At 60.7% G+C, this 55,646-nt stretch carries 56 protein-coding genes and 1 other RNA gene (1 of these 57 cut by a window edge); 26 read left to right on the forward strand and 31 right to left on the reverse strand.

Annotation, left to right across the window (positions count from 1 at the left end):
* Window positions 1–119 precede the first annotated feature (119 nt).
* On the reverse strand, window positions 120–860 hold the full coding sequence (gene fnrL / locus CEW89_RS10620) for a transcriptional regulator FnrL (protein ID WP_066702717.1): 741 nt from the start codon (window positions 858–860) through the stop codon (window positions 120–122).
* 66 nt (window positions 861–926) lie between these two features.
* On the opposite strand from fnrL, the gene hemN reads away from it, so the two are divergent.
* Both hemN and CEW89_RS10630 read left to right on the forward strand, forming a co-directional pair.
* On the forward strand, window positions 927–2,282 hold the full coding sequence (gene hemN / locus CEW89_RS10625) for an oxygen-independent coproporphyrinogen III oxidase (RefSeq protein ID WP_096805883.1): 1,356 nt from the start codon (window positions 927–929) through the stop codon (window positions 2,280–2,282).
* Between the two features lie 118 nt (window positions 2,283–2,400).
* Window positions 2,401–3,795, forward strand: coding sequence for an FAD-binding oxidoreductase (locus tag CEW89_RS10630; protein ID WP_096805884.1), 1,395 nt, complete (start codon window positions 2,401–2,403; stop codon window positions 3,793–3,795).
* 3 nt (window positions 3,796–3,798) lie between these two features.
* On the opposite strand, the gene hemC is transcribed toward CEW89_RS10630, so the two are convergent.
* Entirely contained in the window at window positions 3,799–4,743 is a 945-nt protein-coding gene (gene hemC / locus CEW89_RS10635; RefSeq protein WP_096805885.1) for a hydroxymethylbilane synthase, read from the reverse strand.
* 113 nt (window positions 4,744–4,856) lie between these two features.
* On the opposite strand from hemC, the gene hemE reads away from it, so the two are divergent.
* The gene (hemE, locus tag CEW89_RS10640; RefSeq protein WP_096805886.1) at window positions 4,857–5,891 is read left to right on the forward strand and encodes a uroporphyrinogen decarboxylase; all 1,035 of its coding nucleotides are present in this window, start codon (window positions 4,857–4,859) and stop codon (window positions 5,889–5,891) included.
* Window positions 5,892–5,921: 30 nt separating this feature from the next.
* Here the strand turns inward: hemE and CEW89_RS10645 are convergent, their stop codons facing one another.
* Together CEW89_RS10645 and hemF are read right to left on the reverse strand one after the other, a co-directional pair.
* Entirely contained in the window at window positions 5,922–6,719 is a 798-nt protein-coding gene (locus CEW89_RS10645; protein WP_198403407.1) for a hypothetical protein, read from the reverse strand.
* 29 nt (window positions 6,720–6,748) lie between these two features.
* Window positions 6,749–7,642: an oxygen-dependent coproporphyrinogen oxidase gene (hemF, locus tag CEW89_RS10650; RefSeq protein ID WP_096805888.1), complete on the reverse strand. Its 894-nt coding sequence runs from the start codon at window positions 7,640–7,642 to the stop codon at window positions 6,749–6,751.
* A 118-nt stretch (window positions 7,643–7,760) separates the two neighbouring features.
* Here hemF and CEW89_RS10655 point away from each other — a divergent pair, with 118 nt between their 5' ends.
* Complete coding sequence (locus tag CEW89_RS10655) at window positions 7,761–8,135, forward strand: hypothetical protein (protein WP_096805889.1); 375 nt, start codon at window positions 7,761–7,763, stop codon at window positions 8,133–8,135.
* Between the two features lie 3 nt (window positions 8,136–8,138).
* Here the strand turns inward: CEW89_RS10655 and CEW89_RS10660 are convergent, their stop codons facing one another.
* Genes CEW89_RS10660 through clpS form a run of 3 tightly spaced genes read right to left on the reverse strand, consistent with a single transcriptional unit; the run spans window position 8,139 to window position 10,299 of the window.
* Entirely contained in the window at window positions 8,139–8,951 is an 813-nt protein-coding gene (locus CEW89_RS10660) for an SDR family NAD(P)-dependent oxidoreductase (protein WP_066702694.1), read from the reverse strand.
* 27 nt (window positions 8,952–8,978) lie between these two features.
* Window positions 8,979–9,959 carry a class I SAM-dependent methyltransferase gene (locus CEW89_RS10665; RefSeq protein ID WP_096805890.1) on the reverse strand — a complete coding sequence of 327 codons (981 nt, stop codon included), beginning with the start codon at window positions 9,957–9,959 and terminating at the stop codon, window positions 8,979–8,981.
* A 13-nt stretch (window positions 9,960–9,972) separates the two neighbouring features.
* On the reverse strand, window positions 9,973–10,299 hold the full coding sequence (clpS, locus tag CEW89_RS10670) for an ATP-dependent Clp protease adapter ClpS (protein ID WP_198403554.1): 327 nt from the start codon (window positions 10,297–10,299) through the stop codon (window positions 9,973–9,975).
* Between the two features lie 138 nt (window positions 10,300–10,437).
* On the opposite strand from clpS, the gene CEW89_RS10675 reads away from it, so the two are divergent.
* Window positions 10,438–11,136, forward strand: coding sequence for an HAD family hydrolase (locus tag CEW89_RS10675; protein WP_066702688.1), 699 nt, complete (start codon window positions 10,438–10,440; stop codon window positions 11,134–11,136).
* Window positions 11,137–11,325: 189 nt separating this feature from the next.
* Window positions 11,326–12,927 carry a D-alanyl-D-alanine carboxypeptidase family protein gene (locus CEW89_RS10680; RefSeq protein WP_096805891.1) on the forward strand — a complete coding sequence of 534 codons (1,602 nt, stop codon included), beginning with the start codon at window positions 11,326–11,328 and terminating at the stop codon, window positions 12,925–12,927.
* 72 nt (window positions 12,928–12,999) lie between these two features.
* Here the strand turns inward: CEW89_RS10680 and CEW89_RS10685 are convergent, their stop codons facing one another.
* From CEW89_RS10685 to CEW89_RS10705, 5 genes are all read right to left on the reverse strand, one after another.
* Complete coding sequence (locus CEW89_RS10685) at window positions 13,000–14,607, reverse strand: ABC transporter ATP-binding protein (RefSeq protein WP_096805892.1); 1,608 nt, start codon at window positions 14,605–14,607, stop codon at window positions 13,000–13,002.
* Entirely contained in the window at window positions 14,604–15,710 is a 1,107-nt protein-coding gene (locus CEW89_RS10690) for an ABC transporter permease (RefSeq protein WP_096805893.1), read from the reverse strand. The genes CEW89_RS10685 and CEW89_RS10690 overlap by 4 nt, the downstream gene beginning before the upstream one ends.
* Window positions 15,707–16,804 (reverse strand): microcin C ABC transporter permease YejB, encoded by a 1,098-nt coding sequence (locus CEW89_RS10695; RefSeq protein ID WP_096805894.1) that lies wholly within the window; start codon window positions 16,802–16,804, stop codon window positions 15,707–15,709. The genes CEW89_RS10690 and CEW89_RS10695 overlap by 4 nt, the downstream gene beginning before the upstream one ends.
* Before the next feature lie 50 nt (window positions 16,805–16,854).
* A complete protein-coding gene (locus tag CEW89_RS10700; protein WP_096805895.1) occupies window positions 16,855–18,720 on the reverse strand; it encodes an extracellular solute-binding protein in 1,866 nt (621 codons plus the stop codon).
* A 200-nt stretch (window positions 18,721–18,920) separates the two neighbouring features.
* The gene (locus tag CEW89_RS10705) at window positions 18,921–19,439 is read right to left on the reverse strand and encodes a c-type cytochrome (RefSeq protein ID WP_066702669.1); all 519 of its coding nucleotides are present in this window, start codon (window positions 19,437–19,439) and stop codon (window positions 18,921–18,923) included.
* A gap of 129 nt (window positions 19,440–19,568) precedes the next feature.
* On the opposite strand from CEW89_RS10705, the gene CEW89_RS10710 reads away from it, so the two are divergent.
* Window positions 19,569–20,399, forward strand: a complete 831-nt coding sequence (locus CEW89_RS10710) for a prephenate dehydratase (RefSeq protein ID WP_096805896.1) — start codon at window positions 19,569–19,571, stop codon at window positions 20,397–20,399.
* Window positions 20,400–20,430: 31 nt separating this feature from the next.
* Here the strand turns inward: CEW89_RS10710 and CEW89_RS10715 are convergent, their stop codons facing one another.
* Window positions 20,431–20,904: an SRPBCC family protein gene (locus tag CEW89_RS10715; protein ID WP_096805897.1), complete on the reverse strand. Its 474-nt coding sequence runs from the start codon at window positions 20,902–20,904 to the stop codon at window positions 20,431–20,433.
* A 52-nt stretch (window positions 20,905–20,956) separates the two neighbouring features.
* A complete protein-coding gene (gene nudC / locus CEW89_RS10720; RefSeq protein ID WP_096805898.1) occupies window positions 20,957–21,880 on the reverse strand; it encodes an NAD(+) diphosphatase in 924 nt (307 codons plus the stop codon).
* Between the two features lie 271 nt (window positions 21,881–22,151).
* Here nudC and CEW89_RS10725 point away from each other — a divergent pair, with 271 nt between their 5' ends.
* The 4 genes from CEW89_RS10725 (at window position 22,152) to CEW89_RS10740 (ending at window position 26,987) form a co-directional block, all read left to right on the forward strand.
* Complete coding sequence (locus CEW89_RS10725) at window positions 22,152–24,128, forward strand: bifunctional 2',3'-cyclic-nucleotide 2'-phosphodiesterase/3'-nucleotidase (RefSeq protein WP_096805899.1); 1,977 nt, start codon at window positions 22,152–22,154, stop codon at window positions 24,126–24,128.
* A 211-nt stretch (window positions 24,129–24,339) separates the two neighbouring features.
* Window positions 24,340–25,347: an ABC transporter substrate-binding protein gene (locus CEW89_RS10730; RefSeq protein ID WP_096805900.1), complete on the forward strand. Its 1,008-nt coding sequence runs from the start codon at window positions 24,340–24,342 to the stop codon at window positions 25,345–25,347.
* A gap of 81 nt (window positions 25,348–25,428) precedes the next feature.
* The gene (locus CEW89_RS10735) at window positions 25,429–26,223 is read left to right on the forward strand and encodes an ABC transporter ATP-binding protein (protein WP_066702657.1); all 795 of its coding nucleotides are present in this window, start codon (window positions 25,429–25,431) and stop codon (window positions 26,221–26,223) included.
* Complete coding sequence (locus tag CEW89_RS10740; RefSeq protein ID WP_096805901.1) at window positions 26,223–26,987, forward strand: ABC transporter permease; 765 nt, start codon at window positions 26,223–26,225, stop codon at window positions 26,985–26,987. The genes CEW89_RS10735 and CEW89_RS10740 overlap by 1 nt, the downstream gene beginning before the upstream one ends.
* A 78-nt stretch (window positions 26,988–27,065) precedes the next feature.
* Here CEW89_RS10740 and CEW89_RS10745 read toward each other — a convergent pair whose 3' ends face one another.
* Window positions 27,066–27,734: a peroxiredoxin gene (locus CEW89_RS10745; protein WP_066702652.1), complete on the reverse strand. Its 669-nt coding sequence runs from the start codon at window positions 27,732–27,734 to the stop codon at window positions 27,066–27,068.
* A 168-nt stretch (window positions 27,735–27,902) separates the two neighbouring features.
* Between CEW89_RS10745 and CEW89_RS10750 the strand changes: the two genes are divergently transcribed.
* The 6 genes from CEW89_RS10750 (at window position 27,903) to recR (ending at window position 32,954) form a co-directional block, all read left to right on the forward strand.
* Window positions 27,903–28,808 (forward strand): hydrogen peroxide-inducible genes activator, encoded by a 906-nt coding sequence (locus CEW89_RS10750; RefSeq protein WP_096805902.1) that lies wholly within the window; start codon window positions 27,903–27,905, stop codon window positions 28,806–28,808.
* A gap of 45 nt (window positions 28,809–28,853) precedes the next feature.
* Window positions 28,854–28,950: signal recognition particle sRNA small type (gene ffs / locus CEW89_RS10755), an RNA gene on the forward strand.
* A gap of 156 nt (window positions 28,951–29,106) precedes the next feature.
* Window positions 29,107–30,150, forward strand: a complete 1,044-nt coding sequence (rsgA, locus tag CEW89_RS10760; RefSeq protein ID WP_096805903.1) for a ribosome small subunit-dependent GTPase A — start codon at window positions 29,107–29,109, stop codon at window positions 30,148–30,150.
* A 69-nt stretch (window positions 30,151–30,219) separates the two neighbouring features.
* Window positions 30,220–31,983, forward strand: a complete 1,764-nt coding sequence (locus tag CEW89_RS10765; RefSeq protein WP_096805904.1) for a DNA polymerase III subunit gamma/tau — start codon at window positions 30,220–30,222, stop codon at window positions 31,981–31,983.
* Between the two features lie 29 nt (window positions 31,984–32,012).
* Window positions 32,013–32,357 carry a YbaB/EbfC family nucleoid-associated protein gene (locus tag CEW89_RS10770; protein ID WP_066702640.1) on the forward strand — a complete coding sequence of 115 codons (345 nt, stop codon included), beginning with the start codon at window positions 32,013–32,015 and terminating at the stop codon, window positions 32,355–32,357.
* Between the two features lie 42 nt (window positions 32,358–32,399).
* Complete coding sequence (gene recR, locus CEW89_RS10775; RefSeq protein ID WP_425321004.1) at window positions 32,400–32,954, forward strand: recombination mediator RecR; 555 nt, start codon at window positions 32,400–32,402, stop codon at window positions 32,952–32,954.
* A 59-nt stretch (window positions 32,955–33,013) separates the two neighbouring features.
* On the opposite strand, the gene CEW89_RS10780 is transcribed toward recR, so the two are convergent.
* Window positions 33,014–33,745, reverse strand: a complete 732-nt coding sequence (locus CEW89_RS10780) for a DUF1013 domain-containing protein (protein WP_096805906.1) — start codon at window positions 33,743–33,745, stop codon at window positions 33,014–33,016.
* 141 nt (window positions 33,746–33,886) lie between these two features.
* On the opposite strand from CEW89_RS10780, the gene CEW89_RS10785 reads away from it, so the two are divergent.
* On the forward strand, window positions 33,887–34,528 hold the full coding sequence (locus CEW89_RS10785; protein ID WP_096805907.1) for a ribonuclease T2 family protein: 642 nt from the start codon (window positions 33,887–33,889) through the stop codon (window positions 34,526–34,528).
* 53 nt (window positions 34,529–34,581) lie between these two features.
* Here CEW89_RS10785 and CEW89_RS10790 read toward each other — a convergent pair whose 3' ends face one another.
* Window positions 34,582–35,562: an NAD(P)H-quinone oxidoreductase gene (locus tag CEW89_RS10790; RefSeq protein ID WP_096807209.1), complete on the reverse strand. Its 981-nt coding sequence runs from the start codon at window positions 35,560–35,562 to the stop codon at window positions 34,582–34,584.
* A 14-nt stretch (window positions 35,563–35,576) separates the two neighbouring features.
* Window positions 35,577–36,287: a COQ9 family protein gene (locus CEW89_RS10795; RefSeq protein WP_096807210.1), complete on the reverse strand. Its 711-nt coding sequence runs from the start codon at window positions 36,285–36,287 to the stop codon at window positions 35,577–35,579.
* Window positions 36,288–36,399: 112 nt separating this feature from the next.
* On the opposite strand from CEW89_RS10795, the gene rpsU reads away from it, so the two are divergent.
* On the forward strand, window positions 36,400–36,606 hold the full coding sequence (gene rpsU, locus CEW89_RS10800) for a 30S ribosomal protein S21 (protein WP_058263026.1): 207 nt from the start codon (window positions 36,400–36,402) through the stop codon (window positions 36,604–36,606).
* A 109-nt stretch (window positions 36,607–36,715) separates the two neighbouring features.
* Here rpsU and CEW89_RS10805 read toward each other — a convergent pair whose 3' ends face one another.
* The 6 genes from CEW89_RS10805 to mscL form a co-directional block, all read right to left on the reverse strand.
* Complete coding sequence (locus CEW89_RS10805; RefSeq protein WP_096807211.1) at window positions 36,716–38,740, reverse strand: DEAD/DEAH box helicase; 2,025 nt, start codon at window positions 38,738–38,740, stop codon at window positions 36,716–36,718.
* Window positions 38,741–38,958: 218 nt separating this feature from the next.
* The gene (locus CEW89_RS10810) at window positions 38,959–39,327 is read right to left on the reverse strand and encodes a DUF779 domain-containing protein (RefSeq protein ID WP_096805908.1); all 369 of its coding nucleotides are present in this window, start codon (window positions 39,325–39,327) and stop codon (window positions 38,959–38,961) included.
* Window positions 39,328–39,512: 185 nt separating this feature from the next.
* Complete coding sequence (gene adh / locus CEW89_RS10815) at window positions 39,513–41,033, reverse strand: aldehyde dehydrogenase (RefSeq protein ID WP_066702627.1); 1,521 nt, start codon at window positions 41,031–41,033, stop codon at window positions 39,513–39,515.
* A gap of 148 nt (window positions 41,034–41,181) precedes the next feature.
* On the reverse strand, window positions 41,182–42,138 hold the full coding sequence (locus tag CEW89_RS10820) for a GAF domain-containing protein (protein WP_066702623.1): 957 nt from the start codon (window positions 42,136–42,138) through the stop codon (window positions 41,182–41,184).
* Window positions 42,139–42,225: 87 nt separating this feature from the next.
* Window positions 42,226–42,681, reverse strand: coding sequence for an Lrp/AsnC family transcriptional regulator (locus CEW89_RS10825; RefSeq protein WP_066702967.1), 456 nt, complete (start codon window positions 42,679–42,681; stop codon window positions 42,226–42,228).
* Between the two features lie 199 nt (window positions 42,682–42,880).
* Window positions 42,881–43,309: a large conductance mechanosensitive channel protein MscL gene (gene mscL, locus CEW89_RS10830; RefSeq protein ID WP_066702620.1), complete on the reverse strand. Its 429-nt coding sequence runs from the start codon at window positions 43,307–43,309 to the stop codon at window positions 42,881–42,883.
* Between the two features lie 150 nt (window positions 43,310–43,459).
* Here mscL and CEW89_RS10835 point away from each other — a divergent pair, with 150 nt between their 5' ends.
* From CEW89_RS10835 to CEW89_RS10845, 3 genes are all read left to right on the forward strand, one after another.
* Window positions 43,460–44,158, forward strand: coding sequence for a glutathione S-transferase N-terminal domain-containing protein (locus tag CEW89_RS10835; RefSeq protein WP_096805909.1), 699 nt, complete (start codon window positions 43,460–43,462; stop codon window positions 44,156–44,158).
* 65 nt (window positions 44,159–44,223) lie between these two features.
* A complete protein-coding gene (locus CEW89_RS10840) occupies window positions 44,224–45,696 on the forward strand; it encodes an ArnT family glycosyltransferase (RefSeq protein ID WP_096805910.1) in 1,473 nt (490 codons plus the stop codon).
* Between the two features lie 9 nt (window positions 45,697–45,705).
* A complete protein-coding gene (locus CEW89_RS10845) occupies window positions 45,706–47,187 on the forward strand; it encodes an ArnT family glycosyltransferase (protein WP_096805911.1) in 1,482 nt (493 codons plus the stop codon).
* 35 nt (window positions 47,188–47,222) lie between these two features.
* Here the strand turns inward: CEW89_RS10845 and pheT are convergent, their stop codons facing one another.
* The 7 genes from pheT to pyk form a co-directional block, all read right to left on the reverse strand.
* Window positions 47,223–49,616: a phenylalanine--tRNA ligase subunit beta gene (gene pheT, locus CEW89_RS10850; RefSeq protein ID WP_096805912.1), complete on the reverse strand. Its 2,394-nt coding sequence runs from the start codon at window positions 49,614–49,616 to the stop codon at window positions 47,223–47,225.
* Window positions 49,617–49,745: 129 nt separating this feature from the next.
* Window positions 49,746–50,189 carry a hypothetical protein gene (locus CEW89_RS10855; protein ID WP_096805913.1) on the reverse strand — a complete coding sequence of 148 codons (444 nt, stop codon included), beginning with the start codon at window positions 50,187–50,189 and terminating at the stop codon, window positions 49,746–49,748.
* The gene (gene pheS / locus CEW89_RS10860) at window positions 50,189–51,259 is read right to left on the reverse strand and encodes a phenylalanine--tRNA ligase subunit alpha (RefSeq protein WP_096805914.1); all 1,071 of its coding nucleotides are present in this window, start codon (window positions 51,257–51,259) and stop codon (window positions 50,189–50,191) included. Before pheS ends, CEW89_RS10855 begins: the two co-directional genes overlap by 1 nt.
* A 181-nt stretch (window positions 51,260–51,440) precedes the next feature.
* Complete coding sequence (gene rplT / locus CEW89_RS10865; protein ID WP_066702601.1) at window positions 51,441–51,803, reverse strand: 50S ribosomal protein L20; 363 nt, start codon at window positions 51,801–51,803, stop codon at window positions 51,441–51,443.
* 16 nt (window positions 51,804–51,819) lie between these two features.
* On the reverse strand, window positions 51,820–52,020 hold the full coding sequence (gene rpmI / locus CEW89_RS10870) for a 50S ribosomal protein L35 (RefSeq protein ID WP_066702600.1): 201 nt from the start codon (window positions 52,018–52,020) through the stop codon (window positions 51,820–51,822).
* A 123-nt stretch (window positions 52,021–52,143) separates the two neighbouring features.
* Complete coding sequence (locus CEW89_RS10875; RefSeq protein ID WP_066702599.1) at window positions 52,144–52,365, reverse strand: hypothetical protein; 222 nt, start codon at window positions 52,363–52,365, stop codon at window positions 52,144–52,146.
* 18 nt (window positions 52,366–52,383) lie between these two features.
* Window positions 52,384–53,832 (reverse strand): pyruvate kinase, encoded by a 1,449-nt coding sequence (pyk, locus tag CEW89_RS10880; protein ID WP_066702596.1) that lies wholly within the window; start codon window positions 53,830–53,832, stop codon window positions 52,384–52,386.
* 138 nt (window positions 53,833–53,970) lie between these two features.
* On the opposite strand from pyk, the gene CEW89_RS10885 reads away from it, so the two are divergent.
* The 4 genes in view from CEW89_RS10885 to CEW89_RS10900 are tightly spaced (at most 3 nt apart) and all read left to right on the forward strand, a layout consistent with a single transcriptional unit that may run on beyond the window.
* Entirely contained in the window at window positions 53,971–54,744 is a 774-nt protein-coding gene (locus tag CEW89_RS10885) for an N-formylglutamate amidohydrolase (protein ID WP_096805915.1), read from the forward strand.
* Window positions 54,745–54,746: 2 nt separating this feature from the next.
* Window positions 54,747–55,091: a 5-carboxymethyl-2-hydroxymuconate Delta-isomerase gene (locus tag CEW89_RS10890; RefSeq protein WP_066702588.1), complete on the forward strand. Its 345-nt coding sequence runs from the start codon at window positions 54,747–54,749 to the stop codon at window positions 55,089–55,091.
* A 3-nt stretch (window positions 55,092–55,094) separates the two neighbouring features.
* Window positions 55,095–55,424 carry a DUF1244 domain-containing protein gene (locus tag CEW89_RS10895; RefSeq protein WP_066702587.1) on the forward strand — a complete coding sequence of 110 codons (330 nt, stop codon included), beginning with the start codon at window positions 55,095–55,097 and terminating at the stop codon, window positions 55,422–55,424.
* A protein-coding gene (locus CEW89_RS10900; RefSeq protein WP_066702586.1) for a DUF5671 domain-containing protein crosses the window boundary here: on the forward strand, window positions 55,421–55,646 show its start. The gene runs 404 nt beyond the window's last position; only the first 226 of its 630 coding nucleotides appear in the window; its start codon is at window positions 55,421–55,423; its stop codon lies beyond the right edge, outside the window. The genes CEW89_RS10895 and CEW89_RS10900 overlap by 4 nt, the downstream gene beginning before the upstream one ends.

Raw genomic sequence — 55,646 nt, forward strand, 5'->3', positions numbered from 1 at the left:
TTTCGGGCGCAACTCCGACCGGCACAGTCCTCCCTCATGTGCCGATCGGGAATATCAGGCCCAAAAAGAAACCCCGCGGATCGCTCTGCGGGGTTTCTTTTTATAATCAAAGCGATGGATCAGACCATCAGCCCACCGTCATTGTCATCGCCAGTCTCGATCTGCAACCGGTCGAAATCGGGAATGATCACCTTGCGCTTGCCTTCGAGCGTGATCACCCCGTCGCGTTTGAGCGCAGAGATTTGCCGCGATACGGTCTCCAGCGTCAACCCGAGATAATCGGCCATCGCCTCGCGCGTCAGCGGCAGTTCGAAATCCATCCCATCGCCTGCCGTGGTCAGCGCCAGCGACGCCTCGCGCCGGGCGATGATGGCCAGAAGCGAGGCGATCTTTTCCCGCGCGGTCTTGCGCCCGAGAATCAACATCCATTCCCGCGCCGCATCCAATTCGTCGAGCGTCATTTCAAGCAGGCGCTGCGCAACATGCGGCGTGCGGATCATCATCTGCTCGAACGGTTTGCGCCGGAAACAGCACAGCGTCAGATTCGACACCGCCACCACATCGTAAGGCGCCGCATCGCGCCCGGGACGCCCAAGGAAATCCGACGGCAGCAACAGCCCGACCATCTGGGTCCGCCCGTCCTCCATCGCCTGGCTCAGGGACGCAACGCCGGTCACCACCGAGGCCACGAAATCCATCCGGTCGCCGGACCAGACAATCGGCTGACCGGCTTCGTAGGAACGATAGTATTTGATCGCATCCAGTTCTTCGAGCTCATCCGCCTCGCACCGCGCACAGACGGAGCGATGCCGGATCGGGCAGGACCCGCACTCTTTATGGTCAAACACAATTTCGTTCATTCGTGCGCTCGCAATTCTTGATCTGGGTCAAGGCACCCGATCTTTGATGGGCTACAGCGTATCTCTATGAACAAACACACGCAACTCCGCAAGCTTGGCCTTTTTGACGCTCGTGTCCCCCGGTACACGAGTTACCCAACGGCACCGCATTTCTCCGACACAGTCGGCGGCGATGACGTGACCGATTGGCTGTCGGCGCTCAACCCGGCCGAGCCGATCTCGCTCTATGTCCATGTTCCGTTTTGCCGCCGTCTCTGCTGGTTCTGCGCCTGCCGGACTCAGGGCACCACGACAGCCGGACCGGTAGCGGCCTATGTCGAAACGCTGAAAGCGGAGCTTGCACTTGTGAAGGCGCATTTGCCCGAAGGCATCGAGATCGGCCATCTGCACTGGGGCGGCGGCACGCCGACGCTTCTGGAAGCCGGGATGATCGCCGATCTCTCGGGCGCGATCCGTGACCTCGCGCCTTTTGCGCAAGACTACGAGTTCTCTGTCGAGGTCGACCCGAACGAGATCGACGACGCGCGCCTCGATGCGCTCGCCGAAGCCGGGATGAATCGCGCCTCCATCGGCGTGCAGGATTTCGATCCGCAGATTCAGGAAACCATCGGTCGCATTCAGTCCTATGAGACCACGAAAGCCGCCGTCGAGGGCCTCCGCGCCCGTGGCATTCGCTCTCTGAATGCCGACATTCTCTATGGGCTTCCGGGCCAGACCCGGGAGAAAATTTCCGAGAGCGTGCAGAAACTCCTGTCGCTCTCGCCCGACCGGGTGGCGTTGTTCGGCTATGCTCATGTGCCCTGGATGGCCCGGCGGCAAAACATGATCCCGACCGACGAACTTCCGACGCCGGAAGAACGGCTCGACCTGTTCAACACCGCCCGCGACCTTTTCGTCTGGGACAATTACGCCGAGATCGGCATCGACCATTTTGCGAAAAAGGGCGACGGGCTCGAAGTCGCCCTGCGCACCGGCAAGCTGCGCCGCAATTTCCAAGGCTATACCGACGACAAATGCCCGACCATGGTCGGCATCGGTGCCTCTTCGATTGCGAAATATCCGGGCGGTTATGCCCAGAACCAGCCCTCGACCTCGAAATATCAGGCCGATGTGCGCGCGGGTCTCCTGCCCATCGCCAAGGGCCACCGCTTCACCGAAGAGGACCACCTGCGCGGTCGGATCATCGAGGCGCTGATGTGCGATTTCCGCGTCGAGGCGGCGGAACTGTCTGAGGTCTACGGTCTCACACAGGCGGAATTCAACGACTTCGCGACCAGCGCCGCCGAAGCCTTCCCCGAGATGCTCGACATCTCGTCCGAACGCATCGTGATCCGTGAAGAGGCCCGCCCACTCACCCGCATGATCGCGCGCCACTTCGATGCCTATGACATGACACAGGCGCAACACTCCTCCGCCGTCTGAGCGCATCACCTTCCCAAACGCCGAAAAAGACCCGCCAATAGCGCGGGTCTTTCTCTGTCTGGCCCTTGCCATTCCCGGGGATTTACAGGACACCCGGCGGACAAACCGGAGACCGATCATGGACATTCTTTCCCGCCTCAAAGCCATTACGCCCCATGTGCTCACGGGCGACGACGCCCTGCCCTATGGCCGCGACTGGGTCGGAAAATATGAAACCTCTCCCTTGGCCGTGGTCCGTCCTCGCACGACCGCTGAAGTCTCCGCCATTCTTGCGCTCTGCCATGAGACCGAAACCCCCGTGGTGCCGATGGGCGGCAACACAGGCCTGACCGGCGCCACCGCCGCCGACGGCGCGCTGATCCTCTCGCTCGACCGGATGCAGACAATCCGCGAGATTCGCCCCGAGGCCCGCATCGCCGTGGTCGAGGCCGGCGTGATCCTACAGGACCTGCACGACGCCGCCGAGGCTCATGGCCTGACCTATCCGATGACCTTCGGCGCGCGCGGCTCCGCCCGGATCGGCGGCACGCTTGCGACCAACGCCGGCGGTTCGAACGTGCTGCGCTATGGCAACACCCGCGATCTGTGTCTCGGCGTCGAAGTGGTTCTGGCCGACGGGCGGGTGCTCGATCTGATGAGCGAGCTGCACAAGGACAATTCGGGCTACGACTTGCGCGATCTGATGATCGGCTCGGAGGGCACGCTGGGCGTCATCACCGCCGCCGTGTTGAAACTCTACCCGGCGCCCAAAGCCCATGCCACGGCCATGGTCACCACCACCGGGCTGTCCGCTGCGCTCAACCTGTTGAACGCGCTCCAGACCCGCACCGGCGGCATGGTCGAGGCCTTCGAGTACATGCCGCGCGGCTATATGGACAACCTCGCCCGCTTCCGCGCCGATCTGACCCCGCCTCTGGGCCACGATCAGGATCACACGATTTTCCTAGAGATCGGCTCCACCATGCTGCGCGATTGCACCCCCGACGAGACCGGGCAGATCCCGCTCGTCACCCATCTCGAAGAGACGCTGGGCGTGTTGTTCGAAGAGGGTCTGGTGCTCGACGCAGCGCTCGCGCAATCCGAAGCGCAGCGCGCGCTGATGTGGGAAATCCGCGAGGCGGCGGCGGAGATTTCCACCGCCGAGAAGCCCGTGGTGATCAACGATCTCTGCCTCCCGCTCGACCGGCTTGAGGCTTTCATGGATCAGGCGGAAACACGTCTGCGCGCGCTCGATCCGGGGTTTAAAACCTGCCCCGTCGCGCATCTCGGCGACGGCAATATTCACTATACCGTGTACCCGAGCACCTACGAGCTGGCCGACCCCTTGATGGAAGAGGTGGAGGAAATCGTGCGCGAAATGGGCGGCAGTTTCTCCGCAGAACACGGCATCGGCCTGTCGAAACTGCCCTCGATGGAACGCCGCAAGAACCCGGTCGCTCTGGAGATGATGCGTGCGGTAAAAGCGGCCTTCGACCCGAAAGGCATTCTCAACCCCGGAAAAACGCTGCCTTAAGCGTTATTTCCAGTCGAAGAACCCGGTGCCTGCGCGTTCCAGAAGTTTCGTTGCCATCTCGACGCCCATCGCGGCGGCATCTTCGACCGCGCCGGACATATCGTCGGTGAGGCTTTCCGACCCGTCCGTGCGCAGAATCTCTCCGCGCAGACGAATGGTCCCACCCTCGACCTCGGCCAGCCCGGCAATCGGGGTCTGACAGGAGCCATCAAGCTTGGCCAAAAACGCCCGTTCACAGGCCATCGCCTGCCCGGTCTTGACGTCATGCAGTGCGGAAAGCATCTTCGCGACCGTCGCGTCATCTTCGCGCCGCTCGATGGAAATCGCCCCCTGCGCCACGGCAGGCAGCATTTCCTCAGCCGTCACAGCACGGCGCGGCACATGATCATAGCCCAGCCGGTTCAGCCCGGCCATGGCAAGAAAGGTTGCCTCCGCCACGCCCTCTTCGAGCTTTTGCAGACGGGTCTGTACCGAGCCACGAAACTCGACGACGGTGAGATCGGGCCGTTTGTTCAACAACTGCGCCTTGCGACGGAGCGAGGAGGACCCGACCACCGCGCCCAGCGGCAGATCGGCAAGCGCCTTGCCGTCGAGCGTGATGAAGGCATCAAACGGATTCTCGCGCGGCAGATACGTATCGAGGATCAAACCCTTCGGCTGCATCACCGACATATCCTTGGTCGAGTGCACGGCAATGTCGATTTCGCCGGTCAGAAGAAATTCCTCGATCTCCTTGGAGAACAGCCCCTTGCCGCCCAGTTCGCGCAAGGAGCGGTCCTGAACCCGGTCGCCGCGCGTGGAAATCGTCACAATCTCGAACACGTCCTCCGGCAGATCGAAGGCCGTCATAAGGCGCGACCGCGTCTCATAGGCCTGCGCCAGAGCGAGCGGCGAGCCACGGGTGCCGATTTTCAGGGGGGCGGCGGGGGTGGGAAGTGTCACTGTCATGGCCAAGGCTTACCTGCGGCGGATCGGCCTGACAAGCAGGGAAAGCGCCCTCTGCGCTTGACAAAAGCGCGCAAGCCGGGGACCAGTGCGGGGATGATGACGGGAGGCCCGAAATGACCGACAAGACGATCCTGAAAGCGCTCAGAGGCGAGGTACAAAAGGTGCCGCCGATCTGGATGATGCGGCAAGCCGGGCGCTACCTGCCGGAATATCGCGCGACGCGCGCCGAAGCCGGAGATTTCCTCTCGCTGTGCTACAACTCGGATCTGGCCGCCGAGGTGACGCTGCAACCGATCCGGCGTTATGGATTCGATGCGGCGATCCTGTTCGCCGACATTCTGTTGTTGCCGCAGGCGCTTGGGGCCGATCTCTGGTTCGTCACCGGCGAAGGCCCGCGGCTGTCGACCATTCAGTCGGATGCCGATTTCTCGGCTCTCAAGGGCAAGGACGACATTCACGACACGCTTGCCCCGGTCTATGAGACCGTGCGCATTCTGTCCCGCGAATTGCCGAAGGAAACGACGCTGATCGGTTTCGCCGGGGCTCCGTGGACAGTGGCAACCTATATGATCGCCGGGCGCGGCACCCCCGATCAGGGGCCCGCGCATGCGCTGCGGATGGGCAACACGGCGCTGTTCGAAAAGGTCATCGACCTTCTCATCGAAGGCACCATCGAATATCTCGACCAGCAAATTCAGGCCGGCGCCGAAGTCGTGAAGATATTCGATAGCTGGGCCGGAAGCCTCAAGGGCGAAGCCTTCGAAAAATACGCTGTCGAACCGACCCGCAAGATCACGGCGGAACTGAAAGCCCGCCACCCCGGCATCCCGGTGATCGGCTTCCCGCGCGAAGCGGGCGAGGGTTATATCGGCTTTCACGCCAAGACCGGCGTCGATTGCGTCGCGCTCGACAATTCCGTCACCCCGGAATGGGGCGCGGCCAATGTCCAGAAAGACGGCTGCGTGCAGGGCAATCTGGCGTCCTCGCATATGGTCACGGGCGGTCAGGCGCTGATCGACGAGGTCCGCCATGTGCGCGAGGCCTTCTCGCACGGCCCGCATATTTTCAACCTCGGCCATGGCATCACGCCGGACGCGGACCCGGACAATGTCAGCCTGATGATCGAGACGCTGCGCGAAAACGCCTAAGGAAAAGCCCCGCCAAAGCGGGGCTTTTCCTTACTCATCCTCATGTGAAGCGCCGTTGAGCACGCCACGATAATTCAGCCAAATCTTTTTGCAATGATCGCGCGCCCAATCACCGCACCCATGCAGGATTTCGTATTTCCCAATAAGATACGCCAAAGATCCTTCGGTCGGCGCCCATTGGAACTGCCCCAGCAAGAGGATTTTCTTTTCCATATCCGACAATCCCGCCCGCAAGATGCGCGCATATCTTTGTCGAAGCTCAGCGGCCCGCTTTGCATCCGCAACAGGCAGGGCCTCAAGCTCTTCGAGGCAATACCTAAGGAAATTGTAGTACCCGCCCGGGAAAACATCGCGTGCGTCCTTGCCAAGGCTCTGGCCGTCTCTTTCGTGCACCTCCCCACACAAGGTCACGCATTGGTCCCGCGCACTTTCATCGGCATTCACTCCGTTATGCTCGTGTAGCCAAAGATCATGCCAAAACATGAATTGCGCATGGAATTGACTTTGCATTTGCAAGGATTGCTGAGCCTGAAACTGAGCCACCTGCTGATTATGCGCATCCGCCGCGCGGGACAATTCCCGTGTCTGTTCCTCAACACTTTGCCGCGTCAAGGACAATTCCTGACGCTGCCAGGTCAATGAAACGAGAAATCCCGCAAAGGCCAACCCGCTGAACAGCGCGTTCAGCACCCCCATGGAATCGCCAAGCTCGTTCCAAGCCAGATTTGTCGGACGTTCCAAAGACAGAACGCTCCAGACATTGATGACAAACAAGATGACGACAAACGCCAATACCAGAAATGCAAACCTATATTTTTTCATAAACAATTTAAGTCCTTAAATAATTTAAAAATTCCTCATACCCATTTCGCCATCGGCGGCAGGGACATCAGGACGGCGTCAGGGTTGTGCCCCGTCTCCAACCCGAATTTCGTGCCCCGGTCATAGACGAGGTTGTATTCGGCATAGAGCCCGCGATGGACGAGTTGGCGATCCTTGTCGGCCTCGTTCCACGGCGTATCACGGCGTTTTTCCGTCACGCCGAGGAAAGCCGGAAGGAAGGCCCGACCCACGTCCTGAGTGAAGGCAAAGTCCTTTTCCCAGTCGCCGGTGTTGAGATCGTCATAGAAAATCCCGCCCACGCCACGCGCCCGCCCCCGGTGCGGGATATAGAAATACTCGTCCGCCCAGGCTTTAAAGCGTGGGTAATACTCGGGATCGTGGCGATTGCAGTGCTCTTTCTGAATCGCGTGGAACGCCGCCGTGTCTTCGGCATATTCGATGCAGGGATTGAGATCCGAGCCGCCCCCGAACCACCAGCCATGCGGGGTCCAGAACATCCGGGTGTTCATGTGGACCGCAGGCGTATGGGGGTTCTGCATATGCGCGACAAGGGAGATTCCCGCCGCCCAGAAACGCGGATCGTCCTTCATCCCGGGCAGCCCCTTGCGAGCCGCCATGGCCATCTGGGCCCGCTCGCCCAACGTGCCGTAAACGGTGGAGACATTGACCCCGACCTTCTCGAACACCCGCCCGCCGCGCATCACCGACATGAGCCCCCCGCCCGCGTCCGATCCGTCCTCGGCGTCGCGCGTGGTTTCCGTCACCTCAAAGCGCCCGGCGGGAAGACCCACTAAGGGACCGCTGAGCTGGGTGTCCTCCAAGGCTTCGAAAGCCGACACGATCTGATCGCGCAACTGGCGGAACCATGCACTTGCGCGCGCCTTCTCATGGGTCATCTCATGCGTCATGGGGCCTCCTCTTTGCCGTCCGCGAGAGGTAACAACAAGATGGCATCGGGGGCAAGCACCCTTCCCCTGCGACGGAAACGCGCTATGATCGCGTGTATATGAGGAAAGGAGATTTCCGATGCGTTGGCTCATTTCACTGGCGGTGCTGCCGCTGCTCGTCGCCTGTTCCGAACAACAGATGTGCATTTCCCGTGCGACCAAGGATTTGCGTCAGGTTCAGAGCTTTATCAAAGAGGCCGAAGGCAATCTCGGTCGCGGTTACGCGCTCGTCGAGAAAGAATATATCGACTACGACATTGAGCGCTGCGGCACCAATGACGAAGGCAAGCCGATCTTCTGTCGTGTGCCGGATGTCCACACCCGCATGGTGCCGAAATCCATCGACCTGGATGCCGAAGCCGCGAAGCTCGCCGCTCTCAAGAAGAAAGAGGCCCAGCTTCAGATCGAGGCGAATGCAGCGGTCGAGGCCTGCAAGGTGCAGTACCCCGAGTGATCGTCAATGCGTGGGCGCAAGCACCGGATCGACCAGCGTGCGCCCGCCATCCACGGTCAGGATCTGTCCGGTCATGAAGCCCGAGCCTTCGGAAACGAGATATTGCACCGTTTCCGCCACATCGGTGGCTGGCGCCACCCGCCCCATCGGGGTCTTGGCGATGATCTCGCCCCGGTAATCGGGATTGTCCGACAGCATGCCCTGCAGGCTCGAACTCATCACGGAGCCGAACGCCACCGCATTGACCCGGATGCGATGCGGCGCGAGGGCCACCGCCATGGCGCGCGTCATCTGGTCCACCGCACCGGAGGAAATCGAGAAGGCCAGCAGCTCCGGCTGACAGCGTCGCGCGGCAATCGAGGACAGGTTGACGATGGCCCCGACACTGGCATCGCTCTCCTCGGATTTCTCCGCATTCCGGATCATCCATTTCGCCACCTGCTGAATCAGCCGCAGCGAGGTCATGAGGTTCTGCTCGATGAGCTGGGAGACATTGTCGTCCTCGACCGAAAGCGGATCGCTCATTGCCACCTGACGCGAGGCGTTGACCAGGATATCGACCCCGTCAAACGCGTCGATCGTCGCCGAAAGCAGATTCGCAATGGTCAGTTTCTCCCGCAGATCTCCGGCAAAATAGGCCACCTGCGGGTTTTCACCGCCAACAAGATCGCCATATTCCGCCGTCAGGCTGGCTTCGTCCATATCCGCACACATCACGCGTGCCCCCTGGGCCAGAAAATGCCGGGCGATGGCGAGACCGACGCCATTGGCAGCCCCCGTCACAATCGCGGTCTTGCCTTCGATGGAAAAGCTCATGCTGGCTCCTGTGTGTTTGCTCAGACCCTAGGTCGTCTTGGCCGCTTTGCGAAGAGGTTTCGCCGCATGCAGCAGTTTGAAGCCCCCCGTGGCGCCGATCTCGGCATATGTACCGAAACAGGCGGCCAGCGTCGCCTCATAGGGCAATTGCCGGTTCGCCACGAGCCAGAGCTCGCCATGGGGGGCAAGCATCCGGCTGGCCGCCTCTATAAAGGCCTGCCCAAGCGCCGGATTGGCGGCGCGGCTGGTGTGAAACGGCGGGTTCATGATCACCGCATCGAGCGGTCTGGGCGGGGTAAAACGCGTGGCGTCTTCCCAGTGAAAGGTCACACGCGGATCGTCGAGATTGTCACGTGCGCAGGCAAGCGCCGCCGCTTCCGCCTCGACCACATGCAATTCCTTCACCCCTTCGCGGTCCAGGATCGCGCGGGAGAGATACCCCCAGCCCGCGCCGAGATCGGCAATTTTCGCCGGGAGTTTCGCGGGCAAAGCGGCAACCAGCGCCTCGGAGGCCCTGTCAATTCGGTCGACGGAAAATACCCCGAGACGGGTGGTGAACCCCTCGATCAGGTGCAGCGGCCCCGGATCGGTCCAATCGGCAAACCCGCCGCCGGTGATCCCCACCGCCTTGCCATGCGCCTTGGAGACCACATGCCCCACCACCGCACGTTTCTTCAGCTCTTTCAGGATACTGTCGATGCCGTCGGTCTTCTGGCCGTCGACGATCACCCGATCCGCCCGCGACGCGGCATCGGCGATCAGCGCATGCGCTTCCGCCTTGGAGCGGGGCAGCAAGACCACGGCAAGGTCGAACCGGCCTTCAGCCTCGGTTCTGACGTCATACCCACGTGCCACCAAAGCATCGACATCGGGTTTGAACCCCTGCACGATTTGCACCGTCGCACCGTCCAGCGCGGACAGATCCGTGTCGCCATGGGGACGATAGACCACGGCGGTCGTCACGGGCGCAGAGCCCTCAAGGATCAGGGGGAGACGTGCGGACAGCATGGCGGGGAAACGCCTATTCCTTTTCCATCGTGCATTGCAGCGGGTGCTGGTGCCGGCGGGCGAATTCCATCACCTGCTGCACCTTGGTCTCCGCAATCTCGAAAGGAAACACACCGACAACGGCAAGCCCCTTTTTATGCACGGTCAGCATGATTTCAGTGGCATGCGCATGGCCAATGCCGAAGAAGCGCTCCAGCACCAGAACGACGAATTCCATCGGCGTGTAATCGTCATTCAGCAACATCACCTTGTAGAGCGGCGGGCGTTTGGTCTTCGGCCGAGTTTTGAGCGCAAGACCGACATCGCCGTCGTCATTCGAACGGTCGTCATTGTCTGACATCATCTGAGGCGCGAGGATCACTCTGTCGTCTCCGGTTCCATGTTGCAGCATCTTGGCGGGATCATTTGCCGATATATAGCCCCTTTTTCACATCAATAAAGAGGGTTATGCCGAAACCGGTAAAGGAGCGCCGATCACATGCCCGATAAACTCGCTACAATCGCCTTCGATGCCGACGACACCCTGTGGGAAAACGAAGAGTTCTTCCGCATCACTCAGGACAGATTCGCCGAGCTGCTGGCCGATTTCACAGAAGCCGATCATCTCGCCGAGCGCCTGCTGGCCGCCGAGCGACGCAATCTCGGGCATTACGGGTTCGGCATCAAGGGCTTCGTCCTCTCGATGATCGAAACCGCCATCGAAGTGACCGAGGAGCGCGTCCCCGCCGCCGTCATCAGTGAATTGATCGCCGCCGGTCAGGAGATGTTGCACCATCCAATCCATCTGCTCGACGGGGTCGAGGAAACCGTGGGCGCCCTGGCCGAAACCCATAAGATCCTCTTGGTGACCAAGGGGGATTTGCTCGATCAGGAACGCAAACTCGCCCAGTCCGGTCTGGGCGAACTGTTCGACGGGGTCGAGGTGGTCTCGGCCAAGACGCCCGAGGTTTACCGCACCCTCTTCGCCCGCCATGGTGTCGCGCCCGAACGCGCGATGATGGTCGGCAATTCGGTGAAATCCGATGTCCTGCCGCCGATTGAGGTCGGGGCCTGGGGCGTTCATGTGCCGCATAACATCACTTGGGCTATCGAACATGCGGAAGCACCGGAGGGGCATCCGCGCTATCGCAGCCTCGCGTCGCTGCGCGATCTGCCGGAGCTGATCGGCTCCCTCTGAGAAATCGCACAGGGGGGCGCCCCCCGATCTGGTGGAGCGGCGCCACGCCACCACCAAATATGGCGTTGCATCAATGCACGTCTTGAAAACCCTTGAAAATTGGTGGTTTTCTCACGGCAAAGCCTGTGCTAGCCTCACTTCCAAACACAAGTCGGGCGAGATGATCCGACAAGACGAGGCAGAGTTATCATGAAGAGCAACGTGCAGGCACGGGGTATCCCGCGTGCAGTTTCCGGCCGTATTTTTCCACTCTTTCTGATCGCCTTCGCGATGATGATCGCGATGTCGGCCCGCGCCGTGGCTGCGGAATACGCCGCCCTGGTGATGGATGCGCGCAACGGCAAGGTGCTTCACGCCACCAATGCCGACACGCGATTGCACCCGGCCTCTCTCACCAAGATGATGACGCTCTACATCGCCTTCGAGGCGATCGAACACGGCGAGATTTCGCTCGACGATGAGGTGACGATCTCCCGAAATGCCGCAGCGGAGCCGCCTTCGAAGCTCGGTCTCAAGCCCGGTCAGAAGATCAAGCTGCGCTACCTGATCCGTGCCGCCGCGGTGAAATCCGCCAACGATGCCGCCACCGCCATCGGCGAGGCCATCGAAGGCTCGGAGGCCGCCTTTGCCCGCCGGATGAACCGCACCGCCAAGGCCCTCGGCATGTCGCGCACCACCTTCAAGAACGCCAACGGCCTGACCGAAGAGGGTCACCTGTCGACCGCCCGGGACATGAGCGTCCTCGGGCGCCATCTGTTTTACGACTATCCCGACTATTACAACCTGTTCTCGCGCACCACGGCCGATGCCGGCGTGCGCATGGTCTCCCATACCAACACCCGCTTCCTGACCTCCTACGAGGGCGCGGACGGGATCAAGACCGGCTACACCTCCGCCTCGGGTTACAACCTCACGGCCTCGGCGCATCGCGGCAGCGAGCGGATCATCACCACCGTCTTCGGCGGTCGCTCCGGCGCGGCGCGCAACGCCAAGGTTGCGGAACTGATGGACCTGGGCTTCAAACGCGCACCGAGCCGCGTTGCCGTAGTGAAACCCGGAAAACCGCCCTATCTCGGCAAGGTCGGTGGCGATACGGTCATGGTGGCCGCCAATCAGGATGCGCCTGCGACCGCCTCGAAAATCATCCGCGTGAGCACAAGGATGAGTACGAGCCCCTGGCCCAAAATGCGCCCGACGCAGGCTCTTGCGCCGGAGACCGAAGAACTCCTGCTGGCCGCGTCTGATGACGTGATGTCTGCGCTCGCGAAGGCCGAACAGGACGCAGCGCTTCTCGCCGCGGCCAATGACGCTGCCGCAGAGGCCGCTACGCTGCTGGCTGAAACCGCGCGCGCTCAGGCCAGCGAGATGCCCGAGGTGACGCCGACACTTGCACCGGCAACCGCTCCCGTCGTCGCCCAGGCGGTCGTCCCGACGGTCGCCCCGCTGCCGCGCCCCGCCACGCTACAGCTCGCTTCCATCGAACCGGCCTCCGCCATTGCCGCCGAACCCGCCGTCAGCACGCCCGAAGTCGTCACCCGGCTCTCGACCTCCGGCAACCGCTACTGGGGCATCAACATCGGCACTTATGGCAGCGAGTACGAGGCGCGCAAGAATTTGCTCCGGACCGCACTGACCGAGGTGGAAATGCTCGACGGCGCGCTGCGCAAGGTGGTTCGCACCAAGCGTGGCTTCGACGCCAATTTCCTCGGCATGACCGAGGACATGGCGGCGCTCACCTGCCGTCGCCTCGAAGCGCGCGGCACCGATTGCAACACGATCGGGCCGTCCTGAACGGCCCCTTGTCCAAACGCAAAAGGCGACCTTCACCGGTCGCCTTTTTCATGTCTGCGGAACAGTCGTCATTCAGACGCCCGCGCCCTCTTCCACCTTGAGATCGAGCGCGGCACTGACCAGCGCCTTGGTGTAGACCTCTTTCGGCGTCTCGAAAATCTCCTCCGCCGTGCCCATCTCGACCACATCGCCACGCTTCATCACCAGAACCTGATGCGACAGCGCACGCACCACGCGCAGGTCGTGCGAGATAAACAGGTAAGCCAGCTTGTGTTTCACCTGAAGACGACGCAGAAGCTCCACGATCTGCACCTGCACCGTCATGTCGAGTGCGGAGGTCGGCTCGTCCAGCACCACCAGACGCGGGCGCAGGATCATGGCGCGGGCGATGGCGATGCGCTGACGCTGACCGCCGGAGAATTCATGCGGATAGCGGTGCCGGGTCTCGGGATCGAGGCCGACCTCACGCATGATGTCGATCACCGCTTCCTCGACGGAGGCATAGCCCTCGACCCGATGCACGCCCAGCCCCTCCGCGATGATCTGTTCCACCGTCATGCGGGGTGACAGCGAGCCGTAGGGGTCCTGGAACACGATCTGCATATCGGCGCGCAGCGGACGGAGTTTGCGGTTGGACCAGCCCTGGATGTCCTGTCCTAGCACCACCACCGGCCCTTGCGAGGAAATCAGCCGCATGATGGCCAGCGCCAGCGTCGTTTTTCCCGACCCGGATTCGCCCACGATGCCCACGGTTTCACCGGCCCGCACCGAAAGTGTCGCGGCATTCACCGCCTTCACATAGCCCACCGTTTTACGCAGAAAACCCCGCTGGATCGGGAACCAGATGCGCAGGTCCTTGGTCTCGGCCACCACCTCCGCGCCTTCGGGCACGGGGGCGGGATGGCCGGTTGCCTCGGCGGCCAGAAGCATCTGCGTGTAGGGGTGCTGCGGATTGTCAAAAATCTCTGTCGTCACCCCGGTCTCGACGATCTCGCCATTTTTCATGACACAGACCCGATCGGCGAATTTGCGCACGATGTTCAGGTCATGGGTGATGAAAAGCATCGACATACCGAGGCTCTGTTTCAGCCCGGCCAGAAGTTCGAGGATCTGCGCCTGAATGGTCACATCGAGCGCGGTTGTCGGCTCATCCGCGATCAGCAATTCGGGGCGGTTCGCGAGCGCCATGGCGATCATGATCCGCTGCCGCTGCCCGCCCGAAAGCTGGTGCGGATAATCCTTGAGACGGCTTTCGGGGTCGTGGATGCCGACCTGATTCAAAAGCTCGATCACCCGCTCCCGCGCCGCCACACCCGTCATACCATGGTGAATGAGCAGCACTTCGGCGAGCTGTTTTTCCAATGTGTGTAACGGGTTGAGCGATGTCATCGGCTCTTGGAAAATAAAGCTGATGTCATTGCCGCGCAGTTTGCGCAGCTCTTTCTCGGAGGCACCGACAAGCTCCTGCCCCTGATAGGTGATCGAGCCTTGCGTGACTGCCGTGTCGGGCAAGAGGTTCACACAAGACAGCGCCGTCACCGATTTGCCGGAACCGGATTCGCCCACGAGGGCAACGGTTTCGCCCTTCTCGACCGAAAAGGACACGCCTTTGACGGCCTCGACCACCTGACCATCCTGACGAAAGCCGACCCGCAGGTCTTTATAGTGCAAAAGGCTCATCGAAAGGTCTTCCTCGGGTCAAACGCATCCCGCACGCCTTCGAAAATGAAGACCAGAAGCGAGAGCATGATGGCATAGGTGAAAAAGGCGGTGAAGGCGAGCCAAGGCGCCTGAAGGTTCTGTTTCGCCTGAAGCGTCAACTCGCCGAGAGAGGGCGCCGAGGACGGCAGGCCAAAGCCCAGAAAGTCGAGAGAGGCCAGCATGCCAATGTTGCCGGTCACGATGAAGGGCAGCATGGTCAGCGTCGCCACCATCGCATTGGGCAACATATGGCGGAACATGATCGTCCAGTTGCCGACGCCCAAGGCCCGCGCCGCCCGGATATATTCGAAATTCCGCGCCCGCAGGAATTCGGCCCGCACGACGCCAACAAGCGCGGTCCAGCCGAAGAGGATGGTGACAAAGACCAAGAGCCAGAAACTTCGTCCCAGAATGGCAAACAAGATGATGATCACATAGAGCGCGGGCATCGCGCCCCATATTTCCAAGACACGCTGAAAGATAAGATCGGTGCGTCCGCCGAAGAAACCCTGAATGGCGCCCGCGACAATGCCAATGAGCGAGGAGGCCAGCGACACCACGAGAGTGAAGAAAATCGACAGGCGGAAACCGTAGATCACCCGCGCGACCACATCGCGTTTGGTATCATCCGTGCCCAGCCAGTTTTGGCGCGTCGGCGGCGAAGGCGCGGCGCCCGGCCCCTCGACCTGCGTGTTGTAGGAATAGCGAATGGGCGGCCAGATCATCCAGCCCTTCTCGATCTCTTCGCCATTGATCACACCGTCCTGGGCGTCTTCGAGATAGGCCTCGGGATCGTCGAAGCAGTCGACCATGCCGCCGGTCTCGATCAGACATTGCACCTCGGGATAGCGATAGACCGCTTCGGTCCTGAAATCGCCGCCGAACTCGGTTTCCGGGTAGAATTTGAAGATCGGCATGTAATAGCCGCCGCGATATTGCACGAGGATCGGTTTATCATTGGCCAGAAACTCGGCAAAGAGCGACAGGCCGAAGAGGATCGAGAAAATGATCAGCGACCAGTATGCGCGGCGGTTCGATTTGAAATTCCGCCAGCGACGGCGGTTCAGCTCGGACATCTTCATGTGTCCCTCCGCTCAAAGTCGATCCGCGGGTCGACGAAGACATACATCAGATCCGACAGGATGCCGATCAGCAGACCGATGAGACCAAAGAAGAACAACGTGCCGAAAATCACCGGATAGTCGCGCGCGAGAGCGGCCTCATAACCCAGACGGCCAAGCCCATCGAGGGAGAACAGCGTTTCGATAATGACGGAGCCGCCAAAGAACACACTGAGGAACAGCCCCGGAAACCCCGCGATCACGATCAGCATGGCGTTGCGGAAGACGTGACCATAGAGGACACGGCTCTCGGGCAGGCCCTTGGCCTTGGCGGTGACCACATATTGTTTGCGGATCTCATCGAGGAAAGAGTTCTTGGTCAAAAGCGTGAGCGTCGCGAAGGACGAGATCACGGAGGCCAGAACCGGCAGGGTGATGTGCCAGAAATAATCGGCGATCTTGCCCAGCCAGGACATCTGGTCCCAATCGGGCGAGGTCAGCCCACGCAGCGGGAAAATCTGCCAATACGAGCCCCCCGCCAAAAGCACCAAAAGCAGGATCGCGAAGAGAAAGCCGGGGATCGCATAAGCGGCGATGATGATGCCCGAGGTCCATGTGTCAAAGCTCGATCCATCACGCACAGCCTTGCGGATGCCCAGAGGGATCGAGACCATATAGGAAATCAAGGTCGCCCACAGCCCCAGAGAGATCGACACCGGCAACTTGTCCCAGACAAGATCGAGCACGCCCTCGGATTTGAAATAGCTCTCGCCGAAATCGAAGCGCATGTAGTTCCACATCATCGAGAGGAAGCGCTCGAGCGGCGGCTTGTCGAGACCGAACTGACGTTCCAGATCGGCGATGAACTCGGGCGGAAGACCCCGCGCGCCGGCGTATTCGCTTTGATAGGCGGTGTTTTCGGCCAGATTGGAACTGCCCGCATCGGCCTGCGTGCCGGTGATCGTCTCGAACACATCGCCCTCGCCCTGCAAATTGGCGAGCACCTGTTCGACCGGACCGCCCGGCACGAATTGCGTCAGCGCGAAATTGACCACCATGACCCCGATCAACGTCGGAATGATCAACAGCAAGCGCCGTAGAATATAGGCTCCCATGAAGCGTCCTTACCGGATTGTTATATCTGCTCTTGCCCGTTCGGGGCCTTTTACTTCAATGCGCCAGCCGCACGCAATTCCGCTTCGCGGTCGGCATTCACCCACCAGAAATCCAGATAGCCCAGATCGAGCGGCGGCATCGTATCCTCATCGGGATGCTCATACATGTCGTAATAGGCGACCCAATAGCTGTCGTTCATATGCGCGGGTACGATGAAATAGTCGTAGCGCATGATGCGGTCGGCGGCTTTGACCATCGCCACCATGTCCTCATAAGTCTCCGCCTTCAAAAGCTCCTTGCCGATATGATCAATCGCCGGGTTGCAATAGCCCGCCGGGTTGAAAACATCGTCGCGCTCCTGGCAACCGTATTTCTGGAGGAAGGACGAGCCCTCTTCGAAACCGTTCGAATAGCCATCGAAGATCATGTCATAATCAAAGCTCTGGCGACGGGCCTGATATTGGTTCGGGTCGATCCGGTTGTAGGTGGCGTCGACGCCCAGCGCGGTCAGGTTCTCGACATAGGGCTTGATGATCCGGTCCCAGGCCGGGCTGTAGTGCAAGAATTCGACGGACAGAACCTCTCCGTCCGCATTGCGCATCTTGCCATCATCGCCGGGGGTGTAGCCGGCTTCGGCGAGCAGAGCCGTCGCCCGACGCATGTTCCGGCGGTCCAGAGAGCGGTCGCCGGACGTGTGCGGCAAAAGCGGGTCTTCGGTAAAGATCGCCTCGGGCAGATCGCCCCTGACCTCCTCGAGCACCGCAAGTTCCTTACCCTCTGGCAGGCCGGTCGCCATCAGTTCCGGCGTCTGCCAAAAGCTCTCGCGCTGGGAAAACAACCCGTATTGCAGCGTCTCGTTGGTCCAGGTGAAGTTATACATCAACCCCAGAGCCAAGCGCACATTGCGGTCCTGAAACTTCTCGCGGCGCAGGTTGAACAGGAACCCGGTCGCGCCCGGAATGCTGCCGTCGTGCAGGGTCTCTTTCTTCACCCAGCCTTTTTCAAGCGCCGGAAAATCGTATCCCGTAGCCCAGACCAGCGAGGAGTTTTCCTGACGGAAGGTGATGTCGCCCGCTTTGAAGGCCTCGAAAGCGGCGATGGTGTCGCCGAAATAGGTCACCCGAATGGTGTCGAGGTTGTTGCGCCCCACGTTCAGCGGGTGTTCCGCCCCCCAATAGTCAGGGTTGCGCTTGTACTCGACCCATTGACCGGCATCGTATCCCGCCAGCATATAGGCCCCGGTCCCCGGCGAGGTCTCATAGCGTTTCTCGTCGAGCCGCGCGCCGGTTTCCTCGAACCACGCTTTCTTCATGACGATCGACGCCGCCGCCTGATCAATTAAGCCATTGCGCGGAATGTCCGGCTGGAAAGTGAATTTCACCGTATGCGCATCGAGCGCCTCGACGCTCTTGATCATCGCAGACACACCCGCGCGCCACGACGGCGTCGCTTCGGCGATCATCTTGTTATGGGTAAACACCACATCCTCGGCGGTCATCGGTGTGCCGTCGGAAAAGGTCACATCGTCGCGCAGGTGGAAAATCACCCACTCCTTGCTCTCGGGATACTCGATGGTCTCGCAGAGCACACAATAGCTCACCGATTTATACTCATCCGCCGTCGAGGTCATCAGACGCTCATACATCGAAGACGACAAAGAGGCGGGCGTCCCCGACAGCGTGGCAAAGGGATTCAGACTGTCAAACGTGCCCACGGTGCCCAGAATGATCTCGCCACCTTTCGGCGCGTTCGGGTTGACGTAATCGAGATGTTCGAAGGGCTCGGCATATTTCGCCTCGTCCCATTCCGAATACCAGGTCGAGGTGATGATTTCCTCGGCAGAGGCCCCGCCACTTCCCAAAGCCAATGCGGCCAGAACGGAAAGGGATCTCAGGAACAGGGGGCGTGCGGTCATGGTCGTCCTCCGAAGGGATGGCTGTACTTCCCCTGACGGTAATGTGCAGGCATCATGACATGCAAGTTACATGCGCTCGAAAATGCGTGATCGCCCCGCTCTCTCCCGTCCAGCGGCGCAGAACAAAACCCCCACCGGTGCGGCCGATGGGGGTCTCAATGCGTCGCGTGCGGACGACGCGCGAACCGATCTTGGAAAAATCAGCCGGAGATCGACTGAAGATAGGCGATGATATTGGCGCGGTCGGTGTCTTTCTTCAGACCGGCAAAGGACATCTTGTTGCCCGGAATCGCGTCTTTCGGGCTGGTCAGATAGACGTTGAGCGCTTCCGCGGTCCATTCGCCGCCATGCGCGCCCATCGCGTCGGAATAGGAGAAATCGCCCACGGTACCGACCGCCCGGCCGAACACGCCGTCAAGATGCGGCCCGGTGCTGTTGGACCCGTCCACCTTGTGGCAGGCCTTGCACTTGGCGAAGACTTTTTCGCCCTTGGCCGGATCGGCGGAGGCAAGAAGCTCGTCAAAGCTTACTTCGACCACCTCTTCGGCAGCGCCGTCGTCTTCGCCGGTGGAGACGACATAGGCCTGAACGACTTCTCCGTCATGGCTTGTGGCCTTCATTGCGTAGATCGAATCGCTCGCCAGATAGGCGATCACAAAAAGAGCAGCGGTGCCGCACAGGCCTCCGACGATCTTCACAAGGGTCATAGTCTTGAACATTTCGCGTTCCGTTCATTGTGGGTTCATCGCGCGCTCCCGCTCTCTACCCGCTTCCCCTGCTTCATTTCAAGGTATAAGACCGGAGCCCATACAGGTTAGCGCAAAAGAAATGTACGAAAAGGGGCAAAAATGACAAAGCGGATCGCATTTCAGGGGGAGCTGGGCTCCTATTCGCATCAGGCCTGCTTCGAAGCCCGCCCGGACTACGAGCCCCTGCCCTGCCCGACCTTCGAGGATGCAATGGAGGCCGTGCGCTCCGAACGGGCCGACATCGGCATGATCGCTATCGAAAATTCGACCTATGGCCGGGTGCAGGACGTCTATCACCTCCTGCCCGACAGCGGGTTGCACATCATCGGCGAAACCTTCGTCCGCGTTCATGTGAACCTTCTCGGCCTGCCCGGCAGCAAGACCGCCGACATCAAACAGGCCCGCGCCATGTCGGTGCTGCTGGGGCAGGCGCGCAAATTCATCCACGCCCATGGCATCGAAACCGTCAACTGGTCCGATAATGCCGCCGCAGCCCGGTCGATCAAGGAAGACAACGACCCGAGCATCGGCGCGTTCGCCTCCGAACTGGCGGGCGAAATTCTCGGCCTCGACGTGCTCGAACGCCATATCGAGGACCACAAGCTCAACACCACGCGGTTTCTCATCATGGCCCGGGAACCGGATTACACCCGCCGCGCAGAAAAGATGGTCACCGCCTTCATGTTCCGCGTGCGCAACATTCCCGCAGCACTCTACAAGGCGCTCGGCGGCTTCGCGACCAATGGCGTGAACATGACCAAGCTGGAAAGCTACATGGTCGACGGCGTCTTCACCGCCACCCAGTTCTATGCCGACATCGAAGGCCATCCGGGCGACCGCAACGTACAGCTCGCCCTCGACGAGTTGCGTTACTTCACGGAAATGGTCGAAATTCTCGGGGTTTACCCGGCGGACCCGCGTCGCTCCTGAGGTCGAGCAGATGACGATCAGGCGCGCGGGATCAGATCTTCGGCGCGCCTCGATACTGTTCGGAGAGGTGCTCGCAATAGCTGGAGATGCGCTTCTCGAAGCGTTTCTGCAACGTGCCCTTGGCGAATTTCACCGACTGCACCAAAATCCGCGCCGACAGGGTCTTCGGGCGCACGTCATAGCCGAAGCTCAACCGCGTGCGCTGCGGCGACAACGGCACCAGTTCGATGTTCATCTGCATGTGCAACCCGCCTGAGACGGCAGTCGCGCCAAGCAGGTGCGGCGCGTCGAACTCACTGATTTCCGCATCCAGATCGCGCAGCTTGCCGCGAAACGGCACCTTGAGAGACCAGCTCGCGCCCAGACCGCGCGGCTGGCTCGGTCGTTTACGCGCCACATCCATGCCACGACGCATCGCCTGACGCTCCATGCCTTCGAAATCGGTGATCCGATCGAAAACGAAAGCAGCCGGGGCCTCAATGTCCTGACGCGTCGAAAATTTCATGCCTGCTCACCTGCCTCTGACCCGATCCTTCCCCGAGGGAAATCTTATCCCGTTATTCCCAATCGTCCGCAACCCACTTGCGGAGCAGAACCTGTGCGAGGGCGCCTTTTCTCGCCGCTGCGATCTCAGGGTGACGGCCCGCCAGCGCCAGCGCCATCTCCTCGCGCCGCACCCAGCGCGCATCCTCCAGTTCTGCGGGATCGAGGGTGATCTCCCGGCTCACCGCCTCCGCGCGACAGCCCAGCATCAGGGACGCCGGAAACGGCCAGGGCTGGCTGGTCACATAGTCCACCTTCCCGACCCGCACGCCCGCCTCCTCGAACACCTCGCGTCGCACCGCCGCCTCGATCGGCTCTCCGGGTTCGACGAAGCCCGCCAGAAGCGAATACATCCCCTCCGGCCAATTGGCATTGCGGCCCAAAAGCACGTCATTGCCACGGGTCACCAGCATGATCACCACCGGGTCGGTGCGCGGATAATGCTCTGCCCCGCAAGCCGGACAATCGCGCCGCCAGCCGCTTTGCCCCAGTACGGTCTTTTCACCGCAATTGGCACAGAACCCATGGCGACGATGCCAGTCGAACAGCGCCCGCCCCGTCGCGGCCAGCTCCGCCTCCAAAGGTGTGAGCCGGGTCATCACCGCGCGCAGGTCGTAAAATTGCATCCCCGGCAGGGTCTCGACCTCGAATCCGTCCTGCGACCAGGGCGCGGGCACCTCATCCCCCACGAGCGACAATGAGCCGATATCCCGCGCATAAACCGGCACACCATCCGACAATAGGCCAAGAAAGATTTCGCCCCCCTCCGGCAAATCGACCTCATCGACATCCAGAAGGCAAAGCGCTTCTCCACGCATCGCCAGATGCCCGCGCCAGAGCGGCATGAGTTTCGCATCCGCCCCTGCGGGCCGGTTGTCCCGCAGATGCGCCGCCCTGTTCAGGATCCCACCGGAAAGTGTCACAATCGTCTTGGTCATGGGCCATGGACATAAGCGGCAATTGTGACAAGAACCAGCGCAACGTGCCGCCATCCGTCCTGGAACGGGGCCTCGTCATCTGCCGCAACACTCCTGTTGCCAGAATGCGACAACAGAGTAAAATGCAATTTAAAGTTGCAACCTAGGCCAGAAAAGCAACTCAAACTAGTTTGCAGGCCCGACAGCTCTTGGTAAATTCAATCTTGTCACACGTTTGTCTTGTGGCCCGGGAATGGTCGCGCCAACCTCTTCACCTAAAAGGAGATGCATCATGGACCATTCAAACAAAGACATAAATCGCCGCGGCTTTCTGTCGGGCACAATCGCAGGAACTGCCTTGATTGCTCTTCACCCTTTTTCCGCGCGCGCCAGTACGAACCAGGCGCATTTGCGGATCATGGAAACCACCGATTTGCACGTCCACGTCTTCCCCTATGACTATTATGCGGACAAGCCCGTGGACACCGTCGGGCTCGCACGCACCACGGCGCATATCAATGCCGTGCGCGCCGAGGCGACCAACTCCATGCTTCTGGACAACGGCGATTTCCTTCAGGGCAACCCGATGGGCGATTACATCGCCTATGAGCGCGGCATGAAAGACGGCGACATGCACCCGGTGATCACCGCGATGAACACCGTGGGCTTCGACGCCTCGACACTCGGCAACCACGAATTCAACTACGGCCTCGACTTCCTGATGAAAGCGCTGGCGGGCGCAAACTACCCGGTGATTTCCGCCAACGTCGTCAAGGAAATGGGCGCCGCCCCGCGCGAAGACGTCACACTCGTGCCGCCCTATGTCATTCTCGACCGCGAACTGACCGACGGCGCCGGTGAGACACATGCGATCAAGGTCGGGCTGATCGGCTTCGTGCCGCCGCAGATCATGATGTGGGACCGCAAGAACCTCGAAGGCAACGTGAATGCCCGCGACATCGTCGAAACCGCCCGCGCCTATGTGCCCGAGATGAAGGAGAAAGGCGCCGATATCATCATCGCGCTGAACCACTCCGGCATCGGCTCCGCCGACTATAGCGAGGGCATGGAAAACGCCTCCGTCCCGCTCGCCGAAATCGACGGTGTCGACGCGCTCCTGACCGGTCACTCGCACCTCGTATTCCCCTCGCCGACCTTCGACGGTTATGCGGCGGTGGATGCCGAGAAGGGTCTGATCCATGGCAAACCCGCCGTGATGGGCGGCTATTGGGGCTCGCATCTGGGCGTTATGGATCTCTTGCTGGAATATGAAGGCGGAGGATGGCGTGTGGTGACAAGCTCCGTCGAGACCCGCCCGATCTCGCAGCGCGAGGAAGACCGTTCCATCACGCCGCTGGTTGAAAGCGTCGAACCGGTTCTGGCCTCCGTGCAGGACATTCACGACCAGACGCTGGAATATGTCCGCCGCGCCGTCGGCAAGACCGCCGCGCCCCTGCATTCCTATTTCGCGCTCGTCGCCGATGACCCCTCGGTCCAGATCGTGTCCAACGCTCAGCTTTGGTACATCGCCGAGATGATGAAAGGCACCGAACACGAGGGCCTGCCGATCCTTTCCGCCGCGGCCCCGTTCAAGGCCGGTGGTCGTGGTGGCCCCGAATATTACACCGATGTCGCGCCGGGCGATGTGGCGATCAAAAACGTCGCCGATCTCTACCTCTACCCGAACACCATCCGCGCCGTACGCATCAATGGCGCCCAGCTCAAAGGCTGGCTGGAACGCTCCGCAGGTATGTTTAATCAGGTCGAGAAGGGCGCGAAGGACGCGGTGCTCCTGAACCCCGACTTCGCCTCCTACAATTTCGACGTGATCGACGGCGTGACCTATCAGATCGACATTTCGCAGCCCTCGCGCTTTACCTCCAGTGGCGAACCGCTGAACCCGGACGCCTCGCGCATCGTCAACCTGACCTTCAACGGCGCGCCTGTGAGTGACGATATGGAGTTCATCGTCGCGACCAACAACTACCGCGCAGGCGGCGGCGGCACCTTCCCCGGCGCCGACGGCTCCACGGTGATTTTCGAAGGCCCCGACACCAACCGTGACATCATCGTGCGCTATATCGTCGATCAGGGCACGGTGAATCCGAAAGCCGACAACAACTGGTCTCTGGCGCCTCTGGGCGACACCACCGTCTTGTTCGAAACCGGCCCGGCGGCGCGCACGCATCTGGCCGACCTCGAAGGTCTGACCATCGAAGACGCGGGCGAAGGCACGGACGGATTCGCCCGGTTCCGCATCACGCTCTGAGCCGATCTGGTCCAATTGCGCGCATTTCGACAAAGCGGCCGCATCTTGTGGCCGCTTTTTTGTTTACCAAATGGGCAAATAAAATTTTTCCGCCATTTTTTTACGCAGGCATTAAGGTTGTATACATGATTGTGAACCTCAATCTCGCAGGCGCCCGAATGGCACGCCATTCTGAGCCGGAACGACACAGAGGACTTTTCAGGGGAAATGAATGTTCTATAAATCCATCACCACCATGGCCGCCTTCGCGCTGACCGCGAGTGCCGCCACCGCCGAGACCGCGATGCCTTTCGCGCTCGACTGGAAATTCGAGGGCCCGGCCGCGCCCTTCTTCACCGCGATTGAAAAGGGCTATTTCTCCGACGCCGATCTGGCCGTGGAAATCTCCGCAGGCCAAGGTTCGCTCGACGCCATTCCGAAAGTCGCCACCGGCGCTTTCCCCGTTGGCATGGCGGACATCAACAGCCTCGTGAAATTCCTCGACCAGAACCCCGGCGCGCCGGTCATCGGCATGATGATGATCTATGACGCCCCGGCCTTTGCCGTCGTGGGCCGCAAATCTCTGGGCGTCGAAGCCCCGAAAGACCTCGAAGGCAAAGTCCTCGGCGCCCCGCCGCCGGATGGTGCCTGGGCGCAATTCCCGATCTTCGCCGCCGAAAACGATCTCGACATGTCGAAAATCACCGTCGAACCCGTCGGCTTCCCGACCCGCGAACCGATGCTGGCCGAGGGCAAGGTCGATGCCGTCACCGGCTTCAACTTCTCGTCCTTCCTGAACCTCGTGCGTCTCGGCGTGCCGGAAGATGACATTTCGACGATCATGATGTCCGATTACGGCGTGAACCTTTACGGCAACGTCCTGATCGTGAACACCGACTTCGCCGCCGAAAACCCGGACGCCGTGAAAGGCTTTGTGGCCGCCGTTCTGCATGGCTGGAAAGACGCGATGGCCGATCCGAAAGCCTCCGTCGAATACATGATCAAATACAACCCTGCGTCCGATCTCGATCTCGAAACCCGTCGTCTTGAGCTTGCTCTCGAAGGCAACGTCTACACCGATTATGTCGCGGCAAACGGCATGGGCGGGATCGACGCCGAGCGTTTCGCAGGCTCCCTCGATCAGCTCAAAATGGTCTATGAATTCAAGGCCGAGCCGGATGCGAACCTCTATTTCACCGAAGACTACCTGCCCGCCACCGACGCGCGCATGCTGAAGTAATCTCGTCCCGAGACTTTGGCGGGCGCGGGTCTTTCGGCTCGCGCCCGTTTTCATGCGGGCAAAAGGCAAGACCGAACCAAAATGGCAAACCTCATAGACATCAAGGGCGTCACCCACGCCTACAAGACCGACAACGGCCCCCTGCCCGTTCTCGACGATCTCAACATTTCCGTGCCCGAAGGCGATTTCTGCGCTGTCGTCGGCCCTTCGGGTTGTGGCAAATCCACCCTGACGAAACTCGTCGCAGGCCTCATGAAACCCGATCAGGGCGAGGTCTGGCTTCATGGCGAGCGCGTCACCTCCCCGCGTTCGACCGTTGGCATGGCGTTTCAGAATCCTGTGATGCTGGAATGGCGCACGATCCTACAAAACGTGTTGTTGCCGCTCGAAATCGTTCCGAACAAGATGACCAAGAAACAGAAGGAAGAGCGCGGGCGCGAGCTTTTGGCCCTCGTCGGCCTTGAGGGGTTTGAGGACAAACGCCCCTCCGAGCTGTCCGGCGGCATGCGCCAACGCGCCTCGCTCTGTCGTGCCATCGTGCACAAGCCCGACGTGTTGATCATGGACGAACCCTTCGGTGCGCTCGATGCCTTCACCCGCGAAGACCTGTGGCAAACCATGCATGCGCTCCGCGCCGAGGAACCCTTTACCGGCGTGCTGATCACCCACGATCTGCGCGAAAGCGTCTATCTCGCCGATGAGGTCATCGTGCTCTCCGGTCGTCCCGCCACCACGCAGCATGTCGAAAATGTCAAACTCGACGGGCGCACGGATCTTGAGGTGATCTATACGCCCGAAGCCACCGAGATTCTGCACCGCCTGCGCCATCAGATCGAGATCGCGCAAGGGCGTGCGAAAGACGAGGAGACGGCATAATGAAAACCTTCAAAAAGATCGCCACGCCGACCATCGCCATCGTCATTTTCCTCGCGCTTTGGGAGTTCATCGTCTGGGTCAACCAATGGCCGAACTACAAAATGGCATCCCCCTCCGACCTGATCCCGGCCTATGCAAAATACTGGAATCTTTTCCTGATTTACGGCTGGCAAACGCTCTGGCGCACGGTCGTCGGGCTTTTGGTCGCCGTCGTCTTTGGCACGCTCATCGGCATGATCATGGGCTTTTCCCGCACCATGCGCGACGCGCTTTACCCGCTTCTGGTCGGTTTCAACGCCATCCCCAAAGCCACCGTCGTGCCGGTGATCGCCCTCACCCTGATCGGCCAGCACGATCTGAACACCGTGCTGATCGCCTTCATGATCTCCTTCTTCCCGATCTCGGTCGCGGTCTCCATCGGGCTGTCGACTTTGGAGCCGGAATATCGTGATATTTTGCGCTCTCTGGGGGCATCGAAATGGACGATTTTCTGGAAGATCGCTTTGCCGAAAACCCTGCCCGAATTCTTTGGCGCATTGAAAGTCGCGGTCACGCTTGCCTTCATCGGCACCAACCTGATGGAGATCGTCGAACCGCACGGCAAGGGCCTTGGCCACCTGTTCGACAGCGGCAAGATCAACGCAGATTACCCGCTGATGTTCGCGGTGCTGATCGCTTTGGCCTTCTTGGGTATCCTGCTCTACTACATCGTTGTGGCGCTGGAGAAAATCTTCGCGGGCTGGGCGGAGAGACCGCAGGGGTAACCCGACCGAACCAAGACAAAGGGGCGCCGGTCTGGCGCCCCTTTCGCGTTTTGTGCGTGGGTCTTTATGTGTTTGAGATCAGAGCTGACGCGTCGCGAAGTACCAATCCACGACATTCTGCCCCTCGGGCGCTTCGGCGAGTTTCGCCAGAGCGGCGGCAGCGGTCGGCGGCGTCGGCACGATCACCGGATCGCCCGGCTTCCAGTTTTCCGGCATCGCACATTTGTTCTCATCGGCGGCTTGCAGCGCCACCACGAGGCGATGGATCTCGTCCACGGAGCGGCCCGCGTTCATCGGGTAATAGACCATGGCGCGCAGAATACCATTCGGGTCGATGATAAACGTCGCCCGCACGGCCGCGGTGTCAGACGCGCCCGGCTGGATCATGCCATAGGCATTCGCCACGCTCATCGAGAGGTCGGCAATGATCGGGAACTTGATCTCGACGCCCCAGTTTTCCTTGATGTTGAGCATCCAGGCGATGTGCGAATAGTGGCTGTCGATGGACAGGCCCAGGAGTTCCACACCCATGGCGTTGAACTCATCCTGTTTGTTGGCAAAGCCGATGAATTCCGTGGTGCAGACCGGGGTGAAATCGGCCGGGTGGGAGAACAGGATCAACCATTTGCCTTTGTAATCTTCGAGCGATTTGACCCCATCGGTGGTCACGGCCTTGAAGGCGGGGGCGGGTTTGTTCAGTTGCGGGCCAACTTGAGATCCTGCTGCGGCTTGAACTTGATCGGTCATTTTTTCAGTCCTTTGTTTTCTCAGTGTTTCTCTTCAATGTCTGTCGTCTCGGGCCCGGAGTTTGTCTCTTGTTTGTCTCTCGCGCCCTGTCGATGAAAAAGAGATAGCTCTTGCGAATTGATTGTTGAAACGAATAAAAAAGATCAAAGTAATTGAGGAATTCGATTAATGATTCTCCCCACCCTGCGCCAACTCCGCTTTCTCGTCGCCCTTGCCGACGAGCTGCATTTCGGACGGGCCGCCGAGACCTGCCTTGTGACGCAATCGACGCTGTCGACCGGGCTGCGCGAGTTGGAAGACATCCTCGGCGCGCCTCTGGCCGAGCGCACCAAGCGCTCCGTGTTGATGACCCCTCTGGGCGAAGAAATCGCCGCCCGCGCCCGTGCGATGCTGGCTGAGGCGCAGGACATCGTCGAGCTGGCCCAGACCCAATCCGGCACGCTCCGCGGTACGATGAAGCTCGGCACCATTCCGACGGTCGGCCCCTTCCTCTTCCCCCGCCTCCTGCCGCGTCTGCGCGACAGCTACCCCGACCTGCGGCTCTACATGCGCGAGGAGTTGACCGAACACCTCATCGCGGGCCTGCGCGCCGGGCGGCTCGATGTGATTCTCATCGCCCTGCCTTTCGAGACCGGCGATCTGGAACTGGAGCCCCTGTTCGAAGACGATTATCAACTCGCCACCGCGCCGGGGCATCGGTTGATTTCCGACAGGGCCATTGGCGGTCCCGACCTCGATGACGAAACCCTGCTGCTTTTGGAACGCGGCCATTGCCTGCAACGTCACGCGCTTTCGGCCTTTCCCGACACCCATGCGAAACAAGACGAAACCTTCGCCGCCACCTCTCTCCCGACTTTGGTCGCCATGGTGGAAGAGGGCCTCGGGATCACCCTCCTGCCCCAGCTTGCCATCGACGCAGGCGTCACCCGCAACACCGACATCCAACTGACCCCACTCTTTGGCACCAAACCCCGCGAGGTGGTGCTCGCCTGGCGCAAAAGCTCGGCGCGCAGCGAGGACTTCCGCCTTCTGGCCGAGCTTCTGCGCGAGGAACGCGCCCGTCTCGGGACCTGAACCGCCCTCTTGCTTTCCCGTCACATGACCACTATGTAACGCGTCGAGAGGTTGGCGCGGGCGAGCGCCTCGCCAACCCGGTCAGGTCCGGAAGGAAGCAGCCGTAACGAGCCCCGCTTGGGTCGTTGTCCAGCCTCTCACCTAACCTTAATGCGAACCGAGGAGGAATTTGATGATTGTCGCTACCGCCCCTCGGGCAGCCGCTTAAGGCCTTTCCCATCATCGGACTGCCCGAAACCGTTCCCTTCCGCCGCCCGTCCGGCGCGGAAGCCCTTTCGTGTTTTGCAAGGCAGACATCATGATTTCCGATCTGAACATCCTCGGCTGGTCCCAATTCTTCAACGGCCAGCTCGATCTCACTGAATTCGACTCTCTCACCCCCGTGCGCCTCTCCGAGGTCCGCCGCCGCTCCGTCGTGGCACTCACTCCCGCTCTGGAGCGTCTGGACATCGCCCTGACCGGCGATCACGTCGCGACCGACATGGCCGTGGGCGATTTTGTCCTCACCGACGGCGAGCGCCTGATCCGCGTTCTCGACCGCAAGACGGTGATCTCCCGCAAGGCCGCCGGTCTCGCGGCGCAAGCCCAGCTCATCGCCGCCAATATCGACACGCTGTTCATCACCACGTCCTGCAACCACGATTTCAACGAAGCACGGCTCGAACGTTATCTTGCCATCGCCATCGAGGCAGAAGCCACCCCGGTGATCGTCATCACCAAGGCCGACAAGCCCGAGGACATGCCTGCGGAGATCTACGAAGACCGCGCCAAGGCCCTCTATGAGGGCGCCGAAGTGCTGTTGATCAACGCCAAATCGCCGGAGGACATCGCCCGGCTTGAGCGCTATTGCGGCACGGGGCAGACGATTGCTCTCGTCGGCTCGTCGGGCGTGGGCAAATCCACCATCGCGCGGGGCCTCACCGGTGAGGACATCGAGGTCGGCGACATCCGCGAAGACGACGCCAAGGGCCGGCACACCACCACGGCGCGCTCGATGCACCGGATGCATGCGGGCGGCTGGCTAATTGATACTCCCGGCATGCGCGAACTCGCGCTGCATGACGCCTCCGAGGGCATCGCGACCCTGTTCGAGGACATCACCGATCTGGCCACAGAGTGCAAATTTTCCGACTGCCAACACCAGACGGAGCCGGGCTGCGCGGTGCGCCGCGCGATTGAGACCGGAGAGTTGGACCCGAACCGTTTGGAACGCTGGCGCAAGCTGGTGGATGAGGACGCACGCAACTCCGAGACCATCGCGGAATCGCGCGAACGCGGGCGAAAATTCTCCAAAATGGTGAAATCCGTGAAGAAAGCCAAAAGCGCCAAACGCGGCGAGTGATCCTCTTGGAAATGAGGTTGCGGGGACCCGTCCCCGCCCTTACCTTAGCCGCAACCAAGGAGGCCCCGCATGACCGACACCACCACCGGCTACAAGGTTCTGGCGCGCAAATACCGCCCGGAAACCTTTGCCGACCTGATCGGTCAGGATGCCATGGTCCGCACCCTGAAAAACGCCTTTGCCGCCGACCGGATCGCGCAGGCCTTCATCATGACCGGCATTCGCGGCACCGGCAAAACCTCTACCGCGCGGATCATCGCCAAGGGGATGAACTGCATCGGCGCAGATGGCACGGGGGGGCCGACAACCGAACCTTGCGGGGTCTGCGAACATTGCGTCGCGATTTCCGAAGGGCGTCACGTCGACGTGATGGAGATGGACGCCGCGTCGCGCACCGGTGTGGGTGACATTCGCGAAATCATCGATTCGGTGCATTACCGGGCGGCCTCCGCACGCTACAAAATCTACATCATCGACGAGGTGCACATGCTCTCCACGAGTGCGTTCAACGCGCTCCTGAAGACGCTCGAAGAGCCGCCCGCCCACGTCAAATTCATCTTCGCCACAACCGAGATTCGCAAAGTGCCGGTGACGGTTCTGTCGCGTTGCCAGCGGTTCGATTTGCGCCGGATCGAGCCGGAGGTGATGATGAATCACCTTGCGGGCATCGCCGAAAAAGAGGGCTCTGAAGTCGCGCAGGATGCCCTCGCGCTGATCACCCGTGCCGCCGAAGGCTCCGTGCGCGACGCGCTGTCTCTGTTGGATCAGGCGATTTCCCACGGTGCGGGCGAGACCACCGTCGATCAGGTCCGCGCCATGCTGGGGCTGGCCGACCGGGGGCGTGTGCTTGATCTTTTCGACATGATCATGATGGGCGATGCCGCAGCCGCGCTCGGGGAACTCGGCGGTCAATATGCCGACGGGGCCGACCCTCTTGCCGTGCTGCGCGATCTCGCCGAGATCACCCATTGGGTCTCGGTGATCAAGATCACCCCCGCCGCCGCCGAAGACCCGACCATCGGCCCGGACGAACGCGCCCGCGGCCTCGCCATGGCTGAGAAACTGCCCATGCGGGTACTGTCGCGCATGTGGCAGATGTTGCTCAAGGCCATCGAAGAAGTCTCCGCCGCGCCCAATGCGATGATGGCGTCCGAAATGGCGATCATCCGGCTCACCCATGTCGCCGATCTGCCGATGCCCGAAGATCTGGTGCGCAAGCTCACCGAACAAAACCCGCCGCCCCGCCCGCCCTCCGGTCCTGCGGGCGGCGGCGCAGCTTCGGGCGGCGGCTCTGTTTCCGCTCAAGGTGGGTCCATGGCCCCGCGCGGTCCCGTGCATGGCCCGACGATGTCCTCAGGCGCTGCCACGGCCACGGCTCTCGCCCCGGACGCGGCACTTGCCCGCTATGTCAGTTTCCAGTCCCTCGTCGATCTCGTCGGCGAGCATCGCGACATGAAACTCAAGATCGACATGGAATCCTATATCCGCCTCGTGAGTTATCGCCCAGGCTTCCTCGAGTTCGAGATGACGCCCGACGCTGATCCCGAATTCCCGCAGCGCCTGCGCAGCCGCCTCTTTGCCTTTACCGGCCAGAACTGGGGCGTGACGCTGGCAAAGGCCCCCGAGGGCACGCAGACACTGCGCGAAGTGGCCGAAGCCGAGGAGCGCGCACTCCGGGCCAAAGCCATGGAACACCCGATGGTCGCGAAAGTGTTCGAGCTGTTCCCCGGCGCGGAAATCACGAAAATACGCACGCCGGAGGCCATCGCCCAGGAAGCCGCCCTCGATGCGTTGCAGGAAGTCGAAGACGAATGGGACCCGTTCGAAGAGTGAACGCCCTCACAGGAACTATGGAGTAACAGATGTTCAAAGGCCTAGGCGGTCTCGGCGATATGGCCGGGATGATGAAAAAAGCCCAGCAAATGCAAAAGGATATGGCCGAGCTTCAGGAAAAGCTTGAAACCATGACCGTGACGGGCGAATCCGGTGCGGGTCTGGTCAAGGCCACCGCCACCGCGAAAGGCCAATTGACCGGCCTCGACATCGACCCGACGATTTTCCAGCCCTCCGAGAAGGAAGTGGTCGAGGACCTGATCCTCGCCGCCATCAAGGATGCGCAAGCGAAAGCCTCCGAGAAGGCCGAAAGCGAGATGAAGGCCCTGACCGAGGGCTTGGGTCTTCCCGCCGATTTCAAACTGCCGTTCTAAACCGTGAGCGGTCGTCAGGACATCGAGGATCTGATTGATCTCATGGCGCGCTTGCCAGGGCTTGGGCCGCGGTCCGCACGCCGCGCCGTTCTGCATCTGATCAAGAAACGCGGGCGGCTGATGCAGCCCCTCGCCCAATCCATGCAAATGGTCGCCGATCAGGCCCGCGAATGTGTGCGCTGCGGCAATATCGGCACGGCTGATCTCTGTGACATCTGCGCGGACGAGCGACGCGCCAATGGCGAGATTTGCGTGGTCGAAGATGTCTCCGATCTCTGGGCCATGGAGCGCGCGGGCGTGTTCAAGGGCCGCTATCATGTTCTGGGCGGAACGCTCTCGGCGCTCGACGGCATCGGGCCAGAGGATCTGCGCATCCCGGCGCTCGTGACGCGCGTGGGCGACGAGCAGGTGCGCGAAGTGATCCTTGCGCTTGGCGCCACGGTCGACGGCCAGACCACTGCGCATTACATCGCCGACGAGCTGTCCGGGCGCTGCACGGTCAGCTCTCTGGCGCAGGGCGTGCCGGTCGGGGGCGAACTCGACTATCTCGACGACGGCACGATCACCGCCGCGCTCACCGCCCGCAAAAGCCTCTGATCCCATAAAAAAACCCGGAGCTTGCGGCCCCGGGTTTCTCATGTCGTTCGACGCGACGATTATTCGTCATCGTCCTCGTCGTCACGGTCCGGCAGGTTGAAGAAGCTGTCGGCATCCGGCAGCTCGTCTTCCTTGTCATCGTCATCGACGGTGAGCGAGAAGGTTTCAAGCCCCGCAATCGCGGTCGGAATCTTCGGCTCCGTATCCATCTCGAGCGAATCCTCGGTCGACAGAAGCTTGCGTCGTTCGTCGTCGCTCATCGACGCATCGCGGTTTTTCGAAGCCTTCTGAACGGCGGCATCCAGTTCGGATTGCTTACACAGGCCCAAAGCCACCGGGTCGATGGGCTGCATGTTGGCGATGTTCCAGTGGGTGCGCTCGCGGATCGACTGGATCGTCGGCTTGGTGGTGCCCACCAGTTTCGCGATCTGGCCGTCGGACAATTCCGGGTGGAATTTCACCAGCCAGAGGATCGAATTCGGACGGTCCTGACGTTTCGACAGCGGCGTATAGCGCGGCCCGCGGCGCTTCTCTTCGCCCTGGGCTGCGGCGTTGAACTTGAGCTTCAGCCTTTGCAGCGGGTTTTCTTCCGCCGACTTGATTTCTTCGGCCGTCAACTGGTTGTTGGCGATCGGATCGAACCCGCGCACGCCACCGGCGACCTCGCCATCGGCGATGCCCTGCACCTCGAGCTCATGCAGACCGCAGAAATCGGCGATCTGTTTGAAGCTCAGCGTGGTGTTGTCGACCAGCCAAACAGCGGTGGCTTTCGCCATAATCGGTTTTGCCATGGGTCACACTCCTTAAAAATGCGGCTCTCCCCGGATACAACTTTCCCGTCGCCTGAAAGGGCTTTCCCCGATGGGGACGGTTCTCGTTGTCGGGGAACTTCGCCGCTGTATAGTGCGGATCGCAATCGGAGGAAAGAGAAAATGCGTCAACGGATCGTGACCGCCCTAACCTGCCTTGGTCTTCTGACCGCCACGCCCTGCTTTGCCGAGGGCGAACAGGCGGGCGATTTCGACTATTACGTGCTGTCGCTCTCTTGGTCGCCCACATGGTGCGCGCTCGAAGGCGACGCCCGCAACTCTCCGCAATGCGACGGCGATTTCGGCTGGGTGCTCCATGGTCTCTGGCCGCAATATGAACGCGGCTGGCCGTCCTATTGCCACACCTCCGCACAGGATCCGTCGAAACGCGAGACCGCCGCCATGGAGGACATCATGGGCACCTCGGGCGCGGCCTGGTATCAATGGAAGAAACACGGCCGATGCTCCGGCCTCACAGCCCAGGACTTCCTCTCTCTGTCCCGGGAAGCCTATGACAAGTTCACCCGCCCCGAGGTGTTCCGCAAACTCAAGAACGACGTGAAACTCCCGGCTTCCGTCGTCGAAGAGGCCTTCCTCCGCGACAACCCCGGTCTTGAGGCCAACGAGATCACCGTGACCTGCAAAAATTACCGCATTCAGGAGGTCCGCATCTGCCTCACCCGCGATCTCGAACCGCGCACATGCGGCACCGACACGATCCGGGATTGCACACTGGACGATGCGCTTTTGGAGGCCATCGACTGAGTATTTGAAGCAGCAAAGGAAACAGCCACCCGTCTCCTTTGCTGCCAAAATACTCACATCTCCAGAACGATCTTGCCGATATGCGCCCCGCTTTCCATATGCGCATGCGCACGCCCGGCCTCGCCCAAAGTGTAAGCGCTGTCCATCACCGGCCCGACCTGCCCCGCTTCGATCAGCGGCCAGACCTTTGCCAAAAGCGCTTCGGCGATCTTCGCCTTGGCCTCATCGGATTGCGGACGCAGTGTTGATCCCGTCACGGTCAGACGCCGCATCATGATTTGTGCAAAGTTCACCTCGGCTTTGGAACCTTGCAGGAAGGCGATGTTCACCAAACGGCCTTCCATCGCAAGCGCCTTGATATTGCGGGGGATATAGCTTCCCCCGACCATATCGAGAATGAGGTTCATCCCGCCCTCTGCCTGCGCCACCTCGACGAAATCCTCGTCGCGATAATTGATCGCACGCTCCGCGCCGAGATCGAGACAGGCCTTGCATTTCGCTTCCGACCCTGCGGTCGCAAACACCCGTGCACCAAAGGCCCGGGCAAGCTGGATCGCCGTCGTCCCGATGCCCGAGGACCCGCCATGGACCAGGAAACGCTCCCCGGCCAGCAAGCCGCCGCGCATGAACACGTTCGACCAGACGGTGAAAAACGTCTCCGGCAGACAGGCCGCCTCTTTCAACGATAGGCCTTTCGGCACCGGGAGCGCATGGGCCGCAGGCGTCGCGACGTATTCGGCATACCCACCTCCCGGCAAGAGCGCGCAGACCTGATCGCCGACCGCCCAATCCGACACGGACGCCCCCACGGCCACGACCTCCCCCGCGCCCTCAAGACCCGGCAGGTCGGAGGCCCCCGGCGGCGGGTTGTAAAGCCCGGCGCGTTGCAGCGCATCGGGCCGGTTCACCCCGGCATAGGCCAGTTTGATCACGATCTCATCGGCGCGCGGCCTCGGCACAGGGCGGGTGCAGGGTTTCAGCACCTCCGGCCCACCCGGTTCGGAAATCTCAACGGCGCGCATGGTTTCGGGCAGGTTCACGGTTTGGCTCATTGCGTCACCTCCGCCCCCTCTTTTTGCGTCCCCGGCACATCCGCGCGCCGTGCTCCCGCAGGTGCCTTCACCATCGAAAGCGCCGCGTCCGGCAGGGCAAACATCGCCGACAGGATCTTGTTGTCGCGCACCTTCGCCTTTGCCTTCTCAACCTGCATCACATCGTCGATGCGCCGGTCGAGAAACGCCTTGGTGTCGGCAAAGCCTTCGCTGTCATCGCCCAGCCAGAACAGCACCACAGAGGCAAACACCCCGGACAGCGTCGCGCGTTTCGTGTACCAGTTCACATCCTCCGATGTGTCGCCCAGCGCGGTCCAGATCGCATCCGCCGTTTCCCAGACCAGTTTCGTGCCCTCTGGTGCCAGATGCGGCAGCGAGAAAAGCGACATGCCGCGCCGCACCACTTCGCGATCCACCGCCTGAAGCCGCAGCCAGACGGCATGGGCGATCTTGTCGCGGAACCGCATCTGCGACATGTCGGCTTCCGCCAGCGCCTTGACCATCTCACGGTCGCCCCGTTTGTGATAGGCCGCCGCCAGATCGACCGATCCGCGCGGGGCCGCCACCCTGGCCAGCGCCTCGGACACACCCGAATCAGCCACTGCCGCCTTGAAGCTGTCCGGCCCCCAGCCGTCGAAAACCACATGGATCAAAGCCGCATCGAGCAGTTTTTCACGGGTTGGATCGGGATAAGCGGTGGTCGGCATGTCTTTGTCCTCCTTCAGGGTCTCGGGCATAGTAGACAAGCTAGAGTGTCTTTGCTATACGGCCACCTCCTGCAATTTTTGCAAATCTAACTTAGGAAGGTGGTGACACCACATGCAGGTTAGCGTTCGTGACAACAACGTCGATCAGGCCCTCCGGGCTCTGAAGAAAAAACTTCAACGCGAAGGCGTTTTCCGTGAAATGAAGCTCAAGCAACATTTCGAGAAGCCGTCCGTGAAGAAAGCGCGCGAGAAGGCCGAGGCCGTCCGCCGTGCCCGCAAGCTGGCTCGTAAAAAAGCTCAGCGCGAAGGCATGCTCTAATTAGAGCGAGTTCGACGTTTCGAACGGTCCTTTCGGGGACAGATAAAAATACAACCCCCGGCAGCTCTCGCTCCGGGGGTTTGTTTTTGTCTTCCAGTCCGGCTGTGCCTCAGCCCTTGCGACGCGGCGTGGCGTCGCCACCTTTCGCGCCTTTGCGGAAGGGCTTCGGGCCGCCGGGACGTTTGAATTTCCCCTCCGGTTTTGCGCCCGGTTTACCTGTCGGTTTGCCGCCCGGTTTGCCCATGGGCTTGCCCGACGCATGTCCGACGTTTGTCCGACGTTTTGCCGACGGCTTATCCCCGCCGTTTTCCGCAGCAAAACTGCCGCCCTTGCGATGCGGTTTCTTCGGCTTCGCAGGCGCATGCACCGCGTCGTCGCGTTCCTTGCGCACAGGCCGCTCGAACTTCGGCTTCTCCGAACGCGGGCGCTCTTGCGGCGCGGTTTCGCTCAGATAATCTCCAGCGGAGGTATTGCCGCGCGGCTTCTCGAAACGCGGTTTGCCCTTGGACGGAAAAGCTTTTTGCGGCCGTCCAGCGGGGCTGCGCCGACCGCCTTGCATCTCCGGCTCGCCCGCAAGCGCCGTGACCGTGATCCCGTCCTCAAGCACGTTGCCCGCCCCGAGCCGATCAAGGAACCCCGAAAGCGCCGCTTCCTGCAATTCCACGAAGGTCTCCGTGTCTTGCATGCGGATCTTACCGATTTGAGTTTTCTCAAGATTTCCGGCCCGGCACAACAGCGGCAACAACCAGCGCGGCTCCGCATTGCCATCCCGCCCGACCGACAGGGACACCCATTTCGACGGGCCGAAAGCCGCGCGCGCATCCTGCGGGCGCTGCGCCGTATGGACGTTCAGCTCTTCGGGGGCCGAGAGGCCCGCGCGATAGAGCCGCAGACAGGCGGTCGCCACCTGTTCCGGGCTGAATTTCTCAAGCAGCTTCGCGGCAAAGGTCTGATCGTCCTCGGACAGCTCCCCCGCCCAGGCCGCATCTTCCATCAACCGGCTCTCGTCGAGCGCGAGGATCTCCTCGGCGGTCGGTGCATGAATCCATTCCGCTTCGATCTTCGCCCATTTCAACAGGCGCGCAGCTTTTTTCGAAACATTATCCGGGGCGATCAGAGCCGAAATCCCTTTGCGCCCGGCCCGGCCCGTCCGGCCGGAGCGGTGCAACAGACCTTCGGTGTTGGTCGGCAGATCGGCGTGGATCACCAGTTCCAGATTGGGCAGGTCGATGCCACGCGCGGCCACGTCGGTGGCCACACAGACACGCGCGCGGCCATCCCGAAGCGCCTGCAACGCATGGCTGCGCTCGTCCTGCGACAGTTCGCCGGAAAGGCTCACCACGGCAAAACCCCGGTTCGCGAACCGCGCCGTCAGACGCGCCACCGCGGCGCGGGTGTTGGCAAAGACGATGGAGGTCTGGCTGTCGTGATAGCGCAGAAGGTTGATGATCGCATGCTCGGCATCGCGCGGTGCGCATTGGATCACCTGATAGGTGATGTCGCTGTGCTGTTCGCGCTCGCTGATCGTGGTGACGCGAATGGCATCACGTTGATAGGTCTTGGCAATTTCAGCAATGGACTTCGACACAGTGGCCGAGAACAACAGCGTGCGACGATCCTCAGGGGCTTCACCGAGCATGAATTCGAGGTCTTCGCGGAAGCCGAGATCAAGCATCTCGTCGGCCTCGTCGAGCACGATGGCACGAATGTCCGACAGGTCCAGCGCGCCGCGCGTGATGTGATCGCGCAGACGGCCCGGTGTACCGACGACGATATGCGCGCCACGCTCAAGGCTGCGTCGCTCATCGCGGGCATCCATGCCGCCGATACAGGTCGAAATCCGCGCGCCGGTTTTGGCATAAAGCCAGCCCAGTTCGCGGGCGACCTGCATGGCAAGCTCTCGGGTCGGGGCAACGACAAGCGCGAGCGGGCTTCCGGCATGATCGAAACGCTCTGCGTCTCCGAGAAGCGTCGAGGCGATGGCAAGGCCAAAGCCAACGGTTTTGCCCGACCCCGTCTGGGCCGACACCAAAAGATCCGCCTCCGCAAGTTCGGGGGCGGTGACGGCGGTTTGCACGTCGGTCAGGGTGTCGAACCCGCGCTCGGCGAGGGCTTCGGAGAGAGGCGTCAGCATCAGGGGAAAATCCGTATGGGCGCCCAAACGCGGGCGCAAGATAGCGTTCTTTAGCGGGTTTGTTCGCAGGAGTCTACAGGGGGTCGAGGCTCAGCCCCTGCGGTTTCGTCCGCTTTTTGAGTATTTTTACAGCAAAGGAAAGATCTGAGGGGCTAAACAGACGTTAAGGTTAATCAGATTAAGGTTCACGCAGGTGGAAGGGACGCGGAAGGGAGGCGTCAAGCCTCGCTGGCTGCGAGCTCCGCCCATTCCGCATCGCTGAACACCCGCGCTTTCGACAGAAAACAGCGCCCCCGCCCGGTATCGAGCGAAAATCCCGCGCCATGACCGGGGCCCGCATCGAGGATCATCTGGCTGTGTTTCCAGATCTCGAAGAGCGAAGCGGAAATCCAGACCGCTGCGCCCTCAACCTCCCCCAGTTTCACGTCGCGCATGCCGATCAGGTAGTCGCCCTTGCGGTAGCACATGGGGGAAGAGCCGTCGCAACAGCCTCCGGATTGCACGAAGACGACCGGGCCGTGTTCGGCGGTGATCTCGGACAGGAGATCGAGGGCGGCTTCTGTGGCGAGCACACGGGCGACGGGCATGGCAAACCTCCTATCGTGTCATGAGGCAGAAACGCCCTGCCCTGTCCTGCGATCGCAGTGAGAGCAGAGCGTTCGACTTCCGGCTTTCGGGCGGAAGGGCGCGGGGGCGTGGCCCAAAGGGGGAGGAGAACACGCACCCCGCAAGGGGTAAGCCCTCAACCGGGCTTAACCGGAGCAGAGGTTTCTCAGAAGAACCCCAGCTTATTCGGGTTGTAGGAGACGAGCATGTTTTTCGTCTGCTGGTAGTGATCGAGCATCATTTTGTGGGTCTCGCGCCCGATGCCGGACTGTTTGTAGCCACCGAAGGCCGCGTGGGCCGGGTAGGCGTGGTAGTTGTTGACCCAGACACGCCCCGCCTCGATATGGCGCCCGAAGCGATAGGCGCGGGTCCCGTCACGGGTCCAGACGCCGGCGCCGAGGCCATACATCGTATCGTTGGCGATATGGAGCGCCTCTTCTTCGTCCTTGAAAGTCGTCACGGAAACAACCGGGCCAAAGATTTCTTCCTGGAAGACGCGCATCTTGTTGTGGCCTTTCAGGATCGTCGGCTGGATGTAATAACCGCCTGCCAGATCGCCGTTGAACCGTGCGGCATCGCCACCGACCAGAACTTCGGCGCCTTCTTCGCGACCGATGGTCAGATAGGACAGGATTTTCTCCTGCTGCTCGGAGCTGGCCTGAGCGCCCACCATGGTATTGATGTCACGCGGATCGCCTTGTTTGATCGCTTTCACACGGGCGATACAGCGCTCGATGAATTCGTCGTAGATGTCTTCCTGAATGAGCGCACGCGACGGGCAGGTGCAGACCTCGCCCTGGTTGAAGGCAAAGAGCACAAAACCTTCGACCGCCTTGTCGAGATAGGCGTCATCTTCGGCCATCACGTCGGAGAAGAAGATGTTCGGCGATTTGCCACCGAGCTCAAGCGTCACCGGGATCAGGTTTTCGGTGGCGTATTGCATGATCATCCGACCGGTCGCGGTGGAACCGGTGAAGGCGATCTTCGCGATGCGCGGCGAACGTGCCAGCGGCGCGCCCACTTCGGCACCATAGCCGTTGACGATGTTCAAAACACCCGCCGGAAGCAGATCGGCGATATGCTCGATCAGAACCATGATCGCAGCCGGGGTCTGTTCCGCCGGTTTCAGCACGATACAGTTGCCCGCAGCCAGAGCCGGCGCCAGTTTCCAGGCAGCCATCAGGATGGAGAAGTTCCACGGAATGATCTGGCCGACAACGCCCAGAGGTTCGTGGAAGTGATAGGCCACGGTATCGTGGTCGATCTCGGACATGGTGCCTTCTTGGCTGCGCAGAACACCGGCGAAGTAACGGAAATGGTCGACCGAAAGCGGAATGTCTGCGGCCATGGTTTCGCGGATCGGCTTGCCGTTGTCCCAGGTCTCGGCGGTCGCGATATGTTCGAGGTGCTCCTCGATCCGGTCTGCGATTTTCAGCAGGATGTTGGAGCGCTCGCCCGCAGAGGTTTTGCCCCAGGCTTCGCGCGCCGCATGAGCCGCGTCGAGCGCCAGTTCGATATCTGCCGCGTCGGAGCGGGCGACTTCACAGACCTTCTCTCCGGTGATCGGGGTCGTGTTGTCGAAATATTTGCCGTTCACAGGCGGGGTGAACTTGCCGCCGATGAAGTTGTCATAGCGGGTTTTGAAAGGGGAAGCGTAGTGTGCGCTTGCCTCGGCCTGAACGTTCATTGAGTTCCTCCTCGTTGTTGCATGACGTCCTCCACGTCACGCTATAGGAGGAAATGTGAACGCTCACATAAGGGCGGCGCAATCCCCGGAAACCGACGCCGCAGCGCGGCAATGTCTCACCTCTGAGACAGGTTGAGACAGGTTCCGGTCAGTTTGCACCCGTATCATTTAGACCGAGCCTGTTCATCCGCCGATAGAGCGTGGCCCGCCCGATCCCAAGCTCGCGCGCCGCCGCCGAGAGATTCCCGCCCGCCCGCGCAATCGCGCGTTTGAGCGCCGCCCGCTCGGCCCGCTCCAGAGCGGAGGCGGAATCGTCGCGACCGAGAATATCTGAGGCCGGGCGTGGCGCGATCTGGCTTCCGAAGCCCAGCCCATAGGCACGCCGGGCCGCACGGGTTGCTCCGATGATCAGATCGTCCTGATCGACGGCCAGAAGTACGGCGCCTTCCGGGCGCTCCTCGGGAGCCGCGATGATGCGGGCTTTCGGGAATGCCGCACGGAAGGCTTCGGTTTCGATCTGCTTCGCGGTCTGAGACACCACGCCTGCGATCAGGCGCGCATAGGCTTCGGTCTGATCGGCGCGACAGGACGACACGTCGAGCGCCGCGATCAATTCGCCATCGGGGCCGAAGATCGGCGCATCCATGCAGGACATCACCGTGTTGCGGCTCATGAAATGTTCGCCACGATGGATCGTCAGCGCACGGGCCTCGGTGATACAGGTGCCGATGCCGTTGGTGCCCTCGGCCTCCTCCGACCAATCCGCCCCGGTCCAGAGCCCCCAGGCTCTGAACGTCTCCGCATCGGCATCCTTCGAACGCTGATCGAGCACCACCCCGTCGCGATCCGTCATCAAAACGGAACAGCCGGTGTTTCCGACCATCTGAAAGAGCTGATCGAGCTTGGGTGCGGCGAGGCCCATGAAGCCCTCGAGACGGGCCCGGCGCTCCGCGATCTCCGCGTCAGAGAAACGGCGCGGCCCGGGATCGCGGCTCGGATCCAGCCCGTGCTTTTGCAAAGACCGCCGCCAACTGGCCGTCAGACGCGTGCCGACGGAGCCCGATTCGACGGTGGAAATGATGTGTTCAGCGTGGTTTGTGCGCATCCTGGCCGCCTCCTCCCAAACGCGGCGTCCGACAGGCTTACCATAGGGCAGACGATTTCGCCAAATCGTGATCCTGCGGCTGCATTCTCAGACCGGGAGGGCCGTCGTTTTGAAGACGGTGCGCATGGCAAAAGAGGATTGCATGGTCTGCACCCCCGGCAAACGCACGAGCTGGCGATGCACTTCGGCGAAATGATCGGTGTCGGCGGCCACCACCTTGAGGATATAATCCGCCTTGCCCGCCATGAGGTGACACTCCAGCACGTCCGGCATGTTGCGCACGGCTTTCTCGAAGGCGGCCAGAATGTCATCTGCCTGGCTGGTCAGGGTCACTTCGACAAACACGGTCGCCCGGCGGTCGAGATGACGCGGATCGAGAAGCGCCACATAATCGCGGATGATCCCCTCCGCCTCCAGCCGCTGCACCCGCCGGTGACAGGCCGAGCTCGACACATTGGCCTCCTGCGCCAGATCGGCATTGGAAATCCGCCCGCGTCGCTGCAAGATCCGCAAAATCCGGCGGTCGGTGTCGTCAAGTCTGATCATCGCGCAGCTTTCTCCCGCTTCAATCCATCAGGATGCAACAATCTCCCACGATTGTTTTCTTACGACAAGAGCGACGGAAGACATGCGAGACCACGTATCATGGATATGTGTCCCTTGCGGTGCAGCACACCGCGGAAAAGGCCCGCACCCTCCCGGATGCGGGCCTTTCTCCATTCGGCATTCGGTCGTCGCGGACTTATTTCTTCAAAGAGTCGCGAATTTCGAGCAGCACGTCGAGTTCGGACGGCCCCTTCGGTGCCTCGGGCGCAGCCTCTTCTTCCTTGACGGCGGAATCCTTCACCTTGTTCACGAACTTGACCAGCAGAAAGACCACGACGGCGATGATCAGGAAGTTGATCACGGCCATGATGAAAGAGCCATAGGCAAAGATCGCAGCCCCCGCTTCGCGTGCGGCCTCCAGCGACATACCCGGCGCGACCTCGCCGGAAATCACCACATAGCGGTTCGTGAAATCGAGCCCGCCGGTGAAGACCCCGATGATCGGATTGATCAGATCGTCGACCATGGATTTCACGATGGCGGTGAAGGCCGCACCGACAATGATCCCGACGGCCATGTCCATGACATTGCCCTTGGCGATAAACGCCTTGAATTCTTTAAGCATTTCGAAGTTCCACTTCTGTCCCACACAAGGCCGCATGCTTTGGGCGCGGCGCTGCACATTGCATAGCACAATGCCGCACATGCGGAATGGTTTTTTTCCGGGCCGGACGCCATAGGTTATGTGTCAATTCGAACGCATCAGGGAAAACTTATGGCAACTCTCACTCACCCGATCACTGCGCGCTGGCCCGCCCGACACCCCGAAAAGCTTCAGCTCTATTCCTTTCCGACACCGAATGGCGTCAAGGTCTCCGCCGCGCTCGAAGAAATGGGCATCGACTATGAAGCGCATCTCGTGACCCTCGCCGATGCGGATGTGAAAAGCCCCGAGTTTCTGGCGCTCAACCCGAACAACAAGATCCCGGCGATCATCGACCCGAACGGGCCGGACGGGGAACAGATTGAGTTGTTCGAAAGCGGGGCGATCCTGATCTATCTCGCCGAAAAAACCGGAAAATTCCTCTCGAAAGACCCGAAGACCCGCTATGAGACGATCCAATGGCTGATGTTCCAAATGGGCGGCGTCGGGCCGATGTTTGGCCAGCTCGGGTTCTTCTACAAATTCGCAGGCGCCGCGATGGAAGACCCGACCGCACGTGATCGCTATATCAACGAGGCCAAACGGATTTTGAACGTCCTCGAACAGCGCCTCGAAGGCCGCGACTGGATCATGGGCGACTACTCCATCGCCGATATGGCCATCGCACCCTGGATCAACGTGCTGGAATTCTATGGCGCGAAAGAGGTTGTGGGCTATCACGATCTGAAAAACGTACCGGCCTATGTCGAGCGCTTCTATGCGCGTCCTGCGGTGGCCAAGGCCAACAACATTCCGCCGCGCCCGGAGTAAGGCATGGACCCTGCCTGTGTCACCGGATAGCATGATGAAAACATTATTCTCTGGCTGAACATACGATGACACAGGCGATTTCCGATCAATCCGGCGCATATGAGGCTGCACAAGGCGCCCGCATCACGCGCTACTTTTTCCTCGCAATCACGCTCTACTATCTACTGCAAATCGTTCAGCGCATGATTATGGGCGGCGGGCTTGAGGCGGATGACGGCGAGATGCTTATGATGACGCCAGGCCTGCAATGGGGCTACGGTCCGCAACTTCCGTTCTACAACTGGGTTCAAGTCCTCGTCTTTGGCGTTTTCGGCAAAGGTCTGTTTGGCATCACATTGCTCAAACATGCGTTCCTTTGGGCAACCTTTGCTTTGCTTTTTGTGGGCCTGAGAGCTTGGCTTTCGGCAAAACACGCCGCCATCGCCACACTGTCGCTCTTCCTGATCCCGGATATCTCATGGGAAGCAGAGCGGATCACCACGCATTCCAATGCCATGCTTGCCGCCATCTCCGGCACATTTGCAGCGTTTCTTTGGGTGATGCGGACCGGCCGGTCGCGCGATTGGGTCTTGCTTGGTATCGTCATGGGGTTGGGCGGCATTTCCAAATACAATTATTGGGTCGTCCCGGCAGCCTTCATTTTGGTCGCATTAACTATGCCCGAACCAAGGCGTCTTCTGCGCAGCCCACACGCATTGATTGTCCCTGTGATCGCGGCGGCTTTTTGTGTTGGCCCCTATCTTTGGATGCAATCCAACGCCGAGCTTGCCATGGCGTCTGCGCATAAGTTTGAGCTTGATGAGGTGCAAACCGCCCTCCTCCCTGAGGGGGTTATCGAATATCTCGGAGGCCTGGTCGCGCTTTTGCTTTTGCCCATGATCGTTGCGGGGGGGATGCACCTTGTGTCACGCAAGGCACCACGCGGCGAAATTTCCGCCCCATGGCTCCCCGCACTGCTGACCCGTATGGCGATCTTTAGCATGATCATTGGCCTCATCATCGTTTGGGGTTCCGGTGCCGGGAAAGTCACGACGCGGTGGTTGCTACCCATCGTCATGCCTCTCGTCATCGCGATATTCCTCCTGCTCACGAAACGCATCAGCCGGAAAGGAACTGTCGCGTTTTGCGGTGCAACGGCGCTTTTGGCGCTTGGCATTTTCGCGGGACTTGCCCACGACCGCTTCAAAGACGGTGCGCGCCGCGATTACGACTTTGAAGGGCTTGCTCAAGCCATCGAGGCTTTGGATCTGCCTTCGGACACGGTGATTGTGAGCGGTTTTTACCTTGGTGGAAACCTCTCGCTACTTCGCCCTGACTGGGACATCTCCTCAACTCTTCCAACCTCGATGAGCGACCGCGAAGTGCCGCATGTTCTGGTCCTAAGTCGCTATGACGAAGACCTGATCGCGCGTGCAAAATCGGTTGATTGGATCGGCGCCGACACTGCAACCTTTGAGCCGCGGCAGAGCCTTATCCTTCCGGCACATCACAGCGATGCGACCTTGCCCGTCTACTTCCGTTTCGGACGCATCAAATAGGGGCTGAAAATGGTCAGCACGCCGCATCCCATGTCGAGTAGAAAAGCAGATCGCATCTTCCTTGGCGTTGTCGTTGCCTATTTTACGATCCAAACGCTGTTGCGCACCTTTTTGGGAGGATCATTTGAGGTTGATGAGGCCGAAATGATCGCAATGGCGCGGGATTTTCGCCTCGGATACGGACCTCAGCTGCCGCTCTATAACTGGTTTCAGACTGCGGCATTCAAACTGTTCGGGTTCAACACATTTGCGCTGACCGTCACCAAGAACTTTTTGCTCTGCCTGACCTATGCCGGCGCCTATCTCGGCCTGCGTCAAAAGCTTCCCATCCGCCTATCGCTACTAGGCACGATGGGGCTGTTGCTTTTGCCAAACCTTTCCTTTGAAGGGCAACGAGCCGGGTCGCACTCGATTGCAATGTATGCTGCGATGGCGTGGACGCTTTACATCCTGCTTCGTCAGTGGCGAGCTCCCGATTTTGGAAACTGGATCGCGCTGGGGCTTTGTCTCGCGCTGGGCGGCCTTTCGAAATACAATTACTGGCTTTTCCCTCTAACCTTGTTCCTCACCGCGTATTGGCACAAGGACCTTCGCAGGACACTCTGGCGCCGTGAGCTTCTGATCAGTCTCGCGATTGCTGCAGCTTTCGTCGCCATCCCCTATGGATGGATCGCGACCCATATGGATCAGGCTCTGTCTTCGACCCAAAAATTCTATCACACCTCAAGCGGATCTTCACTGTCGCCGCGCCAACAAGGGGTCGTCGAGTTTTTCATCCAAAGCCTCGTCGCCATACTTCTGACCCTTCTGTCTCTTCTCGTTGCATGGCTCCCCAGCCGCAAAGCGTTGAGACGCGTGGCGGAAGATCAAGGCATCGGCCTTTGGCTGATCCGAGCGGGCGCACTTGGGTTGGTAATCTCCCTGATCGGCGTGATTGCCTCTGGCAGCAGCGATGTGCAAGCGCGATGGCTGTTGCCCGCGCTTATCCCACTATCGACCGGTTTGATGCTTTGGATAGGCACTGCCCTTTCCGCGCGCGCCGGGCGCAACCTTTTGCGGTTTTGCGCGGTCCTCCCCCTGATCCTGATTGCGGCCATGGCGGATATTCGGCTGCGCGGCGCGGGGTCCGATTCACTCATGGTTGAGGTCCTTGCCGATCACATCGAAGACGCCTGCCCCGATGGTCCAATCGCCATCGATGCCCCCGGTTACTATTACCTCGGCAATTTACGGTACTATCACCCCAATTGGTTCACGCCATCAACGGCCACCATACACCTCATCCCTGAAAGTGTGCGCTGCTTTGTTTTAGTCGAAACTGCTGACCTCACACGCGTCGAAACGCTTCTGCAGAATTACAGCGTGCCTGCGTCCCGACTTCAGGGCCCCTCAAAGGCATACACAGCCACCCTGCCCTATCGGTTCGAAGACCCCGATGTGACCCGCGATGTGCCCTATATCATCATCCCATTGAAAAACGGCGCCCCGTAAGGCGCCGTTTCTTTTCCGTTCACGTGGCTTGCGCCTCAGCCGCGCAGCGTACCACCGGTGGCTTTTTCGACCTTGGCAATGATCTTCGCCGAAAGCTCTTCGAGGTCTTTTTCCTTGAGCGTACCGCCCGTCGGCTGGATGCGCACGGTGATTGCCAGAGATTTCTTGTCCTCGCCCAGAGAGCCGCCGATGAACTCGTCAAAGACGCGCACCTCTTCGATCAGCGCCTTGTCGGCGCCCCCGGCTGCGTTCACCAGATCAAGCGCGTTGACGCCCTTGTCGACGACAAAGGCAAAGTCGCGTTCGACCGCTTGCAGATCATTGGTGAAAAACGCCGACCGTGCGATTTTATTGCCGCGCGGCATCGGGGCTTCTTCGAGGTGGACGGTAAAGGCCACGGCGGTGCCTTTGACGCCCATCTCTTTCAAGACCTTCGGGTGCAGCTCGCCGAACTCGGCCAGAACCTTTTTCGGCCCGAGGCAGATTTTCCCCGAGCGGCCCGGATGGAACCACGGCGAGGTGTCGCGCAGGATTTGCGCTTTTGCGGGCGCGCCGATGGCGGCCAAAACGGCCTCGGCATCGGCTTTCGCGTCATAAAGATCGTAGCTGCGGCGTTCGCCATGCACGTCTTTCGCCCCCGTTGCCCCGACACGCAGACCAGAGATTTGCGCACGCTGCTCGCCCGGCTCACCACCGAAGAAGGCAGGACCGCATTCGAACAGGTTCAGATCCGCAAAACCCCGCGCCTGGTTGCGCGTGGCCGCCGCCAGAAGGCCGGGCAAAAGGTCCGGGCGCATGTGGCTCATCTCGGAACTGATCGGGTTTTCAAGACGTACGGCATCGGAGCCTCCACCGAAGAGTTCCGCAGATTTCTGGTCGATGAAGCTGTAGGTCACGCATTCGTTGAACCCGAGGCCCGCCGCCTGATGGCGCGCAGCACTTTCGCGCACCTGCATCGGGGTCAGGATTTGCTTGGCCACGCCGGAGGGGCGTGTCATCGGCTTCGGCTCCAAATGCGTCAGGCTTTCAACACGGGCGACCTCTTCGACCAGATCGGCCTCGCCCAGCACGTCGGGACGCCAGCTCGGCACGCTTGCCATGTCGCCGTCCATCACGAAGCCCAAGGACTCGAGGATCGCCACCTGACGTTCCGCCGGGATGTCCATGCCGACCAGCGATTGCACCCGATCGGTGTCGAGCTTGTAGCTCCGCGACACGTCCGGCACTTCGCCTGCGATCACAACCTCAGAGGCCTCACCACCGCAGAGTTCAAGGATCATCGCCGTCGCATCGTCCAGCGCCTGCATGTTGTAGGCCGGGTCGATGCCGCGTTCGTTGCGATAACGGGCATCGGAGTTGATCTTGAGCGCACGGCCGCCTTTGGCGATGTCGAGATGGTTCCAGAACGCCGCCTCGACAAACACATCCGTGGTCTCATCCGAACAGCCGGTCTCTTCGCCGCCCATGATGCCGCCGATGCTCTCGACCTTGCCCCCGGAGAAGATGCACATCGCGCCTTCCGGCATCTTGTAGGTCTTCTCGTCAAGCGCCAGCAACTCTTCGCCGCCTTTCGCGCGGTCGATCACCAGACCGTCTTTCACCGTCGCCGCGTCGAAGACGTGCAGCGGGCGGTTGCGGTCGTAGGTGAAGAAGTTGGTGACATCGACCAGAATGGAGATCGGGCGCAGACCGATGGCCAGCAGGCGATCCTGCAACCATTTCGGCGAGGGGCCGTTTTTGACGCCTTTGATCAGACGCCCGCCAAACACATGACACCCGTCTTTCGCGGCCTCGGTGATCTCCACCGAGATCGGGTTCGGGAATTTCGCCTCGACCGTTTCCACCTTGAGCGGTTTCAACGTGCCAAGACCCCGCGCCGCGAGGTCGCGGGCGATGCCGTGGACACCCAACGCATCGGGGCGGTTCGGGGTGATGGCGATTTCAATCACCGGATCGACCTTGGACGGCTGATGTTTCGCCAGCCAGTCGGCGAACTCCATACCAATCTCGCCATCTTCCAGCTCGATGATGCCATTGTGCTCGTCCGACAGCTCCAGCTCGCGCTCAGACGCCATCATGCCATGGCTCTCGACGCCGCGGATTTTGCCGACGGAAATGGTGATGTCGAGGCCGGGGATATACATGCCGGGTTTCGCCAAAACGGCGGTGATCCCCGCACGGGCATTGGGCGCGCCACAGACGATCTGGGTCATGCCCTCGTCGGTCTCGACCTGACAGACCCGCAACTTGTCGGCGTCGGGGTGTTTCTCGGCCTCTTTGACCTTCACCAGCTTAAAGCCCTTGAGCTTGTCCGCCGGGTTCTCGACGCCTTCGACCTCAAGCCCGAGATCGGTCAGCGCGTAAAGGATGTCATCGAGGGAGGCCTCGGTTTCCAGATGCTCTTTGAGCCAGGAGAGTGTGAATTTCATCTTCGGGTCTCCTTATGGGAGAAGTTAATCTTTGCAGGGACGAGCGGCGCGCGCGACCCGGGGTGGGCGTTCACGCCCGCCCATGGGGCGGGTCGGGCGTGACGCGGGGCTGACACCCCGCGAAATTGATCATTTAAGCAAATCTGCTTTCATTTCCTTGATCAAAGCGCTTCGTAGATTGGGTTTACTCTCCTGATCTTGGGCATCAGTCGCGGAAGTTGTTTCCCTCACTAATTTATGCGCCATAGCCGTTATCTCATCTGGCGCATACATACCTAAGAGCGTGGCTAAACTGATCAACTCAGTGAAAACCTTTCTTTCTGTATGATCGCCCTCGGTAATTTGTCTTTCGACTACATATTCCAAGTGCACGGCGAGGAAATCGACGTAAACTTTGCGCTTTTCTTCGTGTAGGCGTTCAGAACGATCTACTTGCTTCTGGAAACGGTAGAGTGAGAAACCACCGAATGCGATCACAATCGATGTGAACAATGGCATCCAGTCGGAGATACTACCCAACCACGAAAAATCGCGGCAGATGTTTTCACATGCCGTGATTGTTTCGCTTGCCATTACCCGTGAATCCCCCCCGCCAGCGTCGGCGTGCCCAGAGCGCTAAACCCATAGTGACGCAGCCAGCGCAGGTCCGAGTCAAAGAACGCCCGCAAATCCGGGATGCCGTATTTCAGCATCGCCAGACGGTCGATCCCCATTCCGAAGGCAAAGCCTTGCCACTCCTTCGGGTCGATGCCGCCGGCGGTCAGGACTTTGGGGTGCATCATGCCGGAGCCGAGGACTTCGAGCCAGTCGTCGCCCTCGCCCACGGTCACGGTGCCGTTTTCCCATTTGCACTGCACGTCGACCTCGGCGGAGGGTTCCGTGAAGGGGAAGTGCGAGGCGCGGAAGCGGGTTTTCACCTTGGTGCCGAAAAACGCGGTGTAGAACTCTTCGAGCACCCATTTCAGGTTCGCCATGGAGATGTCCTTGTCGATGGCCATGCCTTCGACCTGGTGGAACATCGGCGTGTGGGTCTGGTCGTAGTCGGAGCGATAGACACGGCCCGGCGCGATGATGCGGATCGGCGCGCCTTGGTCAATCATCGAGCGGATTTGCACCGGCGACGTATGGGTGCGCAGCACGTTCGGCGCACGCTCGTCGCCCTCGGCGCGGTGCATGTAGAAAGTGTCATGCTCCTGGCGCGCCGGGTGGTTCGGCGCGATGTTGAGCGCGTCGAAGTTGTGGAAATCGTCCTCGATCTGCGGGCCTTCGGCGACGGCGAAACCGAGATCGGCGAAGATCGCGTAGATTTCCTCAGACACACGCGAGATCGGGTGAATGGTCCCTTGCGGACGCTGACGCCCCGGCAGGGTGACGTCGAGCCATTCCTCGGCCAGACGCGCGTCCAGAGCAGCGTCTTCCAGCGCGACCTTCTTGGCGGCCAGAGCGGAATTGATCTCGTCCTTGAGGGCGTTGAGTTGCGGCCCCATGACCTGACGCTCTTCCGGGCTCATCTTGCCCAGTTCGCGCATTTTGAGTGCCACTTCGCCTTTTTTGCCGACCGCCTGAAGACGGATGTCCTCAAGCGTCGCCTCGTCCCCCGCCTGCAAGATCGCGGTGAGGTATTTGTTCTTCAGATCGTCCATCTGAACCCCTCGTATTCATTGGTCCCCGCCTCGATACCACGGGAGACCCAAAAGACAAGAAGCCGCGAGACCCCATGAGGTCCGCGGCTTCAAAAATGTATGGTCTCTTCCAAGCAATGGCGAGAAAATCGTGAACGATTTTCGACTCGGACATTGCGCCCACTAAAGAGGCGTAGAGAGCTTACGCGAGCGCGGCCTTCGCCTTTTCGACGATGGCACCAAATGCTTCCGGCTCGTTGATGGCGAGATCGGAGAGAACCTTACGGTCAACTTCGATGCCAGCCAGCGACAGGCCGTTGATGAATTTGGAGTAGGTCAGCGCTTCGTCATGCGAACGCACGGCGGCGTTGATCCGCTGGATCCACAGAGCGCGGAAGTTGCGCTTGCGGGCTTTACGGTCGCGGGTCGCGTACTGGTTGGCCTTGTCGACGGCCTGGGTCGCGGTGCGGAAGTTCCGGGAACGGGCGCCGTAGTAACCTTTGGCGGCCTTCAGAACTTTTTTGTGACGGGCGTGGGTAACGGTACCACCTTTGGTGCGGGACATGTGTCTCTACTCCTGATTAGCGGTTGTACGGCATGTAGCCTTTGACGATCTTCGCGTCGGGCGCGGAGAGCGTCGTGGTGCCACGAGCGTCACGGATGAACTTGGTGGTGCGTTTGATCATGCCATGGCGTTTGCCGGCCTGACCCGCTTTGACCTTGCCGGTGGCGGTCATTTTGAAGCGCTTCTTCGCGCTCGACTTCGTCTTCATCTTAGGCATTTCCATCTCCTTTATGGGGTGGTTTTCAACGCGACTCGGCATGCCATACCGCCGGACGCGTCCCATGAGCGGCTGCCAGTACAGCCGATCCCTTGTATTTGCAAGCCTTGCGCGTGCGGTTTCTCAGAAAAATCTGCCGAGAACCCGGATCAGGGCCTCGGGGAACTCCGCAAACGCGTATCCCCCGGGACGCAAGAGCAAAGCCGAAAGCACCATGCCGCCCCCGATCAGCACAAGCCAGATGGCGGTGCGGGGGCGACGGCTTTCGGAAAAGGCGCTGGCCGCCGAGGTCAGGGCCAGACAGCATAGAAGCGATCCCAACACGAGGAAAAGATCGGTATCCATCGCGGCCCTGTTCCCCGGTTATTCCGGGTCGGTGTTGAAGATCAGACGCTCTTCACACGGCGCGACCCGCAGAATGTTGGTCGAACCAGCATGGTTGAACGGAATACCCGCGACCACGACGATCTTGTCGGCCTCGGTCGCAAAACCCGAAGTCCGCGCAGCCCGCGCCGCATTGACCACGGCCATCTTGAAGCGCTCGACCTCACCGGTCATCACGCAATGCATGCCCCAGTAGAGGCAGAGCTTGCGCGCGGTGTTGCGGCGCGACGTCATGGCAATGATCGGCACATGCGGACGTTCACGCGCGGTCAGCGCCGCGGTGGTGCCGCTCTCGGAGTAGCACACGATGGCTTTCACGTCGGTGGTCTCGGCGATCTCGCGCGCCGCGGACACGATGGCGTCCGCAACCGTCTGTTTCTTGATCCCCGCCCGCGAGGCGTCGAGCACATCGCGATACACCGGATCGTTTTCCACCGACATGGCGACGTTGTTCATCGTCGTGACCGCCTCAACCGGGTAATTGCCCGCCGCAGATTCAGCCGACAACATGATCGCATCGGCGCCCTCATAGATGGCGGTTGCCACGTCGGACACTTCGGCGCGGGTCGGCATCGGGCTTTCGATCATGCTTTCGAGCATCTGCGTCGCCACGATCACCGGCTTGGCCGCTGCACGACACCGGCGCGTCAGGCGTTTCTGGATCGGCGGAACGGCCTGCACCGGCAGTTCGACGCCCAAATCGCCACGGGCCACCATGATCCCGTCGGACACGGCGAGAATGCTCTCGAACGCTTCGACGGCAGAGGGCTTTTCGATCTTCGCCAGCACCGAGGCACGGCCTTTCACAAGCTCCTTGGCCTCCAGCATGTCTTCCGGGCGCTGCACGAAAGACAGCGCGACCCAGTCGACGCCCAGCTCGCAGACGAATTCGAGATCCTTGCGGTCCTTCGGCGACAGCGCGGCCAGCGGCAGCACCACATCCGGCACGTTCACGCCCTTGCGGTTGGAAATCGTACCGCCCACGGTCACGACACAATCGGCATAATCGGGGCCGCACTCTTCGACCTTGAGACGGATTTTCCCGTCGTTGACCAGAAGCGTCGCGCCCGGTTTCAACGCGGCGAAAATTTCAGGATGCGGCAGTTGCACCCGGTCGCCATTGCCCGGCGCATCGTCGAGATCGAGGCGGAACTTGTCGCCTTCTTCGAGATCGTGCGCGCCATGGGCAAATTTCCCGACCCGCAGCTTCGGTCCCTGCAAATCCGCGAGAATCGCGATGGGGCGGCCAAGATCGGTCTCGATCTTGCGGATGATGGCGTGGCGGGCACGGATTTCCTCGTGATCGCCATGGCTCATGTTCAGTCGGAACACATCGGCGCCCGCTTCGGAAAGCGCGCGGATGGTGTCGTAATCATTGGAGGACGGGCCCAGTGTGGCCACGATTTTCACATTCCGAAGGCGTCTCATAACGGCCTGATGTCCTTTCGGTCTTTTTACGTTTCGCGGTGGGCCACCTTCTCTATGACGCAAAGAAGACGCTGGCACAACTGGCCCTGCCTGCGCAAAGCGCGTATTGCAGTCGTGACAGGCAAAGGTGACGCAAAAATGACCGATCATCCCCCATTTCGCATCGACGGCCCCGACAGACCGGGGCGCTGGCTGATCACCTGCGACCATGCAACGAACCGGGTGCCGCCGGAAATCGGTCCCGATCTCGGCATCGGCCCGGAGGATATGGCACGGCATATCGCCTATGATGTCGGCGCCTTGGGAGTAAGCCGGGAGTTGGGGAACCTCTTGGACAGTCCGATAATTCATACGGATTTTTCCCGCCTGGTGATCGACCCGAACCGGGGCGAGGACGATCCGACACTGGTGATGAAGCTCTATGACGGCACGCTCATTCCGCGCAACCGGCACGCCGATGATGCGGAGGTGGAGCGGCGGCTGGCGCTGTTTCATCGCCCCTATCACGCGGCCTATGAGGCGCTTTGCGAGACCCGTGATAACGTAGTGATCTGTGCGGTGCACAGTTTCACACCGCAACTGAAAAACCGCCCGCGCCGCCCCTGGCAGGTCGGCATTCTGTCAGCCTATGACCGGCGCTTTACCGATCCGTTCATCTCAGCTCTTGAAGCCTCCAAGACGCTGCAGGCCGAGGCGGAAAAGATCGGCGAGCGTTTGGTCATCGGCGACAATGAACCCTATGACGGCCACCTGCCCGGCGACGCCATAGACCGCCATGCGCTGCACCACGGACGGCTTAATCTTTTGATCGAAATCCGCTCCGATCTGATCGAAACTGCGGCGCACCAGGCCCATTGGGCCGCGCTCCTCGCCCCCATTCTTCAAGACACTCTGACAGAGACAGGATTGTAACCATGCCCCATGTCGTTATCGACTTCGCCGAAGGTTTAGAGCAGAGCCACAACATGTCGCAGCTTTGCGAAACCGTATTTGAAACCCTGATTTTAGACGTGGAAATCAACGCCCCGGCGCTCAAGGTCCGCGCACGGCCGCAACCGTTCTTCAAGATCGGCACGGAGCCCGCGACCTTTGCCCATGCAACGCTCTATCTGCTCGAAGGTCGCGATGACGAGACAAAGGCGCGCTTGTCGGATATCGTGTTGCAAGCGATGGATCAGGTCCTGCCGACGGTCGGCAGCCTGTCCGTCGATGTGCGGGATATGAATAAACTGGCCTATGCCAAACGCGTGAAAGGGTAAGCGATGCAGGAGATTGACGACAAAACCATGGTGGAGATCGAAGCCGCCGCGTTTCGCACGCTGCGCGATCACCTCATGACCAAACGTCCCGATGTGCAGAACATCGACATGATGAACCTCGCAGGTTTCTGTCGGAATTGCCTGTCGCGCTGGGTTCAGGAAGCGGCTAATGCCCGCGGCATCGAGATGACCAAGGACGAGGCGCGCGAATTGTACTACGGCATGCCCTATGAGGACTGGAAAGCCCGGAACCAGACGGAGGCAGATGCCGCCAAACAGGAGGCGTTCACCAAGGCCTTTGCCGAGAATGTCGGCACGGACAAGCAAAAATGAAGCCCGCCGATCAGCTCGCACAATTCGTCCGCGAAGCGCTGATTTCGGGCCGCAGCCGCGACGAGATCACGATGGCACTCTCGGAGGCTGGCTGGGCCAGAACCGAGGTCGAGGATGCGCTCGCAACATGGGCAGAAAGCTCCTTTACCCCGCCGATCCCCCGCCCGCGCCCCTATGTTTCCGCGAAAGAGGCGTTTTTCTACGCGTTGATGTTCGTGGCGC

Origin of the sequence: Celeribacter ethanolicus (genome assembly GCF_002407265.1) — a bacterium.
Lineage (GTDB): Bacteria > Pseudomonadota > Alphaproteobacteria > Rhodobacterales > Rhodobacteraceae > Celeribacter > Celeribacter ethanolicus.

Excerpts from the sequence above, each read along its gene's own strand:
- CEW89_RS10660 (WP_066702694.1), bottom strand. The coding sequence starts at position 8,951 with ATGAGCTTTTCCATCGAAGGCAAGACCGCGATTGTGACGGGGGCTGCC.
- mscL (WP_066702620.1), bottom strand. The coding sequence starts at position 43,309 with ATGCTTAAAGAATTCAAGGCGTTTATCGCCAAGGGCAATGTCATGGAC.
- CEW89_RS10810 (WP_096805908.1), bottom strand. The coding sequence starts at position 39,327 with ATGCCCGTCGCCCGTGTGCTCGCCACAGAAGCCGCCCTCGATCTCCTG.
- hemC (WP_096805885.1), bottom strand. The coding sequence starts at position 4,743 with ATGACAGTGACACTTCCCACCCCCGCCGCCCCCCTGAAAATCGGCACC.
- hemE (WP_096805886.1), top strand. The coding sequence starts at position 4,857 with ATGACCGACAAGACGATCCTGAAAGCGCTCAGAGGCGAGGTACAAAAG.
- pyk (WP_066702596.1), bottom strand. The coding sequence starts at position 53,832 with ATGAGACGCCTTCGGAATGTGAAAATCGTGGCCACACTGGGCCCGTCC.
- CEW89_RS10680 (WP_096805891.1), top strand. The coding sequence starts at position 11,326 with ATGAAGAGCAACGTGCAGGCACGGGGTATCCCGCGTGCAGTTTCCGGC.
- CEW89_RS10725 (WP_096805899.1), top strand. The coding sequence starts at position 22,152 with ATGGACCATTCAAACAAAGACATAAATCGCCGCGGCTTTCTGTCGGGC.
- CEW89_RS10705 (WP_066702669.1), bottom strand. The coding sequence starts at position 19,439 with ATGTTCAAGACTATGACCCTTGTGAAGATCGTCGGAGGCCTGTGCGGC.
- CEW89_RS10855 (WP_096805913.1), bottom strand. The coding sequence starts at position 50,189 with ATGGCAAGCGAAACAATCACGGCATGTGAAAACATCTGCCGCGATTTT.
- CEW89_RS10695 (WP_096805894.1), bottom strand. The coding sequence starts at position 16,804 with ATGGGAGCCTATATTCTACGGCGCTTGCTGTTGATCATTCCGACGTTG.
- CEW89_RS10820 (WP_066702623.1), bottom strand. The coding sequence starts at position 42,138 with ATGCGCACAAACCACGCTGAACACATCATTTCCACCGTCGAATCGGGC.
- adh (WP_066702627.1), bottom strand. The coding sequence starts at position 41,033 with ATGAACGTTCAGGCCGAGGCAAGCGCACACTACGCTTCCCCTTTCAAA.
- hemN (WP_096805883.1), top strand. The coding sequence starts at position 927 with ATGAACAAACACACGCAACTCCGCAAGCTTGGCCTTTTTGACGCTCGT.
- CEW89_RS10735 (WP_066702657.1), top strand. The coding sequence starts at position 25,429 with ATGGCAAACCTCATAGACATCAAGGGCGTCACCCACGCCTACAAGACC.
- CEW89_RS10730 (WP_096805900.1), top strand. The coding sequence starts at position 24,340 with ATGTTCTATAAATCCATCACCACCATGGCCGCCTTCGCGCTGACCGCG.
- CEW89_RS10845 (WP_096805911.1), top strand. The coding sequence starts at position 45,706 with ATGGTCAGCACGCCGCATCCCATGTCGAGTAGAAAAGCAGATCGCATC.
- CEW89_RS10700 (WP_096805895.1), bottom strand. The coding sequence starts at position 18,720 with ATGACCGCACGCCCCCTGTTCCTGAGATCCCTTTCCGTTCTGGCCGCA.
- CEW89_RS10675 (WP_066702688.1), top strand. The coding sequence starts at position 10,438 with ATGCCCGATAAACTCGCTACAATCGCCTTCGATGCCGACGACACCCTG.
- CEW89_RS10875 (WP_066702599.1), bottom strand. The coding sequence starts at position 52,365 with ATGGATACCGATCTTTTCCTCGTGTTGGGATCGCTTCTATGCTGTCTG.
- CEW89_RS10745 (WP_066702652.1), bottom strand. The coding sequence starts at position 27,734 with ATGACCGATCAAGTTCAAGCCGCAGCAGGATCTCAAGTTGGCCCGCAA.
- pheS (WP_096805914.1), bottom strand. The coding sequence starts at position 51,259 with ATGGACGATCTGAAGAACAAATACCTCACCGCGATCTTGCAGGCGGGG.
- CEW89_RS10805 (WP_096807211.1), bottom strand. The coding sequence starts at position 38,740 with ATGCTGACGCCTCTCTCCGAAGCCCTCGCCGAGCGCGGGTTCGACACC.
- rsgA (WP_096805903.1), top strand. The coding sequence starts at position 29,107 with ATGATTTCCGATCTGAACATCCTCGGCTGGTCCCAATTCTTCAACGGC.
- rpsU (WP_058263026.1), top strand. The coding sequence starts at position 36,400 with ATGCAGGTTAGCGTTCGTGACAACAACGTCGATCAGGCCCTCCGGGCT.
- nudC (WP_096805898.1), bottom strand. The coding sequence starts at position 21,880 with ATGACCAAGACGATTGTGACACTTTCCGGTGGGATCCTGAACAGGGCG.
- CEW89_RS10785 (WP_096805907.1), top strand. The coding sequence starts at position 33,887 with ATGCGTCAACGGATCGTGACCGCCCTAACCTGCCTTGGTCTTCTGACC.
- CEW89_RS10710 (WP_096805896.1), top strand. The coding sequence starts at position 19,569 with ATGACAAAGCGGATCGCATTTCAGGGGGAGCTGGGCTCCTATTCGCAT.
- hemF (WP_096805888.1), bottom strand. The coding sequence starts at position 7,642 with ATGACGCATGAGATGACCCATGAGAAGGCGCGCGCAAGTGCATGGTTC.
- fnrL (WP_066702717.1), bottom strand. The coding sequence starts at position 860 with ATGAACGAAATTGTGTTTGACCATAAAGAGTGCGGGTCCTGCCCGATC.
- CEW89_RS10750 (WP_096805902.1), top strand. The coding sequence starts at position 27,903 with ATGATTCTCCCCACCCTGCGCCAACTCCGCTTTCTCGTCGCCCTTGCC.
- CEW89_RS10770 (WP_066702640.1), top strand. The coding sequence starts at position 32,013 with ATGTTCAAAGGCCTAGGCGGTCTCGGCGATATGGCCGGGATGATGAAA.
- pheT (WP_096805912.1), bottom strand. The coding sequence starts at position 49,616 with ATGAAATTCACACTCTCCTGGCTCAAAGAGCATCTGGAAACCGAGGCC.
- CEW89_RS10690 (WP_096805893.1), bottom strand. The coding sequence starts at position 15,710 with ATGAAGATGTCCGAGCTGAACCGCCGTCGCTGGCGGAATTTCAAATCG.
- rpmI (WP_066702600.1), bottom strand. The coding sequence starts at position 52,020 with ATGCCTAAGATGAAGACGAAGTCGAGCGCGAAGAAGCGCTTCAAAATG.
- CEW89_RS10795 (WP_096807210.1), bottom strand. The coding sequence starts at position 36,287 with ATGCCGACCACCGCTTATCCCGATCCAACCCGTGAAAAACTGCTCGAT.
- CEW89_RS10630 (WP_096805884.1), top strand. The coding sequence starts at position 2,401 with ATGGACATTCTTTCCCGCCTCAAAGCCATTACGCCCCATGTGCTCACG.
- clpS (WP_198403554.1), bottom strand. The coding sequence starts at position 10,299 with ATGTCAGACAATGACGACCGTTCGAATGACGACGGCGATGTCGGTCTT.
- CEW89_RS10685 (WP_096805892.1), bottom strand. The coding sequence starts at position 14,607 with ATGAGCCTTTTGCACTATAAAGACCTGCGGGTCGGCTTTCGTCAGGAT.
- CEW89_RS10840 (WP_096805910.1), top strand. The coding sequence starts at position 44,224 with ATGACACAGGCGATTTCCGATCAATCCGGCGCATATGAGGCTGCACAA.
- CEW89_RS10885 (WP_096805915.1), top strand. The coding sequence starts at position 53,971 with ATGACCGATCATCCCCCATTTCGCATCGACGGCCCCGACAGACCGGGG.
- CEW89_RS10765 (WP_096805904.1), top strand. The coding sequence starts at position 30,220 with ATGACCGACACCACCACCGGCTACAAGGTTCTGGCGCGCAAATACCGC.
- CEW89_RS10890 (WP_066702588.1), top strand. The coding sequence starts at position 54,747 with ATGCCCCATGTCGTTATCGACTTCGCCGAAGGTTTAGAGCAGAGCCAC.
- CEW89_RS10895 (WP_066702587.1), top strand. The coding sequence starts at position 55,095 with ATGCAGGAGATTGACGACAAAACCATGGTGGAGATCGAAGCCGCCGCG.
- CEW89_RS10715 (WP_096805897.1), bottom strand. The coding sequence starts at position 20,904 with ATGAAATTTTCGACGCGTCAGGACATTGAGGCCCCGGCTGCTTTCGTT.
- recR (WP_425321004.1), top strand. The coding sequence starts at position 32,400 with ATGGCGCGCTTGCCAGGGCTTGGGCCGCGGTCCGCACGCCGCGCCGTT.
- CEW89_RS10780 (WP_096805906.1), bottom strand. The coding sequence starts at position 33,745 with ATGGCAAAACCGATTATGGCGAAAGCCACCGCTGTTTGGCTGGTCGAC.
- rplT (WP_066702601.1), bottom strand. The coding sequence starts at position 51,803 with ATGTCCCGCACCAAAGGTGGTACCGTTACCCACGCCCGTCACAAAAAA.
- CEW89_RS10655 (WP_096805889.1), top strand. The coding sequence starts at position 7,761 with ATGCGTTGGCTCATTTCACTGGCGGTGCTGCCGCTGCTCGTCGCCTGT.
- CEW89_RS10740 (WP_096805901.1), top strand. The coding sequence starts at position 26,223 with ATGAAAACCTTCAAAAAGATCGCCACGCCGACCATCGCCATCGTCATT.
- CEW89_RS10665 (WP_096805890.1), bottom strand. The coding sequence starts at position 9,959 with ATGCTGTCCGCACGTCTCCCCCTGATCCTTGAGGGCTCTGCGCCCGTG.
- CEW89_RS10835 (WP_096805909.1), top strand. The coding sequence starts at position 43,460 with ATGGCAACTCTCACTCACCCGATCACTGCGCGCTGGCCCGCCCGACAC.